General features: G+C 59.5%; 54 protein-coding genes, 2 tRNA genes and 2 pseudogenes (2 of these 58 only partly in view). 29 read left to right on the top strand and 29 right to left on the bottom strand.

What is annotated here, in order from left to right:
* Nucleotides 1-623: the 5' portion of an RraA family protein gene (locus tag BLU37_RS18495; protein WP_090207363.1), read on the bottom strand. 43 nt of this gene lie to the left of the window's left edge; only the first 623 of its 666 coding nucleotides appear in the window; the start codon lies at nt 621-623; the stop codon falls past the left edge of the window.
* 192 nt (nt 624-815) lie between these two features.
* Nucleotides 816-1,736 carry a LysR family transcriptional regulator gene (locus BLU37_RS18490; protein WP_090207360.1) on the bottom strand — a complete coding sequence of 307 codons (921 nt, stop codon included), beginning with the start codon at nt 1,734-1,736 and terminating at the stop codon, nt 816-818.
* Nucleotides 1,737-2,122: 386 nt separating this feature from the next.
* On the opposite strand from BLU37_RS18490, the gene BLU37_RS18485 reads away from it, so the two are divergent.
* From BLU37_RS18485 to BLU37_RS18465, 5 genes are all read left to right on the top strand, one after another.
* A complete protein-coding gene (locus tag BLU37_RS18485; protein ID WP_090207358.1) occupies nt 2,123-3,460 on the top strand; it encodes an MFS transporter in 1,338 nt (445 codons plus the stop codon).
* Between the two features lie 101 nt (nt 3,461-3,561).
* A complete protein-coding gene (pxpB, locus tag BLU37_RS18480; RefSeq protein ID WP_090207355.1) occupies nt 3,562-4,275 on the top strand; it encodes a 5-oxoprolinase subunit PxpB in 714 nt (237 codons plus the stop codon).
* On the top strand, nt 4,272-5,216 hold the full coding sequence (locus BLU37_RS18475) for a 5-oxoprolinase subunit C family protein (RefSeq protein WP_090207352.1): 945 nt from the start codon (nt 4,272-4,274) through the stop codon (nt 5,214-5,216). The genes pxpB and BLU37_RS18475 overlap by 4 nt, the downstream gene beginning before the upstream one ends.
* Nucleotides 5,213-5,647: an acetyl-CoA carboxylase biotin carboxyl carrier protein gene (locus tag BLU37_RS18470; RefSeq protein ID WP_090207350.1), complete on the top strand. Its 435-nt coding sequence runs from the start codon at nt 5,213-5,215 to the stop codon at nt 5,645-5,647. The genes BLU37_RS18475 and BLU37_RS18470 overlap by 4 nt, the downstream gene beginning before the upstream one ends.
* Entirely contained in the window at nt 5,644-6,420 is a 777-nt protein-coding gene (locus tag BLU37_RS18465; RefSeq protein WP_090207347.1) for a LamB/YcsF family protein, read from the top strand. The genes BLU37_RS18470 and BLU37_RS18465 overlap by 4 nt, the downstream gene beginning before the upstream one ends.
* Before the next feature lie 65 nt (nt 6,421-6,485).
* On the opposite strand, the gene BLU37_RS18460 is transcribed toward BLU37_RS18465, so the two are convergent.
* The 6 genes from BLU37_RS18460 to BLU37_RS18435 are packed head-to-tail and all read right to left on the bottom strand — an operon-like array spanning nt 6,486 to nt 11,154.
* Nucleotides 6,486-6,836, bottom strand: a complete 351-nt coding sequence (locus tag BLU37_RS18460) for a RidA family protein (RefSeq protein ID WP_090207344.1) — start codon at nt 6,834-6,836, stop codon at nt 6,486-6,488.
* An 11-nt stretch (nt 6,837-6,847) separates the two neighbouring features.
* Nucleotides 6,848-8,122 (bottom strand): NAD(P)/FAD-dependent oxidoreductase, encoded by a 1,275-nt coding sequence (locus tag BLU37_RS18455; protein WP_090207341.1) that lies wholly within the window; start codon nt 8,120-8,122, stop codon nt 6,848-6,850.
* Between the two features lie 10 nt (nt 8,123-8,132).
* The gene (locus BLU37_RS18450; RefSeq protein WP_090207339.1) at nt 8,133-8,861 is read right to left on the bottom strand and encodes an amino acid ABC transporter ATP-binding protein; all 729 of its coding nucleotides are present in this window, start codon (nt 8,859-8,861) and stop codon (nt 8,133-8,135) included.
* Nucleotides 8,836-9,573: an amino acid ABC transporter permease gene (locus tag BLU37_RS18445; protein ID WP_090207336.1), complete on the bottom strand. Its 738-nt coding sequence runs from the start codon at nt 9,571-9,573 to the stop codon at nt 8,836-8,838. Before BLU37_RS18445 ends, BLU37_RS18450 begins: the two co-directional genes overlap by 26 nt.
* 2 nt (nt 9,574-9,575) lie before the next feature.
* Nucleotides 9,576-10,277 (bottom strand): amino acid ABC transporter permease, encoded by a 702-nt coding sequence (locus BLU37_RS18440; RefSeq protein ID WP_090207334.1) that lies wholly within the window; start codon nt 10,275-10,277, stop codon nt 9,576-9,578.
* A gap of 52 nt (nt 10,278-10,329) precedes the next feature.
* Nucleotides 10,330-11,154, bottom strand: coding sequence for an ABC transporter substrate-binding protein (locus tag BLU37_RS18435; protein ID WP_090207332.1), 825 nt, complete (start codon nt 11,152-11,154; stop codon nt 10,330-10,332).
* A gap of 155 nt (nt 11,155-11,309) precedes the next feature.
* On the opposite strand from BLU37_RS18435, the gene BLU37_RS18430 reads away from it, so the two are divergent.
* Nucleotides 11,310-12,242 (top strand): LysR family transcriptional regulator, encoded by a 933-nt coding sequence (locus tag BLU37_RS18430; RefSeq protein WP_090207329.1) that lies wholly within the window; start codon nt 11,310-11,312, stop codon nt 12,240-12,242.
* The gene (locus tag BLU37_RS18425) at nt 12,242-13,117 is read left to right on the top strand and encodes a LysR family transcriptional regulator (RefSeq protein WP_090207326.1); all 876 of its coding nucleotides are present in this window, start codon (nt 12,242-12,244) and stop codon (nt 13,115-13,117) included. Before BLU37_RS18430 ends, BLU37_RS18425 begins: the two co-directional genes overlap by 1 nt.
* A gap of 95 nt (nt 13,118-13,212) precedes the next feature.
* Here BLU37_RS18425 and BLU37_RS18420 read toward each other — a convergent pair whose 3' ends face one another.
* The 8 genes and pseudogenes from BLU37_RS18420 to BLU37_RS18385 all read right to left on the bottom strand — a co-directional run bounded on the left by BLU37_RS18420 (nt 13,213) and on the right by BLU37_RS18385 (nt 20,124).
* A complete protein-coding gene (locus BLU37_RS18420; protein ID WP_090207323.1) occupies nt 13,213-14,541 on the bottom strand; it encodes a DUF3100 domain-containing protein in 1,329 nt (442 codons plus the stop codon).
* 355 nt (nt 14,542-14,896) lie between these two features.
* Nucleotides 14,897-15,214: pseudogene (locus tag BLU37_RS29500) on the bottom strand (hypothetical protein); the annotation flags it as partial.
* 10 nt (nt 15,215-15,224) lie between these two features.
* A pseudogene (locus tag BLU37_RS18410) lies at nt 15,225-16,196 on the bottom strand (tyrosine-type recombinase/integrase); the annotation flags it as partial.
* A 222-nt stretch (nt 16,197-16,418) separates the two neighbouring features.
* Nucleotides 16,419-16,494: transfer RNA gene (locus BLU37_RS18405), tRNA-Gly, on the bottom strand.
* Nucleotides 16,495-16,559: 65 nt separating this feature from the next.
* Nucleotides 16,560-17,120, bottom strand: a complete 561-nt coding sequence (pgsA, locus tag BLU37_RS18400) for a CDP-diacylglycerol--glycerol-3-phosphate 3-phosphatidyltransferase (RefSeq protein ID WP_010446526.1) — start codon at nt 17,118-17,120, stop codon at nt 16,560-16,562.
* Nucleotides 17,121-17,152: 32 nt separating this feature from the next.
* A complete protein-coding gene (uvrC, locus tag BLU37_RS18395) occupies nt 17,153-18,976 on the bottom strand; it encodes an excinuclease ABC subunit UvrC (protein WP_081354601.1) in 1,824 nt (607 codons plus the stop codon).
* A gap of 2 nt (nt 18,977-18,978) precedes the next feature.
* Nucleotides 18,979-19,617 (bottom strand): response regulator transcription factor GacA, encoded by a 639-nt coding sequence (gene gacA, locus BLU37_RS18390; protein ID WP_010446530.1) that lies wholly within the window; start codon nt 19,615-19,617, stop codon nt 18,979-18,981.
* A gap of 141 nt (nt 19,618-19,758) precedes the next feature.
* Nucleotides 19,759-20,124, bottom strand: a complete 366-nt coding sequence (locus tag BLU37_RS18385; RefSeq protein ID WP_026007544.1) for a helix-turn-helix domain-containing protein — start codon at nt 20,122-20,124, stop codon at nt 19,759-19,761.
* A gap of 80 nt (nt 20,125-20,204) precedes the next feature.
* Between BLU37_RS18385 and BLU37_RS18380 the strand changes: the two genes are divergently transcribed.
* The gene (locus BLU37_RS18380) at nt 20,205-20,426 is read left to right on the top strand and encodes a DNA-binding protein (protein WP_010446534.1); all 222 of its coding nucleotides are present in this window, start codon (nt 20,205-20,207) and stop codon (nt 20,424-20,426) included.
* A 66-nt stretch (nt 20,427-20,492) separates the two neighbouring features.
* Here the strand turns inward: BLU37_RS18380 and BLU37_RS18375 are convergent, their stop codons facing one another.
* Both BLU37_RS18375 and BLU37_RS18370 read right to left on the bottom strand, forming a co-directional pair.
* Entirely contained in the window at nt 20,493-20,951 is a 459-nt protein-coding gene (locus BLU37_RS18375; protein WP_010446540.1) for a GNAT family N-acetyltransferase, read from the bottom strand.
* On the bottom strand, nt 20,948-21,706 hold the full coding sequence (locus tag BLU37_RS18370) for a carbon-nitrogen hydrolase family protein (protein ID WP_090207320.1): 759 nt from the start codon (nt 21,704-21,706) through the stop codon (nt 20,948-20,950). The genes BLU37_RS18375 and BLU37_RS18370 overlap by 4 nt, the downstream gene beginning before the upstream one ends.
* A gap of 639 nt (nt 21,707-22,345) precedes the next feature.
* On the opposite strand from BLU37_RS18370, the gene BLU37_RS18365 reads away from it, so the two are divergent.
* Nucleotides 22,346-23,437: a 3-deoxy-7-phosphoheptulonate synthase gene (locus tag BLU37_RS18365; RefSeq protein WP_090207317.1), complete on the top strand. Its 1,092-nt coding sequence runs from the start codon at nt 22,346-22,348 to the stop codon at nt 23,435-23,437.
* Nucleotides 23,438-23,590: 153 nt separating this feature from the next.
* Here BLU37_RS18365 and BLU37_RS18360 read toward each other — a convergent pair whose 3' ends face one another.
* Nucleotides 23,591-24,295 carry a glutathione S-transferase gene (locus BLU37_RS18360; RefSeq protein ID WP_090207314.1) on the bottom strand — a complete coding sequence of 235 codons (705 nt, stop codon included), beginning with the start codon at nt 24,293-24,295 and terminating at the stop codon, nt 23,591-23,593.
* Between the two features lie 189 nt (nt 24,296-24,484).
* Here BLU37_RS18360 and BLU37_RS18355 point away from each other — a divergent pair, with 189 nt between their 5' ends.
* The 10 genes from BLU37_RS18355 to BLU37_RS18310 all read left to right on the top strand — a co-directional run bounded on the left by BLU37_RS18355 (nt 24,485) and on the right by BLU37_RS18310 (nt 37,243).
* On the top strand, nt 24,485-25,048 hold the full coding sequence (locus tag BLU37_RS18355) for a TetR/AcrR family transcriptional regulator (RefSeq protein WP_029534329.1): 564 nt from the start codon (nt 24,485-24,487) through the stop codon (nt 25,046-25,048).
* A 126-nt stretch (nt 25,049-25,174) separates the two neighbouring features.
* A complete protein-coding gene (locus BLU37_RS18350) occupies nt 25,175-25,456 on the top strand; it encodes a peptidylprolyl isomerase (protein WP_010446546.1) in 282 nt (93 codons plus the stop codon).
* Nucleotides 25,457-25,694: 238 nt separating this feature from the next.
* Entirely contained in the window at nt 25,695-27,557 is a 1,863-nt protein-coding gene (locus tag BLU37_RS18345; protein ID WP_090207310.1) for an extracellular solute-binding protein, read from the top strand.
* On the top strand, nt 27,557-28,618 hold the full coding sequence (locus BLU37_RS18340; protein WP_010446551.1) for a microcin C ABC transporter permease YejB: 1,062 nt from the start codon (nt 27,557-27,559) through the stop codon (nt 28,616-28,618). The genes BLU37_RS18345 and BLU37_RS18340 overlap by 1 nt, the downstream gene beginning before the upstream one ends.
* On the top strand, nt 28,618-29,640 hold the full coding sequence (locus BLU37_RS18335) for an ABC transporter permease (protein ID WP_010446553.1): 1,023 nt from the start codon (nt 28,618-28,620) through the stop codon (nt 29,638-29,640). The genes BLU37_RS18340 and BLU37_RS18335 overlap by 1 nt, the downstream gene beginning before the upstream one ends.
* A gap of 14 nt (nt 29,641-29,654) precedes the next feature.
* Nucleotides 29,655-31,250, top strand: a complete 1,596-nt coding sequence (locus tag BLU37_RS18330) for an ABC transporter ATP-binding protein (protein WP_090210963.1) — start codon at nt 29,655-29,657, stop codon at nt 31,248-31,250.
* An 11-nt stretch (nt 31,251-31,261) separates the two neighbouring features.
* On the top strand, nt 31,262-32,677 hold the full coding sequence (locus BLU37_RS18325) for a sigma-54 interaction domain-containing protein (protein ID WP_090207307.1): 1,416 nt from the start codon (nt 31,262-31,264) through the stop codon (nt 32,675-32,677).
* Nucleotides 32,678-32,993: 316 nt separating this feature from the next.
* Nucleotides 32,994-34,385 (top strand): GntP family permease, encoded by a 1,392-nt coding sequence (locus BLU37_RS18320; protein WP_090207302.1) that lies wholly within the window; start codon nt 32,994-32,996, stop codon nt 34,383-34,385.
* A 10-nt stretch (nt 34,386-34,395) separates the two neighbouring features.
* Complete coding sequence (locus tag BLU37_RS18315) at nt 34,396-35,166, top strand: 3-hydroxybutyrate dehydrogenase (RefSeq protein ID WP_019362798.1); 771 nt, start codon at nt 34,396-34,398, stop codon at nt 35,164-35,166.
* A 121-nt stretch (nt 35,167-35,287) separates the two neighbouring features.
* On the top strand, nt 35,288-37,243 hold the full coding sequence (locus tag BLU37_RS18310) for an acetoacetate--CoA ligase (RefSeq protein WP_090207299.1): 1,956 nt from the start codon (nt 35,288-35,290) through the stop codon (nt 37,241-37,243).
* Nucleotides 37,244-37,300: 57 nt separating this feature from the next.
* On the opposite strand, the gene BLU37_RS18305 is transcribed toward BLU37_RS18310, so the two are convergent.
* The 4 genes from BLU37_RS18305 to BLU37_RS18290 form a co-directional block, all read right to left on the bottom strand.
* A complete protein-coding gene (locus tag BLU37_RS18305; RefSeq protein ID WP_090207296.1) occupies nt 37,301-38,806 on the bottom strand; it encodes a tyrosinase family protein in 1,506 nt (501 codons plus the stop codon).
* 100 nt (nt 38,807-38,906) lie between these two features.
* Nucleotides 38,907-39,407, bottom strand: a complete 501-nt coding sequence (locus BLU37_RS18300) for a hypothetical protein (protein ID WP_157696385.1) — start codon at nt 39,405-39,407, stop codon at nt 38,907-38,909.
* A 115-nt stretch (nt 39,408-39,522) separates the two neighbouring features.
* Nucleotides 39,523-40,806 (bottom strand): hypothetical protein, encoded by a 1,284-nt coding sequence (locus BLU37_RS18295; protein WP_090207290.1) that lies wholly within the window; start codon nt 40,804-40,806, stop codon nt 39,523-39,525.
* 207 nt (nt 40,807-41,013) lie between these two features.
* On the bottom strand, nt 41,014-41,493 hold the full coding sequence (locus BLU37_RS18290) for an Lrp/AsnC family transcriptional regulator (RefSeq protein ID WP_010446566.1): 480 nt from the start codon (nt 41,491-41,493) through the stop codon (nt 41,014-41,016).
* A gap of 209 nt (nt 41,494-41,702) precedes the next feature.
* Between BLU37_RS18290 and BLU37_RS18285 the strand changes: the two genes are divergently transcribed.
* From BLU37_RS18285 to BLU37_RS18275, 3 genes are all read left to right on the top strand, one after another.
* Nucleotides 41,703-41,921, top strand: coding sequence for a hypothetical protein (locus BLU37_RS18285; protein WP_010446568.1), 219 nt, complete (start codon nt 41,703-41,705; stop codon nt 41,919-41,921).
* 164 nt (nt 41,922-42,085) lie between these two features.
* A complete protein-coding gene (locus tag BLU37_RS18280; RefSeq protein ID WP_090207287.1) occupies nt 42,086-44,077 on the top strand; it encodes a hybrid sensor histidine kinase/response regulator in 1,992 nt (663 codons plus the stop codon).
* Between the two features lie 637 nt (nt 44,078-44,714).
* Nucleotides 44,715-45,065: a hypothetical protein gene (locus BLU37_RS18275; RefSeq protein ID WP_010446570.1), complete on the top strand. Its 351-nt coding sequence runs from the start codon at nt 44,715-44,717 to the stop codon at nt 45,063-45,065.
* A 140-nt stretch (nt 45,066-45,205) separates the two neighbouring features.
* Here BLU37_RS18275 and BLU37_RS18270 read toward each other — a convergent pair whose 3' ends face one another.
* The gene (locus BLU37_RS18270) at nt 45,206-46,102 is read right to left on the bottom strand and encodes an oxidoreductase (RefSeq protein WP_090207284.1); all 897 of its coding nucleotides are present in this window, start codon (nt 46,100-46,102) and stop codon (nt 45,206-45,208) included.
* Nucleotides 46,103-46,187: 85 nt separating this feature from the next.
* Here BLU37_RS18270 and BLU37_RS18265 point away from each other — a divergent pair, with 85 nt between their 5' ends.
* Entirely contained in the window at nt 46,188-47,072 is an 885-nt protein-coding gene (locus BLU37_RS18265) for a MurR/RpiR family transcriptional regulator (protein ID WP_090207282.1), read from the top strand.
* On the top strand, nt 47,072-47,932 hold the full coding sequence (locus BLU37_RS18260) for a DMT family transporter (RefSeq protein WP_090207280.1): 861 nt from the start codon (nt 47,072-47,074) through the stop codon (nt 47,930-47,932). The genes BLU37_RS18265 and BLU37_RS18260 overlap by 1 nt, the downstream gene beginning before the upstream one ends.
* Nucleotides 47,933-47,984: 52 nt before the next feature.
* Here BLU37_RS18260 and BLU37_RS18255 read toward each other — a convergent pair whose 3' ends face one another.
* On the bottom strand, nt 47,985-48,596 hold the full coding sequence (locus BLU37_RS18255; protein WP_010446574.1) for an antibiotic biosynthesis monooxygenase: 612 nt from the start codon (nt 48,594-48,596) through the stop codon (nt 47,985-47,987).
* 229 nt (nt 48,597-48,825) lie between these two features.
* On the opposite strand from BLU37_RS18255, the gene BLU37_RS18250 reads away from it, so the two are divergent.
* Both BLU37_RS18250 and BLU37_RS18245 read left to right on the top strand, forming a co-directional pair.
* The gene (locus BLU37_RS18250; RefSeq protein WP_029530603.1) at nt 48,826-49,722 is read left to right on the top strand and encodes a LysR family transcriptional regulator; all 897 of its coding nucleotides are present in this window, start codon (nt 48,826-48,828) and stop codon (nt 49,720-49,722) included.
* A gap of 100 nt (nt 49,723-49,822) precedes the next feature.
* Entirely contained in the window at nt 49,823-51,772 is a 1,950-nt protein-coding gene (locus BLU37_RS18245) for a DNA topoisomerase III (RefSeq protein ID WP_090207277.1), read from the top strand.
* Nucleotides 51,773-51,870: 98 nt separating this feature from the next.
* On the opposite strand, the gene BLU37_RS18240 is transcribed toward BLU37_RS18245, so the two are convergent.
* Complete coding sequence (locus BLU37_RS18240) at nt 51,871-52,080, bottom strand: hypothetical protein (protein ID WP_172833033.1); 210 nt, start codon at nt 52,078-52,080, stop codon at nt 51,871-51,873.
* Nucleotides 52,081-52,527: 447 nt separating this feature from the next.
* Nucleotides 52,528-52,604: transfer RNA gene (locus tag BLU37_RS18230), tRNA-Val, on the bottom strand.
* 184 nt (nt 52,605-52,788) lie between these two features.
* On the opposite strand from BLU37_RS18230, the gene BLU37_RS18225 reads away from it, so the two are divergent.
* Entirely contained in the window at nt 52,789-54,072 is a 1,284-nt protein-coding gene (locus BLU37_RS18225) for an NAD(P)/FAD-dependent oxidoreductase (RefSeq protein WP_010444410.1), read from the top strand.
* 124 nt (nt 54,073-54,196) lie between these two features.
* Here BLU37_RS18225 and BLU37_RS18220 read toward each other — a convergent pair whose 3' ends face one another.
* Nucleotides 54,197-54,856 carry a PA2778 family cysteine peptidase gene (locus BLU37_RS18220; RefSeq protein ID WP_408003679.1) on the bottom strand — a complete coding sequence of 220 codons (660 nt, stop codon included), beginning with the start codon at nt 54,854-54,856 and terminating at the stop codon, nt 54,197-54,199.
* Nucleotides 54,857-55,114: 258 nt separating this feature from the next.
* Between BLU37_RS18220 and BLU37_RS29250 the strand changes: the two genes are divergently transcribed.
* Nucleotides 55,115-55,279, top strand: a complete 165-nt coding sequence (locus BLU37_RS29250; protein ID WP_172833032.1) for a hypothetical protein — start codon at nt 55,115-55,117, stop codon at nt 55,277-55,279.
* 71 nt (nt 55,280-55,350) lie between these two features.
* Here the strand turns inward: BLU37_RS29250 and BLU37_RS18215 are convergent, their stop codons facing one another.
* Entirely contained in the window at nt 55,351-56,100 is a 750-nt protein-coding gene (locus tag BLU37_RS18215) for a TerC family protein (RefSeq protein WP_010444413.1), read from the bottom strand.
* A 136-nt stretch (nt 56,101-56,236) separates the two neighbouring features.
* Between BLU37_RS18215 and nhaR the strand changes: the two genes are divergently transcribed.
* Nucleotides 56,237-56,844: the 5' portion of a transcriptional activator NhaR gene (nhaR, locus tag BLU37_RS18210; RefSeq protein WP_090207268.1), read on the top strand. It continues 298 nt past the right edge of the window; the window shows 608 of its 906 coding nt (coding positions 1-608); it begins with the start codon at nt 56,237-56,239; the stop codon falls past the right edge of the window.

The following is a 56,844-nucleotide window of genomic DNA, read 5'->3' as shown; positions in this document are numbered from 1 at the left end:
GCCTGATAAACCTCACCACTGGCGATTTCGGCTTTCACTTCTTCTTCATGGGCCTCGTGCTGCTTCGCCTTGCGCAACACTTCAGGTGCGTCTGCCTGGGAAAAGGCAACGAAGCCATCCTCGTCTCCCACAATGATGTCACCTGGGTTTACGATCATGCCGCCGATGGAAACAGGCACGTTAATCTCACCAGGACCGCTCTTGTACGGACCGCAATGCACGACGCTGCGGGCGTATAGCGGCGTGTTTTCGAAAGCGGCTACATCACGGATCGCCCCGTCTACGATAAAGCCTACGCAGCCCCGTTGTTCTGCGTAGAGCTTGATCAGTTCACCGATGACTGCGTTGGTCTCGTCGCCTTGCGCGTCGATAACCAACACGTGGCCAGGCTCGATCATCGTGAGCGCCTTATAAATGTAAAGGTTGTCGCCCGGTCGGGTTTTAACTGTCAGCGCGGTTCCCACCAGCTTGCCCGTCCGGTTGTATCGATTGAGCCCGCGGGCACCAATGTGACGACCCAGGTTGTCACTGATATGAGGCGTTACAACGCTGCGAAAGGATTCGATCGTTTCCGAAGAAGCGAGCGCAGGAGAAGGAAGAATACGAGTACCTGGCAATGACATGAGAAACCTCCGGATAAGGTGGGAGCCCTGGGGGCTGCCCATTAATCTTATGGAAGGCAAACAGATACTTTTAGCGATATTTAGCGATCAAAAAAGATCGCCTAGAGTGATGAAACGTTGCATCAGTTTAGAGAGAAAGCCTCGTTCCTTCTTATATGGCGAGTCGAAGGACAGGCAGCGCACGCGCGGCTATCAACCCACGGCTGAGTGGCGCCCCTGCAGAAGCATTGTCCCGAAATCACAGGTTTGCGCGGCCAGTCGCGCCACCTCCACGCTTAGCCCCAGTAATCGGTCAGCACGGTGCAACGCTGCGTAACGCACTTGTGGCAGCCCTGGCCGCGTCTCGATCACCCTGAGCAGGCCTTGCTCCAATAGCGGGGCCAAGCATTCCTTGGGGAGATAGCTGATACCGAGCCCTGACAGCGTGAGCCCCACCTGGGCGACCAGATAGTTACTGGTGATAGCGCGATTAAAGCGCACATTATGCTGTGCAAACCATCGATCATAGATCAGCCCCGTTCCTGAACTCCCTCCCTGCGTCAGCACAGTAAATGAAGCCAACTCCTGTAGATCGACTGGGCAGGGACGATCGAAGAGGTGCGGAGCACTCATCCAAGCATTTTCTACCGTTTTGAGCGGTGTCGAGACAAATCTCGCATCGCTGAAAACGTCCGGGATGATGATGAGGTCGAGTTGATCTGCCTCCAACTTCTTGAACAGTTCCGAGCTAAGTTCGACAGATGGCTCCAGGGCGACCATGGGATACGCATCTCGAATACTCTCGATCAGCGCCGGCAGCCAGGTCAGCGCCGTCAGTTCCGTTACGCCAAGCCTGAAACGTCTGACCAGAACCTGTTTGGAGCTGATTCGCTCCAAAAGATAGTCGCGTTGACGGAGCATTTCGGCCGCGTACTCGAAAAGCTCCGTCCCCTTTTCGGTCAGTCGCGCACTGCGTTTCGTTCGGTCAAAAATGGGAGTATCAAAGGCCTCCTCCATCTCCTGTATTCGTTTGGAAATTGCCGACTGAGACATGTTCAGCTTCGTCGACGCAGATTCGAAGCTACCTAACTCGACAATCCAGTAAATGGCCTCGAGCTGCTTGAACGTGATCACTGAAAAACCTCATGAATAAAAGTAAAGATACGAGCATCGAAACTATCTCTAAAGTTCCGATCCCGCAATGCCGAGCCCTTCTGAATGAGCAAAACGCTTGCTCGCCACGAACAGCACCACAATCCAATGGCAACAGCGCAGCCGCACCAAAACATGAAAAAAAGTGAATTTGAGCGATCACTAAATATCGCTTAAATGACTCACGACCCCATCGTACTATCCACAAAACAACAAACACTGGGAGGGCAAAGATGCACCACCAGCATCGAACACCGCTCGTTGAGACCCGCGCTGCTGCGACCAACTCAACACATCAAAACCTGAATCCTCTGCCGCAACCGGGCGATCGCTAAGCAAAGCCCAACCACTCATTGACGAGTAAGCGCATGAAGCATTCCGAGCTCAGTATTGCCAGCAGACTGGATCGACTCCCGGTCGGGCGTTTTCACTACCGGCTGATTTTCATGATCGGCGCGGGCTTGTTTCTCGACTCCTTTGAACTCGCCTTGGCGGGCAGCGTGCTGGGAGCACTTCTAGCTGAACAGTGGAGCACCACGCAGCTGAATGCTTGGTTTATCTCAGCGACCTTCATGGGATTTATTATTGGTGCTTGGACCTCCGGCATCCTTGGTGATCGGATTGGCCGGCGCTATTGCTACCAGATCAATTTGGCGATTTTCGGCCTTGCATCCTTAGCCGCCGCGTTCTCTCCAAACATGTACGTCTTGATCGGCTTGCGTTTTCTGATGGGTATAGGCTTGGGGGGCGAACTGGTTCTGGGGTTTGCCACATTGAGCGAGTTCGTTCCGCCTGCGAAGCGCGGCCGACTCGTTGCATTCTTGTCTTTTATTGCCCAGTCCGCCTTGTTCGTCGCTGGTGCCTGTGCGCTGTGGGTCATACCAAACCTGGGTTGGCGGTGGATGTTCGGCATAGCGGGCGTCGCAGCGCTGATCATCTGGGGACTGCGAAAGTCCATGCCGGAATCTCCACGCTGGCTCGCATCCAAAGGCAGATTTGACGAAGCGGATGCAATTGTCTCCTCGGTGGAAAAATCGATGAACGTTGCCCCTCTCGCTCCTTCACATCCCACCGGGCCGGCTGCGGCCATCGAGACTGCAGCCATCGGGGATCTCTTCCAAAGAGGTCAACGCTCCAAGATGGTGGTGGGCATATCCATCATGATCACTATCCAAATTTGCCTGTACGGTCTCGTCAGTTGGTTGCCTTCGTTCTTTGTTCAGCAGGGGCTTGGCATCGTGAAGTCGCTGCAGTGGAACACAATCATGAGTTTTGGCGGGCCCGTAGGAGGCTTAATCGCTCTACTTTTGGTGGACCGGGTGGGTAGAAAACCCATCCTCGTCTGCGCGGCCATTTGCGCGGCTGTTTTAGCTGCCGTCTACGTATCTTTGACGGATGAAGCCACTCTGATCGGCGTAGGTTTCCTTCTCATATCGTCGATTTATACCGTCGTTGTCGTAGGGCAAGCCATCTACTTGTCCGAACTTTTCCCAACCCGGCTTCGGATGCGAGGAACCGGCACGTGCAGTGCCGTCGCAAGGCTAGTGGCGACAATGATCCCCTTTGCGATCCCCGCGATATTCGCGGCGGGAGGCATTAGGCTGGTGATTGGAATAGTGGGCGCGGTGCTTTTGGCTTTCGCTTTAATCATCGCGTTTGTCGGGAAAGAAACCCGCAAACAACCGCTGGAACATATCAGTTCATGAGCAAGCCGCTTGGCAAGCCTCGGCTAGCGCCGTGGGTTGCATCTCGGTCATGAAATCAACTACCGCGTCTCTCTAAAGCAAGTCGCCAGACCGCATCGCCGATGAGGCGATCAGGTGATTGCTCAGCTCAGATCTGGCGCTCAACGCGAGGCACGATGAACGCTCCAAAATATCACCGCATGGGCACGCGAGGGATTCTGATCGAGTCCCAACAAGGTCAGGCTTCTATCGGGATGCAGAGGATCTACTGGTCTTTAGACACAGCCTGCCGCTGCCTCCCAGGCTTGGTCGAAACAGTGCCAGGTATGAACAACCTGCTGCTGATCCTTGACTCCGTAGGCGCAAGGGAAAACGCCTTTCCACTGCTATCAGAGCTTTGGGACCAATGTGCAGAGCAAAGCCAGGCACGAATCACCTCTACCGTTACTATCGGTGTCCATTATGGCGGTGACGGCGGAGCTGATCTCGCTCAAGCAGCACATTATGCGGGCCTGCCGATCGACGCATTCGTTAAGCGCCACGCAATGGCCGAGTACACCGTCTTTTGCCTGGGGGCTCATCCAGGTTTTGCTTATCTGGGCGGGTTAGATCCGCAACTGCATATACCCCGTCGCGCGGAGCCAAGAGCCAGTGTCAGCAAGGGCACTGTGGCCATAGGTGGCAGCCAGGCCGGGGTCACTGCGGCCACCTTGCCTAGCGGTTGGAATTTGATAGGCACGACCGATACGGTGTTCTTCGATCACCGTATCACGCCTCCGGCGCTGCTTGCTCCGGGCGATACGGTGAGGTTTGAAATCCTGGGTGTCACAGCATGATCGAAATTTTGAAGTGCATGCCTGGGTGTAGCGTGCAAGATCTAGGACGATTTGGTCATCGGAAACTGGGGGTGGGTTCTTCAGGTGCGCTTGACGCCCTCGCCTTGCAGGTGGGAAACGCACTGTTGGGAAATGAGGCCAACAGACCAGCCATTGAGGTACTGATATTCCCTATCGAGATACGTTTTCTGACGACTCAGGCATTTGCCGTGACGGGCACAACTGGCAAGGCCCTGCTGGATGGCAAAGAACTTCCCCCCTGGTGGAGAACCACTGGTCATACGGGACAAATACTGCGAATTGAATCTGGTCCCGACGGTGGTATCGGATACCTCACTTTCGCTGGCCGGCTCGATGTTGAGACAGTATTGGAATCCGCCAGCACTGATCTGAAAGGCGGATTCGGCGGGCATCACGGCCGGACACTTAGAGCCGGTGACCGGCTCGCCATACGAAGCGACCGATCATCTGAGACACACTACAGTTTTGGCGCCTCACCACCAGGTATACCTGACAGTAACGTCATCAGGTTTGTACCGGGATTTGAAATGGACCAATTGTCCCAGGCGCATGTGCGTTCCTTCTGCGAGGCAGACTGGACCATATCCAGGCAAAGCAGCAGGATAGGTTTCCGACTGGAAGGACCGATGATTCAGTTTGCCAGTCATATTGAGCTGCTTTCCTATGGTGTCCTGCCGGGTTTGATCCAGTTACCACCGAGTGGACAACCCATCGTACTGCTTGCTGATGCACAGACTACTGGCGGATATCCACGGTTAGGTTCGGTGATTTCAAGCGACCTGAGGCTTATCGCGCAATTCGCGCCGGGCAAGATCATACAATTTCGACATTGCTCGATTGAAGAGGCTGCCGAAGCGGAAGCAGATGAACAAGACTACTTCGACAGGCTTTCAACGCTTCGAGGGGTCATGTGTCCATGAGTTTTACGGAAATCAGCGAACTTTGCCGTGCGTTTGCCGCCAGCCACTTTGAGGAACTCGAACTGGATAGCGCGACGCTCAGCGTTCGGCTCGTCAAAAAGGCAATTTCCCCTCGGCAGACGTTGCCGGTAACCGCAACCACACAATCAGCGCGACTGCTGCTCCCGGCAGCGGCGCCCTCCCCTGTGATTGAGAGTCCAGGAATCGGGAGCTTTCTACCTTTTCATCCGGCGAGGCGCTATGACGTATACGGTCAAGAACGCACTATTACGGCCGGGGAAACGGTAGGTTTCATCCAAATTGGATTCCTGCTTTTTCCCGTCATCAGCCATTCCGATGGGGTGATTCAAGAGGTACTGGTGAAACCAGGCACGACCGTTGATTACGGCGCAGCCTTATTCAAACTGCGTTGCCAAGGAGCGATTGAATGAAGTTCATCGATTTGAATTCCGACATGGGGGAAAGCTATGGCCCGTACACCATGGGAAACGATGCCGCGCTTTTGGAAATCGTGACATCCGCCAATGTGGCATGCGGTTTTCACGCAGGTGACCCTCTCGTAATGAGAGACACCGTCACCAAGGCCTTAAAGGAAAACGTCGGCATCGGCGCGCATCCAGGCTTTATGGATTTATGGGGCTTTGGTCGCCGCCAGATACCTGGGCAATCGCCCGCAGACATCGAGCAGATCGTCGCCTATCAAATAGGTGCTCTGCAGGCTGTCACCAAGCTTCATGGCGGCCGGGTGACACACTTCAAAGCGCATGGAGCGCTTGGAAACATGGCGGCGGTGGACGAAGGACTTTCCCAAGCGATCGTCAACGCCGTAAAAGCAGTGGATCCTGACATGATCTTCGTCATCCCGCCCTATAGCCTCACGGAGCGTGTGGCCGAACGAGCAGGCCTGAGGGTGGCGCGGGAAATCTTTGCGGATCGTGCTTATGACGAAAGTGGGTACCTTCTGTCTCGCAAGCTGCCTGGCGCAGTAATACATGATCCGGAGATCGCGGCGCGGCGGGTACTGGACATGATCGAGACGAATCATATCACCACGGTAACCGGGACCCGTCTGCCGGTAAAAATCGATAGCATTTGTGTGCACGGCGACTCATCAGAGGCCTTAGAGATGGCCGCTGCGGTCAAGCATTGCCTGCAGGCGAATGGTTGGACACTCCAATCGCTCACCGAACGAAAAGGCCTGTAGCACAACTAGCACAGTCAAGGAGCGCTTTGCCCTTCAAAGCGCTTTGCGGCGAAAAACAATAAGGATCAAACCGCGGTGACCGCTATCTCAACCAGCATATCCTCATACCGCAAGTTCGCTTCAACCGTTGCCCGTGCAGGTACGTGTCCCTGTGGTACCCATGCCGCCCAAACCGCGTTCATTGCGTCAAAGTCGCGAGCGATATCCTTGACCCATACCTGAGCCGATACGATCCGGGTGTTATCCAGGCCTACTGACTTAAGATAATGGTCGATTTTTTTAAGTACTTGGACCGTTTGGCCCGCGATATCCTGGGTGAGATCGTCTGGAGTCTGACCGCCAACAAAAACAAAGCCGTTGGCGCGCACGACCCGCGCATTAATAGAGTTCTGCTCGAAACGTTCGATGATGGGCATTTATAAATATCCTAAAAAGCTGAATGGCCGAAGCGGTTATAGTCGAAAGGCCTGAGATCAACAGGCGGCTGGTGGCCCAGCACAAGAGACGCTACGCATTGCGCAGTGACGGCGGATGTCGTCAGCCCGTTGTGTGCGTGACCAAAGGCGTAGAAAAGACCCGGCTGCCCAGCCACTTGGCCTATCGCTGGCAGGCCATCCGGCAGCGAGGGCCGTACGCCCATCCACGGTTGTCCCGCGGCACAGGTAAGACTGGGGAGGTATTGCTTCGCCAACTGTTGAAGCATGTATGATCGCTGCATGTCCGGCGGTGCATCCGGACGGCAGAATTCAGCTGTACCCGCGAAGCGAAGCCCTCTGTCCATCGGCGTAGCGGCAAAATACGCCTCTCCAAATACAATTGGGCGGCTCAGGCTCACGCCTGGATCAGCCAACATCAGATGATATCCGCGCTCAGCAACCAGAGCGGACTTGTAACCAAATCCCTGTAGCAGTTTGTCAGCGGCATGTCCGGTAGAAATAATGACCTTGGCGGCCGTCAGTCGCCGTCCCGACAGCACAACCTCAAGCATGCCATTCATGTCCCTTTCCACGCCGAGATAGGTGGACCGCAGGAACTTCGCGCCCTTCTCGATCAAATACCTGAAATAGTGAAGTCCAAGCTCCTTGGGATCGCTGCACCGACCCGATCGAGGAAAATAAAGGCCGCCGATGACATTGCTCGCAAGAGCAGGCTCCAAGGCGCGCACCTGCGGACCATCCAGAACTTCGACCGTAACACCCTGGTTTTCCCAATTGGGCAGCGCCTTGAGCTTTGCCTTGAGTGCGTCCTCAGAGCGGTATACATGCAGTCCGCCGTTACGGGTAATGAGATGAGCAGCACCCGTAGCACTGGCGAGCTCGTTGATACTGTCCTGAGAACGGATGATCAAGCTCGAAAGCGCGTTCATCACCTTCGCATAGGGCGCGGGTTTCAACACGCTCACCGCGCGCATTGACCAAGGGATCATGCGCCCCAGATAAGCCGGCTTGATCACCAGAGGCCCTTCTTTCGAGAACAGCAGCCGAGGCAATTGAAGAAGGAGATCCGGCGTTGCCGGCGGAAATATATTCGCTTCAGAAAAGTAACCGGCATTCCCCGCAGAACAGCCGGTCATGGGTTCGTTATGGTCAATTATTGTAACTCGACATCCTTCAAGTTGAAGTCTAAGGGCGATGGACAACCCAACAATACCCGCGCCTACAACCACGACATCTCGCCCATCTGAATCACTTGTGACGCTCATTGGATGACTCTCAGTGGTTACGCAAGTCCGAAATGAAAGCCTGCGCACGCGGGTGTTCAGGCGCTGAGAAGAACACAGCAGGCTTCGCCTCCTCCAAAATCGCTCCCTTGTCCATGAACCAGATTCGATCTGCAACCTCACGGGCGAAATTCATCTCGTGGGTTACGCACACCATGGTCATCCCATCCCTGGCCAACTCCTTCATCACGGCCAATACCTCCCCTACCATTTCCGGATCGAGCGCACTGGTAGGCTCATCGAACAACATCACAGGGGGATCCATTGCCAGCGCCCTGGCAATGGCGACACGTTGTTGTTGTCCGCCAGAAAGTTGTTGTGGGTAAGCCTCAGCCTTATGAGCCAAGCCCACACGCTCCAAAAGCGACATGGCTTTCGACTTAGTCTCTGCTTTGCTTTGATGACGCACCGTTAATGGAGCCAGGCAAATATTCTCCACGACCGATAAGTGCGGAAACAGGTTGAATTGCTGGAACACAAAGCCGACTTGGGTCCGAAAGGCATTAAGGTCCAAGCCTTCGGCATGTATATCTTGTCCATTTAAATGAATGCTGCCTTTTTGGATCTCTTCTAATCGATTAACCGTTCTGATCAGTGTCGACTTACCCGAACCCGAGGGACCACATACAACGACAACCTCACCCTGCGCAACTGCGGCGGTCACCTCGACAAGGGCCTGATATTCGCCATACCACTTATTGACTTTCGAGAATTTGATCATTTAATTCACCCCCCTTCGGAGATCTTAAACCTAAACGTTTTTGCGTCGTCCGGCGTTCAGCCCATTTTGCAAGCTGTGTCAAACAGAAGCACAGGATGTAATAGGTAAGCGCTAGGATTGCAAAAACCTCAAATGGCTTCGTGAGCAACTGAGTATTGATTTGATTGGCCGAGAATGTGATTTCCTGAACGCTGATAACATACCCAATCGAAGTCTCTTTGATGAGAGAAACGAACTGACTGATTAAACTGGGAACCATGTTATACAATGCTTGAGGAAGAACAACTTTGAACATTGTCTTCCTGTAACTCATACCCAGCGAACGTGCGGCCTCGACCTGCCCCTCCGGAATGGATTGAATCCCCGCCCTGACCACTTCAGAAAGGTAGGCGGCCTCGTAAATCACTAATGTACAAATTAATGCAGTGAATCCACTTACACTTTGGCCTACCAACACAGGAACAAGAAAATAGCTCCAGAACACAAGCATAACCAACGGTAACCCGCGGACGACATAAACCAGGACCGTCGCAGGGATATTGAGCATCTTGTAGGGTGATATCCGACAGAACGCCAACACCACACTCAGTGGGAACGCGATGACGAGCCCGAGGACTGACAGTATCATCGTCAGTGCCAGGCCGCCCAATGGCCCTTGAGGATATTGCCCGACCAATAGCTGTTGCCAGTTATTCGCAATAATTTCGAACATACCTACCTCGTCGGAATGCGGGTGCGATGAGCGACATAGCTTCCCAACGCCATCAGGGCCAGCGACACCACCAAATAAAACAAGGTTGCGATGGAATACGCTTGAAAGGTGAGAAAGGTCTGATTTTCGATATCACGCACTGCATACGTCATTTCCGCAGCCCCTACCGCCATCGCCAAACTGGTGTTCTTAAAAAGCAGCACAGTGTGATTGATAAAAGGAGGAGCACATATTCTTAACGCCTGCGGAATCACCACGTAGCGCATGGATTTTAAATAACTCAATCCAAGAGACCGCGATGCCTCATGCTGGCCATGAGGGATGGCTCGCAAGCCACTTCGAATATCTTCGGAATAATAGGCAGCCATGCACAACCCAATGGCGATAGCAGGATAGATGAACTCTGAACCAAAATAGTTAAGAGAGTCCTGCATGAACATGGGAAGCACATTCGACACGCCAAAATACCAAAGCAGTATATGAACCAACATTGGCACGTTTTGCTGATAGGAAACGTAAGCTGCGACCAGACGTTCGCAAAATGCGTTTCCGGACACTCGCAACATCGCAAGACAGGTTCCGAGTATCACCGCCAGGACGAAGCTGAACAATGTCAGCCAAGTTGTGAGTAGAATCCCCTGAAGTAAAATTTCTCCATAAGGCGCATTGAATAATAATAAGACAGACTTGAAAAAATCAGGCACGGGGCTTCTCCAAGCACGGGGCTTTCGCCCCGGCTACGCGACCTAAAGGAGATCAGGGCTTGATCGGCTCGACTTTGAAAGTGCGCTCCATATGGTAGACGCTGTCCTTGCCCAACCACTTGTCAAAAATCGCCTGGGCCTCGCCCGACTCTTCCATTTTATTGAGCGCTGTATTGACGGCTGCTAGCAACTGAGGCTCATCCTTCTTGATTCCGAGCCCCCATTGCTCCTGCCCCAAAGGAGCGTCGATAACTTTCAGTGTAGCCTCTGGTCCCAACTTGATGATGAATCGACGAAGCATTGCCTCGGTCAATCCAAACCCATCCACCTTGCGCTGCGTCAGCGCCATAAAGGCTGAAGGTGCATCGTCGTAACTGACAATCTTGGCCCCTGGAATGGTTGCCTTCACAAAATTCTGGGTACTGGATCCCTTGATTGAGCTGATCCGCTTATCGTTCAGGTCTGCCAACGCGTTCAAGCCACTGTCTTGCTGCACTGCAAGTTTCTGCAGAGAAAGAAAATAAGCATCGGAAAAGGCAATCTGGGTGGCACGCGCAGGTGTGTACCCCAGTACTGCGGCCAGTACATCGACACGTCCCTGGCTAAGCTCCGGGATACGAGCATCGAGAGACAACTGACGCAGTTCCGGCTTCACGCCCAACTGCTTCGCGACACCCTTGCAGAAATCGACATCGTAGCCGACCACTTCACGAGTGTTCGGATCCATATAGCCAAACGGATCGAGCGTACTTAAAACCCCACATACGAGGGCCCCGCGAGATTTGATTTCAGCAAGCTGATCGGCGTGAGCGGCGACACTGAAAGAAGCGGCGAGCAGCGCGAGTGCCGCAATTGGGCCTAGGGAGGAAAACTTCATGGTGAACCCTCGTATTTATGTGAGCAGATTGAAAATTCTTTCGCTCGAGCTTTCTTGTCGGGGGTGCTCGGTGACTCATTTGTACCGCTTAAAATAAAGTAGACAAAGGGATATTTTATGAACTAAAAACATTCCTAAAACGCATGAGTAATTTTATGGCCACGCTCAAACAGCTCCGCGCTTTGGTAGCGATCGTAGACCTGGGTACCTTCGAAGCCGCCGCCCAGCGATTAGGCATCGCACAATCTGCGGTGTCGCGACAGATTCAAGATCTGGAGGAGTGGTTTGGCTTCGCGCTTTTTGACAGGTCGGGCCGAGCGGCAAGAATCACATTCGAGGCAGGTGAGGTCATAGATCAAGCACGCAAAGTGCTCCTGCAATATGACGTGCTCGAAAGCAGCTTGATGAGCAACGAGGTATTGAGCCGACATTTACGCATTGGCATCACCGAACTGAGCGCGCTCACCTGGCTGCCTCGATTCGTCGCGACCATGGCGGAAAAGTACCCGAGGGTGAGGGTTGAGCCTGAAGTTGAGCTTAGCGTCCGGCTCAAGGACAGCCTGATCAATGGTCAGTTGGATCTCATCGTCGTACCTGACGCATTCAGCCACAACGGAGTGATCAAGTCGCCTCTCGGAGAGGTCCTAAATGGCTGGTATGCGGCACCCTCACTGGCGCCGCCTGAAGGCAAGGTAGAGTTGACGGAGCTCAGCCGTTTCACCCTATTGGCCCAAGGCAACCTGTCCGGCTCAGGTGTATTGATGGAGGAGTGGCTTTCTACCCAGAACCTGAAACCGGTGAGTTTGATCCCCAGCAATAGCCTGGTTGCCTTGGTCGGTCTCACGATCTCTGGTCTGGGCATAAGCTACCTCCCCCACTGCATTGCTTCGGGCTTCGTTGACGCCGGAAGACTATGCGAAATCCAGACGGTCCCGTCGTTACCCACTGTCAATTACGTAGCTTTGGTTCGGGCAGACACCTATAGCCCTTTCTATCGAGCTGTCGTCCAGATAGCCAAAGTCACGTGTCAATTCACAGAGGCTTTCATGGGGGCGACTGCTGGCCCTGCTCAAAAAGGGAATCAGTAATGGCTAACTTAAAGCAAATCGAAACCTTCTACTGGACCACCAAACTGGGCACGCTGAACCGGGCCGCCAGCAAACTCTTCATCACGCAATCCGCCGCGACGAAACGTCTACAAGAACTTGAACGCCAGTCTTCTTCTCCACTTTTTGAAGAGAACGGGCAGAAGAACAATCTCACGGCTAAAGGTAGAGAAGTGCTTGCTACCTCAGAAGACCTGCTGCAAGCCTTCTGGAAACTGGACGAGCTGCGCAAATCCGCCTCCCGCGTGGCTCGCACAGTCCGGATGGGCATCACAGAGCTGGCCACGCTGACGTGGTTCACTTCGTTCGTCGAGCGGGTCAAGGCGGTTTACCCCGATGTGGCGGTACATCCGGAGGTCGACATGTCTGCCACACTTCAGGAAAAGCTTCTCAGTGGCCAGCTTGATATTGTCGTGCTCACGGAGGAGTACTTGACCCCGGCAATGGCCTCACTCTACCTACAGAATGTGGATTTCGCCTGGCTGACCACTCCCGGAAGTCCGATTTCGGGACGGGTAGTCACCATCCCAGAACTGGCGAAGGTGCCTATTATTCTGCAAGGGCCTCTCTCGGCGTTGACCATTCGCTGCGAGGCCATATTTGCCGAAGCCGGTGTGGATTTCGATCGAGTTTATGGTAGCAACAGCCTATTTGCGCTGAAGGGACTTGTCTGTGCCGGCTTAGGGACGAGCTGCATGCCCAAGGAGCTTTTCCAGTCAGAAATCGATTCAGGAAAACTGGAGGTACTCGTAACAGATCCTCCAGCACCATCTGTCAAATACTACGCAGCATTCATGCGGCAGAATCACGCGGCGCTAGGCTACGCGATCGCTGATTTGGCGAAGAAATGCTGTTGAGGTCCAATAGCGGCCAGCGTTGTAACGTTAGTAAAGTGCCAGGGCTGCGCGCGGCGCTAGGCCGCGCCACGTCATGCCATGCCTAGCGAATGCTGCTAATGGAAGAATTCTGCGATCATCACCGCTCCCATGAAAGTACCGAGGTTGGCCAGGAACGACACCAGCACGATCCTCCAACCCAAACGGCGGAAAGCCGAGATATCTTTCGCGATCGAGAGCCCTGCGAAGGTCAGCATCGGAGTGATGACGGCCAGGATGTTGATCGAGCTGGTAAGGCGAGCAATCTCCGTAGCCCAGGGGCAGAGCGGAGAGGTCATGAACATCGCCACCAGCGAGACGATGCATACAGCAGGAATCTTGCGGCGCAGCAGGCTACATACCCCCTCACCGACAAACGCTGCAAACAACATGAGCGCCACGCCCACGAACGCGTCCCCCGACAGCGTCTTGTAGCCCACGTAGTTGGCGATCAATGCCAGCGCGCAGGCGGCCAACCATGCGCTGACCTTGCCAAGCCAACCCAGCTCGACAGTCTCGAGTGAGACTTCATCGTGCATCGGCCCATGCTGAGCGGTAGACGCCTTGGTGGTCCGCCCAATCATCGGCTCAAGGACACGGTAACCCCACACGGCCAAAGGCAGCGAAATGAATAGCGTGAAATAGGTGCCGATCGTCGTGGTGATCAAGTTAGACGCTGCTGCCAGCGTCATGACTTCCTTAGCCACCTCAGGGGTTTGTTGGGCGGCGATCGCACCCGCTGCCGCTGCCATCATACTGCCTGAGCCGATACCCGAGCCCATGGCCAGGGAGTTCGGGTGGAAGATGCCCAGGCTGGTGACGAAGCCGGCAACAATGGCAATGAACAACGCCCCGAACAGCGTACCTGTCAGGTACTCAGCGAGCACGCCACGCCCTTCGGGCGAGTCCATGCCGTAGCGTTCGCCAATGATTGCGAGACTTGGCTCACGCCCTACGGAGAACGTCGCGCCTACCGCCTCTCGCTTGATCCCAAGCAGCAGGGCCACCGGCAAACCTAAGAGCACCGTGCCGACGAAGTGGCCGAACTCCTGAAAGACCAGAGCCCAACCGGACGCAAACACCACCGGCAAAGACCCGCCCACCACCAAGCCGAGTTTGGCGATGAAAATCAGCAGAGCCGGCTGCAAGATTGAGGCGGAACGCACCTGAGCGCGGGTATCGATACCAATCGTTCCGGGCATGCGCTTGCTGGCAATTCCTACGGCGGCGCCGAGCAGCAAGGCCCATACCATAGGAAGAAGCACGACCTTCCCGGGGCCCAAGGGAATGCTGACTGAACCGATCAGTTCGGCGCAGAGGAGAATAACGGCAGCCCAGATATAAAGTTTTGTTGTTGCGGACACGGCTCGGTTATCACCGAGCGTCACGGTTTGGGTATGTTGCATGTTGTTCCCCTGGCCTGCTGATGGCCGTGGCGGCCGAATCAAGAGTTATTGTGTTTTCAGGGGGTGTCGACGACACCCAGGGCAGATGCAAATCGATCTAGTCGATAATCAAACGTAAGCGGGCGTTGTGTTGCAGCGCGAGGTTTATGCGAGATTCTCTAGCTCGCCGTACTGTGGCGAGATAAGGAATCACTTATTTTTCTAACACCAGACTCACTCGCCTGCCCCGAGTATGTCGCCCGTATAACGTCCAACCAATACCAAGAATTTTGTTTATCGTTGCCGCAGAGTGAACGCTCAGAAGGCCAACGCTGACATGATCACGAATTGCGGCACTTCAGGAAGCCGCGAAACACTACGTGGTTACTCCGTGAGTCCGCGATGTGAATTCAAGTGCTCCCAAATCCCACCACAGCCCCGCCATTATCCTCAGCCCCTCTTGAACAATATCGGTCAACAGATGCTCATCTGGCGCATGCTGAGCACAGGCTGCATAGGAATGAGGTATCCACAGCGTTGGTAACCCGAGGGAATTGGCAAACATATCGTTAGGGATAGACCCACCGATATTGGGCAGAACTACGGGCGCACGTCCAACCGAGCGAGAAATGGAAGTCACCGCAAAGTCTACCCAGGGGTCATTGGGATTTAGTCGAGTGGCGGCCGAGGAATCCGTCATATGAATCGCTTCGATGCGCAAACAAGTAGCGCTGTGCCGGAACAACCTGGTCCAGCAAGTGACGCACGATCTCGAGCGCCTGCACCGACAGCGGCACGATGTAGGGCGGTACGTTTTGGATCTGCTTACTCGGCTTTCGCATCGCTAACTGGAGCTGCTTCACCACCTCCGCCGGTATGACCCACAAACGCTTCTCCAGATCGAACTGGTCGGGTGTTGCCAACCGCAATTCGCCCGTGCGGACACCGGTCAGCAACAACAACCGAAGGCCAAGCCGAGTTTGGTTGGCACCGCCGTAGTTTCGAAGCGCGGCCATTAACCCCGGGAGTTCGTCCATTCGGAGAAACGGATTGTGCGTCACGGGAGGCTTGGGAAGTGCGACCACATCGAGGTCTGAAGCCGGGTTGTGTTCCAACCCCTCGATCTTCACCAGCGCATAGCGGAACAATTGGTTGAACCAGGTCCGGCATTTTTCGGCAGTCGTTAAGGCCTTGCGCTGTTCGATCCTGCTCAGCAAATCCAATAGATCGTGACGATTGATATCGTAGATGGAGCGTCCGCCCAGCGTGGGCAGGACGTCCTTATTGAAGATTCTCAAGATCTGCGAGAGCGTGCTCTGGCGCCCTTCCTTCAGGCTTAGCCTGCGGAACGCTACCCACTGATTGAACACGGCCTCGAAGGTGTGCTCCTTCGCAGCATGAACAGCAAGTCGCTGTTGTTTACGATGCTCATAGGGATTGATGCCCTGGGCAACCAAGGCGCGCGCCTCGTCACGTCGAGTACGTGCATCTTTGAGGGAGATTTGCGGGTAACAACCCAAGGACATGCGCTTCTGCTTGCCCGCCCAGTAGTAGCGGAAGAGCCAGACTTTTCCACCTCTGGCCGTCACGTTGAGTGTGAGACCATCACTGTCACCGAGGGTGTAGTCGTTACCAGTGATTCGGGCATGCCGAACTGTCATTTCTGAGAGTGCCATCGCGAGCTCCTGAACAGAGTCAGGGCCAGATGCTCATCTCGTTGCGCAAACTGCTCCAGCATCAAACCGATTCGGTACGCGTCAGGATTCTGGACTCAATCCTGGACTTAAACGCACCGGATAGTGCTGGATTTCAGTGGTTCCCGCTGGAACGAAAAAAGGGCCTAAAGGCCCTGATTTCAATCGCTTATAGAATTCAGTGGAACTCTGTAGCGCAATATTTGGAGCGGGAAACGAGACTCGAACTCGCGACCCCGACCTTGGCAAGGTCGTGCTCTACCAACTGAGCTATTCCCGCGTCGTCTTGGTGATGCGCATTCTATAGATTTTGCACACCACGTCAACCCCTTGATTCAAAAAGTTTTATTTATTTTCGCCATTGATCCGCAGATGCGGCCAGGCTGCCCGCAGGTACTGCAGCATCGACCACAAGGTCAGGCCTGCAGCGACCATCAACAGGCTATAACCGAGCAGTACCCATAAGCTGAAAGCCGAAGGGTTGCCCAGCAGGATCACCAGCGCCAGCATCTGCGCGGCAGTTTTCCATTTGCCCATCTTCGAGACCGCAACCTGTGCACGCTCGCCGATCTCGGCCATCCACTCGCGCAGAGCCGACACCACGATCTCACGCCCGATGATAACCACCGCCGGAAAGGTCAGCCAGAAGTTGCCATGCTCCTGCACCAGCAGGACCAGGGCCACCGCGACCATCAGCTTGTCGGCCACCGGGTCCAGGAACGCACCGAACGGCGTGCTCTGTTCCAGGCGCCGGGCCAGATAGCCATCGAGCCAGTCCGTCGCTGCGGCAAACGCGAAAACCGAGCTTGCCGCTATATAACTCCAGTGGTACGGCAGGTAAAACAACAGAATGAAGATCGGGATGAGTACAACGCGTAAAACGGTGATCAGATTAGGGATATTCATCGGCACAACTGGCTACGAAGTGAAAGGGCATTCTACTCGCTGTGTAGGCTTGCATAAATCAACTCAGCGAGCTTTTTACTGATTCCCGGTGCCTTGGCAATCTCGTCGATGCTGGCACGGGACAGTTCCTGTAAGCCACCAAAATGTTTCAACAGCTCGCGCCGCCGCTTCGGCCCGACACCCGCCACCCCTTCCAGGGTCGAAGTACGCCGAGTCTTGCCGCGGCGCGCACGGTGTCCGGTGATAGCGAAACGGTGGGCCTCGTCGCGGATCTGCTGGATCAGGTGCAGTGCCGGCGAGTCGCCCTTGAGGGTGAATTCGTGGGCCGCATCGTTGAGGTACAGGGTTTCGAAACCGGCCTTGCGTGTCGCGCCCTTGGCCACGCCGAGCAGGATCAGGTCCGGTACCGCCAGCTCATTGAGCACATCGCGGGCCATGGATAACTGCCCCTTGCCACCGTCCACCAGGAGGATATCCGGCAACTTGCCTTCGCCTTCCTTCAACCGGCTGAAACGGCGGGTCAGCGCCTGATGCATCGCCGCATAGTCGTCGCCGGCTGTCACGCCCTCGATATTATAGCGGCGGTAATCGGACTTGATCGGCCCTTCCGGACCGAATACCACGCAGGAAGCCACGGTCGATTCACCACTGGAGTGACTGATGTCGTAGCACTCGAGGCGCTGTGGCGGTTCGTCCAGATCCAGCACCTCGGCCAGCGCGTCGAACCGCGCCGCCACATGCTGGCGGTTGGCCAAACGGGCAGTCAGGGCCTGCTCGGCGTTGGTCACTGCCAGTTGCTGCCAACGTGCCCGGGTGCCGCGCACCCGGTGGCTGATGCTCAGTTCGCGACCGCGCAACTCATCAATGGCGGCAATCAGGGTCGGGAAGTCATCGTGGACCACGTTGACGATCAGCTCACTGGGCAGGTCGCGCTCGGGGCTGCTGACGAAATACTGGCCGAGAAAGGCCGCCATGACCTCGGAAACATCGTCATCGATGCCCACTTGCGGGAAGAAGTTCTTGCTGCCCAGCACCCGCCCGCCCCGCACGCTGATCAGGTGTACGCAGGCGCCACCCGGGTTGACGAACGCGGCGATCACGTCGACATCACCGGTACCGCCTTCCATGCTCTGCTGGTCCTGCACCCGGCGCAGCAGTGCAATCTGGTCGCGCAGTTCGGCCGCCTTCTCGAAATCGAGGGTACTGGCCGCCTGCTCCATGCCGGCATTGAGTTCATCGGTCAGGGCATTGCTGCGCCCTTCAAGGAACATCACCGAATGGCGTACATCCTCAGCGTATACCTGAGGCTCGACCAAACCGACACAGGGCCCCTTGCAGCGCTTGATCTGATACTGCAGGCACGGTCGGGTACGGTTCTTGTAATAGCTGTCCTCGCACTGGCGCACGTGGAACGTCTTCTGCAACAGCGCCAGGCTCTCGCGAATCGCGCCAGCACTCGGATAAGGCCCGAAATATTTGCCCTTGAGCTTCTTCGCCCCGCGATGAATGCTCAGGCGCGGATAGTCGCCATCCGAGAGGAACACATAGGGATAGGACTTATCGTCGCGCAGCAGGATGTTGTAAGGCGGCCGCCACTCCTTGATCAGCGTCTGCTCCAGCAGCAGCGCCTCGGTCTCGTTGGCGGTAATGGTGGTTTCGACCTGGGCGATACGCGCCACCAGGGCGGCGGTCTTGGGGGCGAGGCCGCTCTTGCGGAAGTAGCTGGCGAGGCGATTCTTCAGGTTCTTGGCCTTGCCCACGTACAGCAGGCGCGCATCGCTGTCGAACATGCGATACACACCAGGACGACCACTACAGGTAGAAAGAAACGCGCTTGAATCGAACGGATCAGTCATTGTCAGCCGGCATCGACCATGCCGTGGCGAACAGCCAGAAGCGTCAACTCGACATCGCTGCTGACCGACAGTTTCTCGAAAATCCGGTAACGGTAGGTGTTGACGGTTTTCGGCGACAGGCAGAGCTTGTCGGAGATGATCTGTACCTTCTGGCACCCGACGATCATCAGGGCGATCTGGATTTCTCGCTCGGACAAGGCATCGAACGGCGATTCACTGGCCGGCTGGAAGGACTTGAGCGCCATCTGCTGGGCGATCTGCGGACTGATGTAGCGCTGTCCGGCAAACACCAGGCGAATCGCCTGCACCATTTCCGCCAACCCCGCACCCTTGGTCAGGTAGCCCGAAGCCCCGGCCTGCATGAGCCGGGTCGGAAACGGATCTTCCTCGCACACGGTAACCGCCACGACCTTGATATCAGGGTGGCTGCGCAGCAATTTGCGCGTTGCCTCAAGACCGCCGATGCCCGGCATCTTGACGTCCATCAGCACAACATCAGGCTTGAGCTCCCGCGTTTTCAGCAGGGCCTGCTCTCCCGACTCCGCCTGGCCCACCACCTGCAGGCCATCGATGTCGGCAAGCATCCGCGTAATGCCTGTACGCACAAGATCATGGTCATCGACAACTAGCACCCTAATCAAGCAGACACCTCGCGCATATGGTCTTATCAGATTATTGACCACCTTAGCAAAAAACCGGCGGCCAGACCTAGCTGCAAGCGTCACATAAGAGTGTCATAGCGCTATAAGCGCTTGTGTGGATAACGACATGGCGACCGCGTTTCAGCGATCGTGAGGATCCCGACGGCCCTTGGAACCGTAGGAGGCGATGGCTTCGGCCAGCGTGGTGGTCAACTGGCGAATCGCTTCCTGGTCTTCCTTGCGCAGGGTACGGTAGCTGCCCAGCACCTTTTCTTCGCTGGAGCTGAGATTGTCGACCAGTGTCGGCGTCCGGCCGCCGGTCAGGACATACAGCACGTCAACACCGCGCTCGGCTACCCGCGACAAATAGTCCGCCTTGGGCGCACGATCACCACTCTCATATTTGCCTTGGGCGTTGGCTTCAACGCCGCCGATTTCGCCAAAAGCCTTCTGCGACAATCCAAGTCGCTCCCTCTCTTGCCGTAAGCGGGAACCAATTCCACTCATTTGGATGTATTATCCCAAGTAAAGAACCCCCAACGGGGGTGAATTCAACAAAATTAAACAAATTTGAACGGTTTTGAACTATGCCCGGTATTCGCACCGCCGCACAAGCCAAGGCTTGGCTGGAACATCAAGGAAAATCGGTTCAGGAGTTTGCACGCGAGCATGGCGTCGACCCGGCAACCACCTATCAAGTGCTCGCCGGGCGAAAAAAGGGACGACGTGGGGAAGCCCATAAGGTGGCGGTCCTGCTGGGCATGAAGGACGGTGTCATCCTCGATACGGACAATCGCAACGAGGAATGAAACCACCCGTTTGAATCCAGTATGCACCTCAAAATATCGAGGGGTAAGTTCAATCCCAAAATACCGTCAGACGTTTCCAGAGCCCGCGCGCAAAGCCCCAACGCTCATGCGAAAGAAGCATTCGTCCTCCCCGACGACCGCCAATCCCATGCGTTCATAGAGCCGCCTGGCAGGATTGCTCTTGAAGACGGTCAAGCGCACCTCCGGTCGTCCTTCCCTGAAGGCGATGTCACGCGCCTGCACGATCAACCAACTGCCCAGCCCCTGCCCCCGCCCAACCTCGACCAGTTGCAGTTCACGGATATACAACGCTCTGGCGTCGCGGCTGAAGCTGACAAAACCGAGAATCTGTTCCCCCTCGCACAACAGGGCATTCTGCCGTCCCGCCCAGGCGACATCGAAAGCTTCTTCCTGCCAGAGCAGATCGTACTGACAGTAGTAGGCCATCATGTTTCGGCGCGTCAGCGTCCGGGCAAACTCCAGATCCGCCTCGGTTGCCGGACGAAAACGCCAGTCCCGCTTCACAACCCCTCGACCTCCACAACCTCACCCTGCCAGTGACCGGCCACACGTCGGCCGATCACCAGTGCATCACCCGCACCCGCCGCAGCGACCACCAATTCCCCGCCTGCCGCCCAGATCGCACTACGCCCGGCCGACATCCAGCCGCCGGTGACACCCCCATGATTGGCCATCAGCACAGCCATGCGGTGCTCACGGGCATAACCCTGAAGCAAGGCGGTATCGGCGGCATAACCGTTCTCGCTGATCAATACACTCGATGCATACAGGTTAGCGCCGGATTGAGCCGCTTGGAGGGCATGACTGGCGTGGGAAAAGTCAGCACAAACCGACAGAGCGACAGTGTCATTGCCGAAGCTCAAGCCTGCGCCTCCGGCCCCTGGCGTAAACACCTGCTCCTCACCCTCGTGCAGATGCTGTTTGCTGTAGAGCTGGCGAGAGCCATCGGCCTTGAATGTCAATGCGCCGATCAGCAACGGCGCATCATCGGCCAGACGAATCGGCATGCCGACCACGGTCACCAGCCGTAACTCACGCGCCAGATCGGCCAAGGGTTGCAAGACCTGCGCATCCGGCGTAATCGCCAGTGCCGCAGCCAGGTTGCGCTCGTAGCCGGTCAGCGACAGTTCGGGAAAGACCAGCAACTGCACCCCCTGCCCTGCCGCCTGCTGCATGAAATGAAGATGCCGTTGGATATTGCCTTCCAGATCGCCAGCCAGGGAGCAGGACTGGGCGGCGGCAATGGTCAAGTGAGTCATGGTCCTGCCTGATATTCGGATCGGAAGCGTCCGATGAGTGTGTCATAAACGTTTAATTTATTTAAACGATAGCGGCTACATACCGCAGGCCATAGAAATTTCTGATTGAACTGGCCGACAAGCCTCGAGTAAGCTCAGGGCCATTCCATCGGAGACGTACCATGCGCCCCATTCATTCCATGCCTTGCCCAACTGCCAGCGCCCTGCGCTCGCCAGCGGCTGCCTGGGTGAAAACCGCTGGTGCATCCGCAGGCTTTTATTTTGGGTATTGGTTTAGCCACTGGCGCGCCTGATACCCAACCGGCGCCCACTACTCAAGGGGTCGCCTACCAGAGAATCAACAACCCCCGGTCGGCCTCCCGACCGGGGGTTTTGTTTTTTCAGGGCTGCACTTTTTACGCGAACCGCTTCAACAGACATTTCGAATCGAGGAATACCGACATGAACTACGCCACCTATTACCGCTACGAACTCACCACCGCCTGGCGATTTAGCAACCTCCGCTCGGGACAGCACGCCGCCTCCGAACGGTCACTCACAGGTGGCAAGCACACACTCACAGCCCATCCGGCTGATTGTCGAACACCGCAATAGGGCCGCGCGCGGGAAGACCCGCCGCCAGCCCAAGGAATCTCGAACATGCATTCATCTCTCTCTGCCTTGCCACTGTCCGCCCTTTCGTCCGCCAACGAGCCGCTGACCCAGCGCCTGCCGACGGCCCTGCAACTCAAGCAGCAGTTGCCCCTCGATACGACCCTGAACGATCAGGTCGCCCGCCAACGCGAGGCAGTACGCGCCATCCTTGATGGCAAAGACCCGCGCCTGCTGATGATCGTCGGCCCCTGCTCGATCCACGACCCGCAATCAGCGCTTGAATACGCCGGCCATCTGGCCAGCCTGGCGAATGACGTCAGCGACCAGATGCTGCTGGTGATGCGCGCCTACGTGGAAAAGCCGCGTACCACGGTCGGCTGGAAAGGCCTGGCCTACGACCCGCACCTGGATGGCAGTGATGACATGGCCGGCGGCCTGGCACTGTCACGCGAACTGATGCGCGAGATACTGCGCATGGGCCTGCCGATCGCGACCGAACTGCTGCAGCCGATGGCGGCCAGCTACTTCGACGATCTGCTGAGTTGGGTCGCCATTGGCGCCCGAACCACCGAATCGCAGATCCACCGGGAAATGGCCAGTGGCCTGCCAATGCCCGTGGGTTTCAAGAACGGCACCGACGGCGGTGTCGGCATCGCCAGTGACGCCATGCGTTCGTCGGCCCACCCGCACCGGCATTTCGGCGTCGATGCACAGGGGCACCCGGCAATCATCCAGACCGCCGGCAACCCCGATACACACCTGGTGTTGCGCGGCGGGCATCGTGGCCCCAACTACGATGCCCGCAGCATTGCCCTGGCCCGGGCGGGGCTGGAGAAACAGGGCATTGCGAGCCGGATGATGGTCGATTGCAGCCATGCCAACAGCGGCAAGGACCCCCTGCGCCAACCGGCAGTGTTCGCCGATGTGCTGGAGCAGCGCCTGCTGGGCGACCGTTCGCTGATTGGCATGATGCTGGAGAGTCATCTGTTCGAAGGTTGTCAGCCGCTGAGCCCGTCACTCAAGTACGGCGTGTCGATCACCGACGGTTGCCTGGGCTGGGAGGCGACCGAACGGTTGCTGCGCGGGGCGGCGCAACGCTTGCGCGAGCAGGCGCCCCGCAAGGCAGTGGGTGCCTGAGAAGACGCCTTCGCAGGCAAGCCTCTAGGGCTCAACCCTTCGCGGACACAGAAGTGAGTTTTTCTTCCGCAATCAGCCGTCGTCATATTGCGCTGCAAGAACGTTGACAGCGCATCCACTACCCGTAGTCGCAGTGGATGCGCCGTTGCTCAATCACTGGTTTTTCGGTGCACCTTGCTCAACCAGAGCGCGCCAAGTCTGAACGCTTGGGCGTTCTTGCATTTTGGCATGCCAGGCTCGCAACGCGACGTACTCTTCAGGTACCGGCAGTTTTACCAGCGAGGCGAAGATCATCCCTCCCAGCACAGCGATGTCTGCCATCGAAAATTTATCGCCCGCAACGAAAGGTTGATCTTTGAGGAGGTTGTCGAAATAACCCATGCCTCTGATCGCTTTTTCGCCCATCTTTGCGCCCCATTCAGCGTTTTGATACAGCTCGACTTTCGGCCCCAGACCGGGAGTGGCGTGATGGAAATAGACACTCACGGCATCCAGGAACTCGATTTCGGCGCGTTTGGTCATCATGTGGATGAGCCCCTTCTCCAGAGGCGTCTCGCCCGTCAGCGTCGGCTTGCCGTCCAGGCTGTCCAGATACTGGGTAATGGCGGTGCATTCTGCGATCCGCGTTCCATCTTCGAGTTCAAGCACAGGGAGCGTGCCTGAGTAGTTGATGGCAAGGAACTCCGGTTCCTTGTGCTCGCCGGTCCAGAGATTCACCGATACGAATTCAATCGTCGGCAATAGCCCTTTTTCCGCGAGCGCAATGCGCACTCGGGCTGGGTACGGTCCGTCGAACCAGTCGTAGATTTTCATCGGGGAAACAGTGGGAGCGTCAACACGTTGCTGTGAAGTAGTCATGCCAGATTTACCTGCCTGTCAGTTGGTAGGTAGGTAGGTAGGTAGGTAGGTAGGTAGGTAGGTAGGTAGGTAGGTAAAGATTGAGCGGAGATTTCCTTCCTGTCAATACCCTACCTGTCAATTGGCAGGTAAGCTCGACACGAGTAGAATGCGAGCCACGCAGGCCTGAATCAATGTCGAGGATTACACGTGAGCGAAAACGCCCGGGAGGCCATCCTGGCTGCGGCAAGATCCGCAGCCCAGTTGCATGGATACAGCGGCATCAATTTCCGGAGCATTGCCGAGGAAGTCGGTATCAAGAATGCGAGCATCTACTACCACTTTCCCAGCAAAGCGGACTTGGGCGCTGCCGTTGCGCAACGCTACTGGCAAGACACGCTGGCGGTGCTTGAAGAGATACGGACTTCTAACCCAGATCCGCAGCAGTGCATGCGGCTGTACCCGTCCATATTTCGTAAATCCTTGAAGGCCGATAACAGGCTCTGCTTGTCCAGCTTCATGGCCGCAGAATACGAGGATCTGCCCGATCAGGTGTCCAGAGAGGTCAAGGCATTTGCGGACGTCAATGTGAAATGGCTCGCCGAAGTGCTGGCAGAAGCTGGCTGGGACGCTGGGCCAGCCTGTGAACGTCGTGCCCGCGCCATCTACACCGCGGTCGCAGGTGCGCAGTTGATAGCGCGGACAAGGGCAGACCTCAATCTGTTTGACGATTTGATGCTGACCTATCAGGAAGCGGGGTTGATTCCCGTCTGATTACTCAAGGGTTGGAGTCGTACAGGGCCACGGGCTATCTGCCGCAGCGCCACCGAGGAACTTTTGCCAGGAAAAAGCCGCCTGAATCCGGTAGGCTCAACATTTTCCTGAAAGGAGTACCCCACCATGGCACGAGCCACTGCCCGTCACATCCTGGTTGCCACTGAAGCCAAATGCAACGAACTCAAGACCCAGATCGAAGGCGGCGCCGACTTCGCCGAAATCGCCAAGGCCAACTCCACCTGCCCTTCCAGCCGTGACGGCGGCAACCTGGGTTCCTTCGGCCCAGGCCAGATGGTCAAGGAATTCGACACCGTGGTCTTCAGCGCGCCGGTCAATACCGTGCAGGGCCCGGTGAAAACCCAGTTCGGCTACCACCTGCTGGAAGTCACCAGCCGCCAGGACTGATCCGCCGACGAGGGTTGCTCTTCGGGGCAACCACCGCCCCTTGTGGCAGCCAGCGCCTGTGGCGAGGGGGCTTGCCCCCGCTGGGTCGCGCAGCGGCCCTGAAACCGGACCCTCGGTACATAAGAAACACCGAGAAAACCGGCTTCACGGCTGCTTCGCAGCCGAGCGCGGGCAAGCCCGCTCGCCACAGCGTTAGGCTTGCCACAAGCCAACTTTCACACCGTCCTCAAGGCTGACGATGCGACTGGTTCTCTCCCTGACATTCAGCACCCTGGCCATGTTCGCCAGCGTCGCTCACGCCGCTCCCGCGCAAAACGCCCTGACGGTGTACGGCGAGCCGCCCAAATACCCGGCCAACTTCACCCATTTTGATTACGCCAACCCTGACGCGCCCAAGGGCGGCAGCCTCAAGCGTTCGGCGATCGAGATCGGCCAGTTCGACCATGTTCTGCCTTACATCGACAAAGGCATCGGCGTCTCGCAGGTCGACGGTTGGATCTATTCACCGCTGGCGGTGCGCTCCCTCGATGAGCCCTATACGGTCTACGGCCTGGTCGCAGAAAAGATGCAGCGCGCCGATGACGGCCTGTCGCTGCGCTTTTTCCTCAACCCCAAGGCGCGCTTCGCCGACAACACGCCGATCACCGCCGAGGACGTGCGCTACACCTTCAACCTGCTGATGACCGAGGGCAGCCTGAGCTACCGCATGCAGTTCGAAGGCATCAAGGACGTGGTGGTCGAGTCACCGACCCAGGTCCGCTTCGATTTCAAGAACACCGAAAACCGCTCGCTGCCACTGGATATCGCGACCCTGCCGGTACTGCCGGAGCATTGGTGGAAAACCCGTGACTTCGCCGACGGCGGCGGCTACGAAGCACCGCTGGGCAGCGGGCCGTATCGGGTCAGCAAGGTCGACTCCGGGCGCAGCATCACGTTCGCCCGCAACCCCGACTGGTGGGGCAAGGACCTGCCGGTCAGCCGCGGCCTGTACAACTTCGACCGCTTCAGCATCGAATACTTCGGCGACACCGATGTGGCCCGCCAGGTATTGCGTGGCGGCGCCTACGACTACAACCGCGAATTCTCCGCCACCGCCTACTCCATCGGCTATGACAGCCCGGCGCTGAGCGACGGCCGCCTGCAGAAAGCCCATCTGGCACCGGAATCACCGCAGCCGTCCCAAGGCTACGTGTTCAACCTGCAGAAACCGATGTTCCGGGATCGCCGCGTGCGCCAGGCCCTGGCCATGCTCTGGGACTTCGAGTGGAGCAACCGGCAGATGATGCGCAACATGTACCTGCGCCAGCAGAGCTTCTTCTCCAACACCCCGCTGGCCGCTCGCGAACTGCCGGACAAGGACGAGTTGGCGATCCTCGAACCGCTGCGCGGGCAGATTCCCGACGAAGTCTTCAACCAGGTTTTCGAAGCACCCAAGACCGACGCCAGCGGCAACCTGCGGGACAAGCAACTGCAGGCCCTGGCACTGCTGGAACAGGCCGGCTGGAAACCCAAGGGTGACCAGTTGGTCAATGCCCAGGGCGAGCCGCTGAGCTTCACCTTCCTCAATGCCCAAAACGGCATGGAACGCCTGCTGTTGCCCTACAAGCGCAACCTGGCGCAGATCGGCATCCGCATGGACATCCGCCGCATCGATCCCTCGCAATACGTCAACCGCCTGAAAAACCGCGACTACGACATGATTGTCAGTGGCTACCCGGTGACCACCTCGCCGGGCATCGAACTGTACAACTTCTTCGGTTCCTCGACGGCCACCGACCCGGGCTCGAACAATTTCATGGCCCTGCAGAACCCGGCCGTGGACAGCCTGATCAACGGTCTGGTCAAGGCCAACACCCAGAAGCAGATGCTCAGCTACGCCCACGCGCTGGACCGGGTACTGCAGTGGAACTACTACTGGATCCCCAACTACTACCCGCCGGGCATCTCCACCGTGTGGTGGAACCGCTTCGGCATTCCGCAGATACAGGCCAGCAATGACGCGGCCATCGAGACCTGGTGGGAAGTCAGCCCCACCCCGCTGACCAACGAACAGATGACCGCCGAACTGATCCGGCGCGGCCACGACGGAGGACACCGCTGATGCCGGCCTATATCCTGCGGCGCCTGCTGCTGATCATCCCGACCCTGCTGGTCATTCTGCTGGTCAACTTCGTCATCGTCCAGGCCGCGCCCGGCGGCCCGGTGGAACAGGCCATCGCCCGCCTGCAAGGGCTCGGCGGTGGCGGCGCGATCGGTAGTGGTGGCGATGCACTGCACGGCTCGTCCCGCGCCAGCCGCGGCCTCGACCCCAAGCTGATCGCCGACATCGAGCGCCAGTACGGCTTTGACAAGCCAGCCCCGGAACGTTTCTGGCTGATGCTCAAGAGTTACGCCCACCTCGACTTCGGCAAGAGCTTCTTCCGGGGCGCACAGGTCACCGACCTGATCCTGGAGAAGATGCCGGTGACCATCTCCCTGGGTCTCTGGGCCACGCTGATCACCTACCTGGTGTCGATCCCCCTCGGCATCCGCAAGGCGGTCCGCCACGGCAGTCGCTTTGATATCTGGAGCAGCACCGCGATCATCCTCGGCTACGCGATGCCGGCGTTCCTGTTCGCCATGCTGCTGATCGTGCTGTTCGCCGGCGGCACCTCACTGAACTGGTTCCCGGTGCGCGGCCTGGTCTCGGACAACTTCGACCAACTGTCGACGCTGGGCAAGGTCGCCGACTACTTCTGGCACCTGGTGCTGCCAGTGACCTCCCTGGTGATCGGCGGCTTCGCCACGCTGACGATCCTGACCAAGAACTCCTTTCTTAACGAGATCACCCGCCAGTACGTGACCACCGCACGCGCCAAGGGTCTGAGCGAACGCCGGGTGCTCTACGGTCACGTGTTTCGCAACGCCATGCTACTGGTGGTCTCGGGGATTCCCCAGGCGTTCATCAGCGTGTTCTTCGCCGGCTCCCTGCTGATCGAGGTGATCTTCTCCCTCGATGGCCTGGGCCGCATGAGTTACGAAGCGGCGGTGTCGCGCGATTACCCGGTGGTGTTCGGTTCGCTGTTCATCTTCACCCTGTTCGGCCTGCTGATAAAACTGATCGGCGACCTCTGCTACACCCTGGTCGACCCGCGTATCGACTTCGCCGCGAGGAACGCCTGATGCTACAACTTTCCCCCGTGAGCCGCCGCCGGCTCGATCGGTTCAAGGCCAACCGCCGTGGCTGGTGGTCGCTTTGGCTGTTCGCGGCGCTGTTCGTCCTGAGCCTGGGCGGTGAACTGATCGCCAACGACAAGCCGCTGGTGCTCAGTTACCAGGGTTCGCTGTATTTCCCGGTGTTCAAGCGTTACACCGAGCAGGAGTTCGGCGGCCAGTTGCCGTTCCAGGCCGACTACCGCAGCGACTACGTGCGCCAACTGATCACCCGTGATGGCGGCTGGATGCTGTTCCCGCCGATTCCGTTCAGCGCCGACACCCCCAACTACGACCTCAACAAACCGGCGCCCAGCCCACCCACAGCGGTGAACTGGCTGGGCACCGACGACCAGGCCCGCGACGTGCTGGCGCGAGTGATCTTCGGGGCCCGGGTATCGATTCTGTTCGCCCTGGCCCTGACGGTCATCAGCGCGCTGATCGGTATCGCCGCCGGCGCCCTGCAGGGCTATTACGGCGGCTGGGTCGACCTGCTCGGTCAGCGCCTGCTGGAAGTCTGGTCGGGGCTGCCGGTGTTGTACCTGCTGATCATTTTGTCGGGCTTCGTCGAGCCGAACTTCTGGTGGCTGCTGGGGATCATGGCCTTATTCTCCTGGCTGGCATTGGTCGACGTGGTGCGCGCCGAATTTCTCCGTGGCCGCAACCTGGAGTACGTCAAGGCCGCCCGCGCCCTGGGTCTGAACGACCGCAAGATCATCCTGCGGCACATCCTGCCCAACGCCATGAACGCGACCCTGAGCTACCTGCCGTTCATTCTCACCGGCGCCATCTCGACCCTCACCGCCCTGGACTTCCTCGGCTTCGGCATGCCCGCCGGCAGCGCCTCGCTGGGCGAACTGATCGGGCAGGGCAAACAGAACCTGCAAGCCCCGTGGCTGGGGCTCACCGCCTTCTTCACCCTGGCGCTGATCCTTTCGCTGCTGGTCTTTATCGGCGAGGCGCTGCGTGATGCCTTCGACCCCCGCTCATGAACCAGGCCCGCGCCATGACCGACAACCTGATTGAAATCCGACATCTGACCGTGGCCTTCGGCGGCCAACCCGTGGTCCGCGACCTGTGCCTGGACATCCGTGCCGGCGAATGCCTGGCGCTGGTCGGCGAGTCCGGTTCGGGCAAGTCGGTCACCGCCCATTCGATCCTGCAATTGCTGCCGCAGACCGGCTGCCATTCCACCGGCAGCGTGCGTTATCGCGGCCAGGAACTGCTCGGGGCCGACAACAGCACCCTGCGCCAGATTCGCGGCGACCGCATCGCCATGATCTTCCAGGAACCGATGACCTCGCTGAACCCGCTGCACACGGTCGAGAAGCAGATCGGCGAAACCCTGATGCTGCACAAAGGAATGGGCGGCAAGGCGGCCCAGGCACGAATCCTCGAACTGCTGGAACTGGTGGGCATCCAGAAACCCCGTGAACGGCTCAAGGCCTACCCTCATCAACTCTCCGGCGGCCAGCGCCAGCGGGTGATGATCGCCATGGCCCTGGCCTGCGAACCGGAACTGCTGATCGCCGACGAACCGACCACCGCCCTCGATGTCACCGTGCAGCGCAAGATCCTGCTGCTGCTCAAATCGTTGCAGCAACGTCTGGGTATGTCGCTGCTGCTGATCAGCCACGACCTCAACCTGGTGCGCAGCATCGCCCAGCGGGTCTGTGTGATGAAGGCCGGGGAAAGCGTCGAGCAGGCCGACTGCGAAACCCTGTTCAACCAGCCACAACACCCCTACAGCCGCCTACTGCTGGATGCCGAACCGGCCGGGGAAGCACTGGCGCTGGACGATAACGAAAGCGTGTTGCAGGTCGACGACCTGCGCGTACGCTTCCAGATCGGCGGCGGCCTGTTGCGGCGCAAAGAGTATCTACAGGCAGTGGATGGCATCAGCCTCTGCGTGCAGCGGGGCAAGACCTTGGGCATCGTTGGCGAGTCCGGTTCGGGCAAATCCACCCTCGGTCAGGCGATCCTGCGGCTGCTCGATGCCCAGGGCAGCATCCACTTCCAGGGCCAGGCCCTCGACGGGCTGAGCCAAAAGCAACTGCGCCCGTGGCGCAAACAGATGCAGGTGGTGTTCCAGGATCCGTTCGGCAGCCTCAGCCCGCGCATGTCGGTGGCGCAGATCATCAGCGAAGGCATCGAGGTGCACTGCCCCGGTACCGCTGCCGAACACGAGGCCCAGGTGATCCGGGCACTCGAGGAAGTCGGCCTCGACCCGCAAAGCCGTCATCGCTACCCCCATGAATTCTCCGGCGGCCAGCGGCAGCGGATCGCAATCGCCCGGGCCCTGGTGCTCAAACCCGCGTTGATCCTGCTCGACGAACCGACCTCGGCCCTGGACCGCACGGTGCAGAAACAGGTAGTCGCGCTGCTGCGTGACCTGCAGGCCAAACACGGCCTGACCTATCTGTTCATCAGCCATGACCTGTCGGTGGTGCGTGCCCTGGCCCATGACCTGATCGTGGTCAAGGACGGACAGGTAGTCGAACGGGGCAGTACCTGCGCGGTGTTCGACAACCCTCAGCATCCGTATACCCGGGAGTTGCTGGCAGCGACCCTGACCAACACCGCCACCCCGGGCTGCCCGTGAGCCAGAAGCCGATGAACGACCGTGAAAGCCTCAAGGACTACCAGCGGGTTCGCCTGCTGGCGATTCGTTCGCTGTTCGAAAGCATCGAGCAGTCCAGCGAAGGTACGGTGATCGTTGACCGCGATGCGCGGATCGTCTGGATGAACGAGCGTTACGCCAAGCGTTTTGGCCTCACCAGCGCCGAACAGGCCATCGGCCAACCGTGCGAAAGCGTGATCCCCGGCAGCCTGCTGCGCGAGGTGGTACGCACCGGCCGGCCGATTCTGCTGGACCTGCAGGACATGCCCAAGGAACCGCTGGTGGTGATGCGCCTGCCGGTCCACGACGATGCCGGTGTGGTGATCGGCGCCATCGGCTTCGCCCTGTTTGGCGAGTTGCACAGCCTGTCGCCACTGCTCAAGCGCTACCAGAGCATGCAGGCAGAACTGGCCTCGACCCGTTCGCTGCTGCGGGCGCGGCAGACCAAGTACAATTTTGCCCACTTCATCGGCACCAGCGCCGCTAGCCTGGAGGTCAAGCGCCGCGCCCGCCGCAGCGCCAGTGCCGACTCGCCGGTGTTGCTGCTGGGTGAAACCGGCAGCGGCAAGGAACTGCTGGCTCAGGCCATCCACAGTGCCTCGCCGCGGGCGCACAAGGCGTTCGTCAGCATCAACAGCGCGGCGATTCCGGAAACCCTGCTGGAAGCGGAATTCTTCGGCACCGCTCCGGGTGCCTTCACCGGTGCCGACCGCAAGGGCCGGCCCGGCAAGCTGCAGATTGCCCAGGGCGGCACCCTGTTTCTGGACGAGATCGGCGACATGCCGTTGCCCCTGCAGAGCAAACTGCTACGGGTGCTACAGGAGAAGGAGTTCGAGCCGGTCGGTTCCAACGAAGTGCTGCGCAGTGATGTGCGGGTGATCGCCGCGACCTCCACCGATCTGGAAGCGGCGATCAAGCGCGGCGAGTTCCGCGCCGATCTGTATTACCGCCTCAATGTCCTGCCGATCCAGGTGCCGCCACTGCGTGAGCGTCTGGAGGATTTGCCGGCACTGAGTGAGGCGATCCTGGAGGAGTTGCGCAGCCATCATGAGCTGACGGGCGAAGCGCTGGAATTGCTGGGCCAGCATGCCTGGCCGGGCAATATCCGCGAACTGCGCAATGTGCTGGAGCGGGCGGCGCTGTTGAGCGATACGCAGGTGCTGGACGCTGCCGATATTCGTGGCGCGATCGGAACTTTCAGTCCGTTGGAGCGCACGCAGGCTCCTGTCATGGCCTCTTTGGGGAACGAAACCTTCAACGTCGCGCGAGAGCGATTCGAACGGCAGTTGATCGAGACGACCCTGGCGCAATGCGGTGGCAAGGTGGTGGACGCAGCCAGGCAATTGGGGCTGGGCCGCTCGACCCTGTACAAAAAGATGGTGGCGCTGGGCATTAGCGAGTCTCAATGAAGAGACTAAAATCCCAATATAGAGACACTCCCCGCTCCCGAAAACACCACCCTCTGTAGGAGCCGGGCTTGCCCGCGAATGCCCACAACTCGGTCCTTCAGGAACACCGCGTTATCGTTCTTGGCGGGCAACCCCGGCTCCTGCAGGGGTGTGGCGCTTTCGAAAAAGTCTCTTTTTAGAGACTTTCATAAAGCCGAGCGTTCATAAAATATAGAATATCGTTATTTTTCAAAAGCTTATTGATATGGCATGAAACTCGCTATTCCCACCGGAGATTCAGACCCAACTTACAAAAATAACAATTTGGAGACACACCATGAGTGTGATCATCGCCCTCGCAGCCCTGGCGCTGCTGATGCTTGCCGCCTACCGTGGCTACAGCGTCATCCTGTTTGCCCCCATCGCCGCCCTCGGCGCCGTCCTGCTGACCGATCCGTCTGCCGTCGCCCCGGCCTTCACCGGCGTGTTCATGGACAAGATGGTCGGCTTCATCAAGCTCTATTTCCCGGTGTTCCTGCTCGGCGCCGTATTCGGCAAGCTGATCGAGCTGTCGGGCTTCTCCCGCTCCATTGTCGCCGCCGCGATCCGCCTGCTTGGTACCCGCCAAGCAATGCTGGTGATCGTACTGGTCTGCGCCCTGCTGACCTACGGCGGCGTCTCGCTGTTCGTGGTGGTGTTCGCGGTCTATCCGTTCGCCGCCGAGATGTTCCGCCAGAGCAACATCCCCAAACGCCTGATTCCGGCGACCATCGCCCTCGGCGCGTTTTCCTTCACCATGGACGCCCTGCCCGGCACCCCGCAGATCCAGAACATCATCCCCAGCACCTTCTTCAACACCACCGCCTGGGCCGCGCCTTGGCTGGGCGTGATCGGCACGGTATTCGTGTTCTGCGCCGGCATGCTGTTCCTGCAACGCCAGCGCAACAAGGCCCAGCGCGCCGGCGAGGGCTACGGCACGCAGTTGCGCAACGAACCGGAAACCGCCGAGGACATCCGTCTGCCCAATCCCTGGATCGCCCTCTCGCCGCTGCTGCTGGTGGGCATCATGAACCTGCTGTTCACCCGCTGGATTCCGCTCTGGTACGGTAAGACCCACACCCTCAGCCTGCCCGGCATGGCCGCGCCGGTGCAGACCGAAGTCGCCAAGCTCACCGCCATCTGGGCGGTCCAGGCGGCCTTGCTGGTGGGCATCATCATGGTGCTGGCATTCGGCTTCCGAGCGATTCGTGGCAAGCTCGCCGAAGGTAGCAAGAGCGCGGTCAGTGGCGCCCTGCTGGCCGCGATGAACACTGCCTCGGAGTACGGTTTCGGTGCGGTAATCGCCTCGCTGCCAGGCTTTCTGGTACTGGCCGACTGGCTCAAGAGCATTCCCAACCCTCTGGTCAACGAAGCCGTTACCGTGACCCTGCTGGCCGGGATCACCGGCTCGGCCTCGGGTGGCATGAGCATCGCCCTGGCGGCCATGGCCGACAGCTTCATCAGCGCCGCCCACGCCGCCAATATTCCACTGGAAGTGCTGCACCGAGTCGCCGCCATGGCCAGTGGCGGCATGGACACCCTGCCCCACAACGGCGCGGTGATCACCCTGCTGGCAGTCACCGGGCTGACCCATCGCGAGGCCTACAAAGATATTTTCTGCATCACACTGATCAAGACCCTGGCGGTCTTCGTGGTGATCGCCACGTTCTACGCCACCGGCATCGTCTGAGGAATCGACTATGAGTCTCAAAGGAAAAACCGCACTGGTCACCGGCTCCACCAGCGGCATCGGCCTGGGCATCGCCCTGAGCCTGGCCAAGGCTGGCGCCGACCTGATTCTCAACGGCTTCGGCGATGCCAGCGCGGTGCTCAGCCAAGTGCGCGAGTTCGGCGGCAAGGTCGGCCATCACCCGGCCGATGTCAGCGACCCGGCGCAGATCGCCGAGATGTTCGCCTATGCTGAGCGAGAGTTCGGTGGCGTCGACATCCTGGTCAACAACGCCGGTATCCAGCATGTGGCGGCGGTCGAGGAATTCCCGGTGGAACGCTGGGACGCGATCATCGCGATCAACCTGTCTTCGGTATTCCACAGCACCCGCCTGGCCCTGCCGGGCATGCGCGCCAAGGGTTGGGGAAGGATCGTCAACATCGCCTCGGTGCACGGCCTGGTCGGCTCCGTGGGCAAGGCCGCCTATGTCGCGGCCAAGCACGGGGTGATCGGCCTGACTAAAGTAGTCGGCCTGGAAACCGCCACCGGCAATGTCACCTGCAACGCCATCTGCCCAGGCTGGGTGCTGACGCCGCTGGTGCAGAAACAGATCGACGATCGGGCGGCTACCGGCATCGATCCGCAACAGGCGCAGCATGATCTGCTGGCGGAGAAGCAGCCGTCGCTGGAGTTCGTCACACCACCGCAGTTGGGGGAGCTGGTATTGTTCCTGTGCAGCGAGGCTGGCAGCCAGGTGCGTGGCGCGGCCTGGAATATCGATGGTGGGTGGTTGGCGCAGTAGCCGAGACGGTTGGCAGCCTGGGGACCTCTTCGCGGACATGCCCACGAAGAGGTCCGCCCAGGCAAAGATACCCTCAGGGCTGACCATGCCCCCTGAACAACACAATAAGCAAGGCAACCCCATGTCCGAAGTCCTGTGGCGCCCCAGCGCAGAACGTATCGAAAAGACTCGTATCGAAGCCTTCCGGCGCTTCGTCAATCACCGTCACTCTCTAGAGATCGCCGACTACCCGGCCCTGCACCGCTTCAGCATCGAGCGCCGTGAAGACTTCTGGCAGGCCATCGTCGATTTCTTCGCTGTCCAATTCCACCACCCGGCCAGCAGTGTGCTGATCGAAGCGCAACAGATGCCCAGCGCCCGCTGGTTCCCCGAGGCCACGCTGAACTTCGCCGAACACCTGCTGCGCCGGCGCGACGACCATCTCGCGGTGGTCGCCATCAGCGAGGACGGTCGCCGGGAAACCCTCACCCACGCCGAACTGGCCGCCCATGTCGCCGGCCTGCAACAACGCCTGCGCGAGGCTGGCATCGGGATCGGCGACCGGGTCGCGGCCTGCATGCCGAACACCTGGCAGACCCTGGTGGGCATGCTCGCCACCAGCAGCCTGGGAGCGACCTGGTCCTGCTGCTCGCCAGACTTCGGCACCCACGGCGTGATCGACCGCTTCGGCCAGATCGAGCCCAAGGTGCTGATCGCCTGTGCCGGCTACCGCTATGCCGGCAAGGCGCTCGACCAGAGCGCCAAACTCAACGAAATCCTCGAACACCTGCCCACTCTGCAGCACCTGCTGCTGGTGCCCTATACCCACTCCCAGGTTCGCGTCGAGGACTTGCAGACCCACGCCAGGGTGAGTCTGTGGGAAGAGTTCTACCAGCCTGGCGGCGAGCCGTATTTCGTCCCGGTACCCTTTGCCCATCCGCTCTATATCCTCTACTCCAGTGGTACCACCGGTGTCCCCAAGTGCATCGTCCACAGTACCGGCGGCGTGTTGCTGCAACACCTCAAGGAGCACGGCCTGCATGTCGACCTGGGGCCACAAGACTGCCTGTTCTACTACACCACCTGCGGCTGGATGATGTGGAACTGGCTGGTATCGGCGCTGGCGGTTGGTGCCACGGTGGTGCTGTATGACGGCTCGCCGTTTCATCCCGGCCCGCAACGCCTGCTCGACCTGATCGACAGCGAGGACATCAGTGTCTTCGGCACCAGCCCAAAGTACCTGGCTGCCCTCGAACAGGAAGGGCTCAGCCCACACCAGACGCACCGGCTGACCCGCCTCAAGACCCTCCTCTGCACCGGCTCGCCGTTGTCGCCCCACAGCTACGACTACGTCTACCGGGAGATCAAGGCCGAGCTGTGCCTGTCATCGATGTCCGGTGGCACCGATATCGTTTCGTGTTTCGTCAGCGGTAACCCGGTGCTGCCGGTCATTCGCGGGCAGATGCAGTGCAAGAGCCTGGGTATGGCGGTCGAGGTCTGGGACGACAAGGGCCAGCCATTGCATGGCGAAAAAGGCGAGCTGGTCTGCACCCGGCATTTTCCGGCGATGCCGGTCGGACTGTGGAACGACCCGCGGCAGGAGAAACTCAAGGCCTCCTATTTCAGCCTGTTCCCCGGCGTCTGGGCCCAGGGGGACTACGCCGAGGAACTCGACGGCGGCGGCCTGATGATCCACGGTCGCTCCGATGCCGTGCTCAACCCCGGCGGCGTACGCATCGGCACGGCAGAGATCTATCGGCAGGTGGAAAAGGTCGACGCGGTAGTGGAAAGCCTCGCCATCGGCCAACCATGGCAGAACGATGTGCGGGTGGTGCTGTTCGTGCGGCTGCAGGAGGGCATGGCGCTCGATGATGCGCTACAGCAACGTATCCGCCAGGTGATCCGCGACAACACCACCGCGCGTCATGTGCCGGCGAAGATCGTCGCGGTGACGGACATCCCGCGCACCCTGAGCGGCAAGATCGTCGAACTGGCGGTACGTAACGTGGTGCACGGGCTGCCGGTGAAAAACACCGACGCCCTGGCCAATCCCGAAGCGCTGGAGCAATTCAGGAACCGGGAGGAATTGCAGGAGTGACCACAACGCCGGCAGGCTCGCAAGGGGCAACCCTCTCAAGCCTGCCTGTCTAGCCTCCTAGATCGCCGACAAGGAAATGTTGCCAATGGTCGGTGCAGACCCGGGAGCCGGCTCACCCACCGGAACCAGCGTCACTGACGGCGCTTCCTTGACCTCCCCGGCCTTGAGCAGGACCTGCAACTGTTCGCCCACCAGGAAACTGGCACTTTTCGAGGACCCGTGGTGTGCCTTATGCGCGCCAACACCAAACATGCTGATCGTACCCACAAGGTATTCGGAAGTCGGCGCCTTTCCTTCCGGTAACCCCAGGTAGACGTTATAGGCGTTGCCTGGCGCGCTGCTGGCGGCGATCGCCTCAAATGACAAGGCGTATTCCTGAACGGCCGGCAATGCCTTCACCTGTGCACTGAATGTATGAGCCGCCGATTTACCTGCATTGGCCGCAGGTGCGGGGGCCCCGCCCACCGACAAGGCGACAGTGATGGGTTTGCCGCCCAGGGTGATGGCACTGGCCGTTGCAGGCGGCGCGCTCTGGGCCAGCAACAGGAATTTTTTCTCGCCGCTGGCAAACGGCAGGCTACCCTGAGGCCGCTGGGCGTACTCCGAATAGACGTAGGGAGAAGCCAGCTTCGTCGTGTCGAGCACGTCGGCGGTCTTGATCTTGACCGCTTTCCCCGACGCATCGGCGAACGTCCAGGTCTGGTTGAGGAAGCTCCCGGTGTTGGGATTCTGGCCACCACTCTTGATCCAACTGGCCCAGATCCGATCGATGTTGGCATGGTGGATCCAGAAGACCGGGTCATTGGCCGCCCAAGGCACCTCTCCCATGCCTTTTCCGTTCCCCACATCGTCATGAAGGCTGCCGTGCGGATTGTTGTCGATGTTGCTACAAAAACCGATTTTGCTACTGTAGTCGCGCCACTTCATGCACGCGAGGTCGAGGGAACTGCCAAAGTCGACCACCGGCTTGCCGGCGTTGGAGCCGGGATTGCGGTCAGGGCGATAGAGCGAACCGAAGACCGGATCGTCCTTGAGCAGGAACTCCTTGGGCATCACGCTATAGTTGTTGCCCGCCGCGCTGTAGGGCCCTGTGTAATCCCAGAATGGCAGCGTGAACTCCGCCTCTCCGGAAACCTCACGGATGATCTGCTCGAAATACATCACATACATCCGATGCCAGGGCAGGAATGCATCGCTGTTACCGCTGGCATGTGGTTCACAGGTCCACCAGGCACTCTGGGCAAGGGCCTTCTGCGGGCTAGCCGCCCCACCGAAGACCTTGTCCACCGTCTTGGACTTGTCCCCGGCGTGGACATCCGGAATCGCATGGATATACCACTGGAAGGTCCACGACAGCGGATCGGTCGCGGGCTTGGCCATCATCTTCTTCACAGCGCCCGCGTAGATTTTCAACATCTTCTGCCCCTCGGGGGACAGCACGTTATAGCGCACCAAAGTCTTGGCCGGCGCAGCCCAAGCCTTCTTGACCATCCCCAGCGGCAACAACGCCATGCCGCCACCGATCACTCCCGCCTGCAGCACTGTCCTTCGACTGATAGTCATCTTCACTCCCTGAACCGCACGAGTTAGCTGATGCGAAATCGCCAGCACCCTCAGCGTAGCAGTGAGTGAAATTTCATCCAGATGCCGCGGAACTTTTACTTCAACGAGGAATCGCGATGATGGAGATCTCTTCGATACGAGCCTGCGCGCCTGGCCTTTCAGGCCTGACGGGAACCAGCGTCAGGGAGGGGGCACCTGCCAGGCGCCCGGCTGCACGTAAGCGCACGAGCGCGTCATCAAGGAAAAAGGCAACCTCCTTGGGATTCTCGTGACTGTAGTGCTCGGGAGCCCCATAGAAACTCACCTCGCCGAGATGACCGGGGTCCGAAACCTGTGGCCGCAGCCCCAGAGGCACATTGAGATAAAGGTGGTACCCTGCCGAAGGCGCCTTGCTCGCCCATACCCCAGACAACACCAGGACCAGGGGGTCGCCACTCTTGTGATCGGAGAGATCGACCGCCGCAGGCGACTTCGATTGCAGGCGGATGTCGGTACGGGCACTGCCCAACTCGACAGCCTGTTGCGTTCGATAGAGGACGTCTTCGGCCCAGCAACCTCCTGCCAGCAAGAGCATTGCGACCAGCAAACTGAATCGCCACATGAACGGCTCTCCGCAATGGACCTGCATCCACTATGGCATCCATACGAAGCCATGCGACACCAGCAGCCCAACGGTCGTATCCGATACGGGCACGACGCTGGCCGGATGATCGGATTCAGCCAAGATAACGCACCACCACCGCCTGGAAAGTGTCACGCTGTGAATGGCCAGCGAGCAGGATTCGCCCATCGCCTTGCAGCGCCAGCGCGGTGACGGTGTCCAGGCTCTTGCCCAGACGAGTGCGCATGTAGCCCTTGCCCGAGCCGAAGTCGGGGTCAGGTTGACCGCCCGGCAGGTAACGCGCCAGTAGCAGATCCGAACCGAACCCGGCCACCGTCGAGCCGGCGGCGAGAATCGCCCCGTCCGGTTGCAGCGTGAGCGTCGCCCAGCGACAGGCCGGCGCATTGATATCCAGCAACACGGCGGCGCCCCGGTTGAAACGCCGGTCGATGCAGCCATTGGCGCTGAAGCCTTGCAACGCACCGCCCAACGGCTCGAAACGATTACCCACGCAAAACAATTGGCCCTGCGCGCTGCGGGCCAGTCGCGTGACCATCGAACTGGCGTCGGCAAAACGCACGAACAAGTAACCCTCAAGACCAAAGGCCGGGTCCAGTTGACCATCCGGCAGATAGCGGGCAATCAGGCCGCAGGGTGGGAAATCGATCGAACCACCCACCAGGATCTTGCCGTCGGACTGCAACAGGGAACAACTGAGCCAGGTATTCATCAGCCGTCGTCGTACCATCACGAACCCCAGGCCATTGAAACTGTGGTCAAGCCCCCCCTCAGGCAGCAGACGTACCAGCAGGCCCACATGGTCAGTGGCACCATCGCTATGGTTGAGGGTCAGCAGGATCTTGCCATCAGGTTGCACACTACCGGAGCAATTCTCGACACCCGCCAGCCCCGGCGGCAGCCAATGGTCACGGGGGCCCTCGGAGAGCCTGCCGGGCAGGCGCAACAGTTGAATGCCTTGCTCGCCAAAGCACGGATCGAGACGACCATCGGCAAAGAACCGCGCCACCGCCGGAACGGTTCGGCGGTCATCGGGATAGTGCAAGCCAAACACCAGAATCCGCCCATCGCACAAACGGCGCAGGCTGATAGCCGTCGACCCGCCCTCGGCGTCGAACCGACCGACCAGGCTGCCACCCTGGCCGAACGAGGCATCCATCGAGCCGTCGGGGTTGAGGCGGGCCAGCCCAAAATGCACGCCGTCGGGCAGATCCACCTTGGCGACCACGAGGATTTTTCCATCGGGACAGAACAGCAGATCATTGGCCTGGCTCGACAGACTGCCAGGAAACACCACCAGCGCCTTGCCCAGGAAGCCAAATCCCCGGTCCAGCTGACCCGCCGGGTTGACCCGGTTGCTGCGCAACGCGTGCACCATCATCAGGGGATTCCTCCATGAAAGGGACGTCGCCTGCGGTTGTGCCACCGTTGCGATCTGCCCGCTATTCAATCCATTGAGGTTTCCCCGCACAACTGTCAGAAATAACAGGTTTTGTGGCTCATCGCGCCATACCAGTGACCCCGGGAGCCATTTGTATGGAACCGGACGGCGCAGCTGTCCAAACCACTGCTCTGGCGCGCCGCAACCTCATTCCATGGCCGTCTTGACCATCGCCAGTTCCGGGTGGCTGACCAGCTTGTCGATGTGCAGTTCTTCATCATTGAGCCAGGTCTCGGTGAGCACTCGATAGTGCTCCATATCCCGGCAGCGCATGCGCAGACTGTAGTCGAAAGCGCCGCTGATCAGATGGCACTCCAGCACCTGGGGACAAGCGCGAATCTTGGCTTCGAAGGCCCTCTGCGCCGACCGCCCGCTCTGTCCGGACAACGCCACCAACACCAGCAGCGACAGGCCGGGCGACAGCTTGTTTTCGTCAAGAATGGCCCCGTAGCCACGGATCACGCCCAACTGCTCCAGCTTGCGCACGCGCTCCAGGCAAGGCCTGGGCGTCAGGTGCACGCGCTCGGAGAGCTTCTGGTAGGTGATGCGTCCATCGTGGCGCAACACCTCGATAATTGCCTGGTCGATACGATCCAACACGATCGACAGGTCACGAATTTCAGCCATGGATGGCTTGCCTCACTTGAAACGGCCAGAAAGAAACGGACGACATTGTACGGCCTTCCTTGACCGATGCCCGAATCCCTTTCAACGGTGCCCGGTCAAGATCGCCATATTGCCCGAGATGGCTGGTTAACCGCCGCCCATGGAAATATGATGTTCGACGCGGCACTCAGCGTGAGCGCCCCCAGGACTTCATCCAAAAAAGGAATCTCATGAAAGACTTCGTCATCGGCGTCAACAACATCGTTCTGTACATTGCCCTGGGTTTCATCTGGCTGATCGGCCTGATCACCATGTTCAGCAGCAGCTTCCTGACCGGCCTCGGCGGCCTGATCGGCGGTACGCTGATCTGGTGCATCATCTCCGGTTTCTGGTTCGTCCAGTCGGCCACCTATGAAGAACTGCGCAAGCTGAACGCGAAAGGCAACTGACGCGCAGGCACTCCGGCAGACGCGGCCGCCTCTGGCAGGCCGCGGCTCCCCTCCCTCTGGGCGACGACCGTCAAACGACAAGAACGGACTCCCCCGAACTTCTTTTCATCTGCACAGCCAAACTCACCAGCAGGCGGCACCCTGAGACCATTCAGGTAGTTTTTATGCACGGGGCAATCATGAAATCACCAGAAACCGGGACGCTCGAACAGACCGTCGAGCAAGACATGCACTACCGAACCATGTTCGAGGCTGTCGACACCGGCTTCTGCATTATCGAAATGAAGTTTGATACGACCGGAAAACCGGTGGATTACCGCTTTATCGACATGAACCCGGCGTTCGAACGCGAAACCGGGCTCACCAACGCCAAGGGGCGCTGGGTACGGGACCTGCTCCCGGCCCACGAACAATACTGGTGCGATATCTACGGTGACGTTTATCTGACTGGGGTCGAACAACGTCTTGAAAACCAGGCGCAGGCACTCGATCGCTGGTATGCCGTGCATGCAGTCCGTGTCGGTAGTCCCGGGGCGTACAAAGTCGCCGTGTTCTTCAACGACATCACCGAACGGCGCCAAGCGGAAATCGCCCTCAAGCAACTCAACGCCTCGCTGGAACAAGAAGTCGCCTCCCGTACCGACGACCGCAACCAATTGTGGACACTCTCGTCGGATATCATGCTGCGCTGCAGCTTCGATGGCCAGATCATCGCCATCAACCCGGCCTGGGAAACCACGCTGGGCTGGTCCGAAGCCGAGCTGCTCGGCACCAGCCTGTATGACCTGATCCACCCCGACGATATCGAACAAAGCCTTGAACAAGCCCGGTTCTCCGCGACCGGACGCAGCATTTGCCGCTTCGAGAACCGCTACCGCTGCAAGCACGGCGGCTACCGCTGGATCAACTGGTCCTCCAGCCCGTCCAATGAGGTCATCAACGCCGTGGGCCGCGACTGCACACTCGACAAGGAGCAGGCCCAGGCCCTGGCCAAGGCCGAGTCACAACTGCGCCAGAGCCAGAAGATGGAAGCCGTCGGGCAACTGACCGGAGGCCTGGCTCATGACTTCAACAACCTGTTGACCGGCATCAGCGGCAGCCTGGAAATGCTCCAGAGCCGGATCAATCAGGGCCGCGTGGAAAATCTCGACCGCTACATCAATGCCGCGCTGATCGCCTCACGCCGGGCCACCGCCCTGACGCATCGGTTGCTGGCCTTCTCCCGCCGCCAGACCCTCGACTCCCGGGCAACCAACGTCAACCTGATGGTCAAGGAAATGCAAGACCTGATACGGCGCACCGTCGGTCCATCGATCCAACTCGAATCAAAACTGTCCGAGAACCTGTGGACCACCCTGGTGGACCAGAACCAGTTGGAGAACTCGCTGCTCAACTTGTGCATCAATGCTCGTGATGCGATGCCCGACGGCGGTCATCTGCGCATCGAAACCGCCAACATCACCCTCAACTCGGCATCGGCCCTGGCCCTGGAACTGCCGCCCGGTGGTTATGTGTACCTGAGTGTCGCAGACAGCGGCTGTGGAATGTCGACCGACATCCTGAGCAAGGTCTTCGAACCCTTCTTCACCACCAAGCCCCTGGGCTCCGGAACCGGTCTCGGCCTGTCGATGGTCTATGGTTTCGCCCTGCAATCCGGCGGCCAGGTACGCATCCATTCGCAACCGGGCAACGGCACCCAGGTGCGTCTCTACCTGCCACGCCACTTCGCCGATGCCCAGGAGCCCGCGGTTGTCCGTAGCGCACCGCCAGCCCTGCACGCCGTGGCGGGGGAAACGGTGCTGGTAGTCGATGACGAACCCCAGGTGCGGATGCTCATGGTCGATCTGCTTGAGGAACGCGGCTACAAGGTATGGGAAGCCAGCGACGGAGCGAAGGGGTTGCAGATACTGCAGTCGCCGATCCGTATCGACCTGCTGGTCAGCGACGTCGGCCTGCCCGGTGGCATGAACGGCCGCCAACTGGCGGAGCTGGCCCGGCAAACCCGGCCTGGGCTCAAGGTCCTGTTCGTCACCGGCTACGCCGAGCACTCGGTCATCGGTGATGGCAACTTGGCGGCCGGCATGCACGTGATGACCAAGCCGTTTGCCCTGGATGATCTGGCCAACCGCGTGCGGGACGTGATCATCCATACCTGATGGCCTTGCTGAGCGCTCGCCCGAGTGCCGTTGAACAGAGCCGTTGATGACCGCGAACTTGCCTTTGGGTTATAAACCTTATTGATAATAAGGTTTATAACGAAGACTCAAACCACAAACGCCAGACAAAAAAAAGCCCAAGCGGCTGATGGACGCTTGGGCCTTAAAGAATGCATAAACCGTGGTAGGTGAACGCGAGGTAATAATAACGGATCCCGGAAACTTGTAACAAGATATTTTGAGTGTAATTTTATTCATAACCCCTTCAATAACCACAGTTTTTTACGGGGTATCGGTAAGCAAAAGGCCATAGGTAGCCCTGTTTTGCCCCATCCAACCCAGTCAGTAGCGTATTTGCACCAAAGTAGTTCGTATCGGTTATCAAAAACCCCTGAAAGACCACAGTTAATATCTGGGAATTACTCAACAACACGGTCATCGTCAACATTCGGGCGAATATGAATTCCGATGAACGGCCTATTCAACAACCTATGTTTACCCATCCCCGATTGTTACTCGAAACAGGAAAGTTCCGGACACCGCCAAAAACATAAACCGGCCCCGGGCCTCTGGATCATTTGCGTCCCCGCTCGCGCCCGGCGACAATTGGCGCTCCATTCATTTCGAGGTTCGCAACATGCGTAAAGCACTTACCGTCCTGGCGCTCAGCGCCCTGTTTACCCAAGGCGCCATGGCTGCCGGGGGTACCCAGGCAGCAGTCGGAGGTGGCTTGGGCGGCGTCCTGGGCAACGTGGTCGGCCAGCAGATGGGTGGCAGCACCGGCGCGGCAATCGGTGCCGGCCTGGGCGGCGCAGCAGGCGGCGCCGTGGCAGCCAAGAAAGGCAAGAAAACCAAGGCGGCCCTGGGTGGCGGCTTGGGCGCGGCAGGTGGTTCGCTGCTGGGCAACCAGCTCGGCGGCAGCACCGGCGCAGCGATCGGCGCTGGCCTGGGTGGCGCCGCCGGCGGCGCACTGGGCGGTCGCAAGTAACCTCCCCCGCGACGAAAAAACCCGACACTGGCTGTCGGGTTTTTTATTTCACCATGACGCCAACACCGAACTTCGCCGGACGACATCGAGACCCGATACGCGACGACCATCAGCCAGGACAGCGAGGGCGCAGGCCAGGATCAACCAGGGCCGTCACTCGCGGCGGCAAGAAGTGGCACCAAAACGTCGCTGATGGGTGTTGCAATGCCACGGGCCCGGCCAAGACGGGAGAACACACCGTTGCGAATATCCCATTCGAGTGGCCTGCCAGCTTCTCGATCCGTCAGGATAGAGGTGCTCATGTCGGCGGGAAACGCCAGGAACGTGTCGAGGATCGCCTGCGGCACCTCGTCGTCCAGTTCAGCACCCTCGGCACGGGCCACGACCAGACATTCCTGCAGATAGTCCAGGGTAAGCCTGGAGATGTCGGACCGGCTGAACATGCCCGCGCGACGATGCGTGAGCGCCATGAGCCCGGCCGCTGCGTTTTGCAGCAGCTTGCGCCAGGCCAGGGATCTGAAATCTGCGGCCAGCTCAACGAAACAGCGGGTGCCTTGCAGTGCTTCGGCTATCACGCGAGAAGCCGGCGTGTCCGGCAGGCTGAGGCGCGCATCGCCGCGCAAGCGCACCGAGCCATCGGCTTGCGCCTGCGCAGGAAACCACACGACAGCGGGAACCACCTGCCCGCGCGGGCAATGTGGGGCGATCGTCTCCCTCTGCTCGACGCCGTTTTGCAGAACACACACGACCGTTTGCGGCCCGACCAACGTGGCAAGCCATCCCGCCGCGGCCTCGGTCTGTGTTGTCTTGACAGCGAGAAAGACGAGATCGACCGTGTGATCGATCTGTCCGGGATCCGTCCGGACGGGGCCGGGAATGCTGATGAGGCAATCGCCCTCCTGCAACGTCAGATGATCGCGGAACGTGCGGCCGCATAGCAACGGCGTGCGGCCAACTTCGTGCAGCACTGCCGCGATCGTGGTGCCAATGGCACCCGGCCCCACGACAGCGACGGATGTCAGGTTTTCTGTATCCATGGACGCGAACTCCTGTGGCTCTGTTGCAGAGTGCCTGCCAAGACGATGATTGTGTGCGTCAGACAGGCTATGTAATATATTACATATGACTATCGAATCCGGTAATAAAATTACGAACAATGACGGGCGGCTCGGGCAATGGATTGGCAGCATCCAGGCCCGCAGCGCCGGTCTCGCCGCCAGCGAGGCGAAGGTGGTCGCCCTGCTGCTGGCTGATCCCTTGTTCGTCGGCGCAAGCACGGCCGCGCAGGTAGCCGAACGCGCTGGCGTCTCAGCGCCGAGCGTGGTCCGCGCTGCGCGTGCGATCGGGTTCGGCGGGTTTGCCGAACTCAAGATCGAGATCGCCCGTGCACGCGGTACCACCCGGTTCTTTGCACCGCCTGAAGCACTCGCTGCGGACGCTACGTCGGCTTCAGTGCTTGAAAGCTCCATCCGCGCAGGCACCGACGCCCTGACCGCACTCGGCGGGGCCATCGAACTCGCAGAGTTCGACAAGGCGGTCGATAGGATCCTGTCTGCGCGACAGGTGATCGCATTCGGTGCCGGCCCGTCCTCTACGGTGGCCGCCGACGCCGTTTTCCGTCTGCGCGCGGTCGGCGTGACGACCATCAGCATCCCGGACCACTTGTCGGCAATGATCGCGACGCGCCTGCTAGGTCCTGATGATGTCGTCATCGCCGTCAGTTCGACCGGGCGCACTTCCACCACGCTCGCCATCGCCGATGCCGCGTCATCTGCCGGGGCCTCGCTCATCGCCATCACCAACCAGTACGGCACACCCCTGGCGACCCTCGCGGATATCGCCCTGGTGGTCGGCGGAGCACCACTGCCGGCGCAGATGGCCGCAGCGGGCAGCCGCCTGGCCCAACTCGTCGTCGTTGACGCCCTGCTCGCCGCCCTCGCCCTGCGCGACCCAGAGCGCAGCCGCCACGCAGAGCGGGCAGGCATCGACCTGCCCGACATCGACTGATGAACCCCAGCACTGTCGCGCTCGTCCTCGCTGCGGCCACAGCTCATGCGCTATGGAACATCGCCTCGAAGTACAAGCGTGAAGATACCTTCCTGTTTGTCTGGGCCTATACCTGCGCCTCGGCGCTGCTGTGCGTGCCGATCGGCATTGCCCTCATGGTCACGGGGCAGCAGGTGCTCGATTGGCGGCTCACGGTAGGTTGCGCCGTCTCGGCGGCCTTGCACATTGCATACTCCCTGATCTTGCAGGCCGGTTACGGCCGCGCAGAACTTGGGGTGGTTTATTCCGTCGCCCGCGGCACGGGGCCCCTGCTGACGATGCTGTTCGCGGTTCTCCTGCTAGGGGAGCGGCTCACTGCAATCGCGGTGCTCGGCGCGATCCTCATCGTCACCGGCATACTCGTCGTCGTCGGCAATCTATTCAGAAGAAGGAGCAGCAGTACGCTGCCGGGGGTGCTGTGGGGGGCCGCAACAGGTGCTACTATTGCCGCGTACACCCTCTGGGACAGTCACTCGATCACCTCGTGGCAACTGGCGCCCGTCAGCTATTACGCTGGCACACTACTGCTGCAAAGCCTGATCCTCAGCCCCATCGCGCTGCTACGGCGACAGCGGATCCCTGCCGTCCTGCGCGCTGACGCGGTACCGATCCTGATCGTGGCCGTGTTCTCTCCACTGGCCTATATCCTCGTTCTCACCGCCATGCTGAGCGCGCCGGTGGCACTTGTTGCGCCCCTGCGTGAGTCATCCATTGTCATCGGCTCTTTCCTCGCGTGGTGGCTTTTCCGTGAGGGCCATCTCGCGCGCCGCGTTGTCGGCGCAGTGATAGTCCTGGCCGGGATCGTGGCCATCAGTCTTTGAGGCTTCGTCCGGGCAACCTCACCCGGATGCTGGCGATACAAGAGCCCACCTTTTAGCGCCGGGTCTCAAGGTGCGCAGGAGCCGGCGCAGTGCCCTGCCCGGGTTGCAACCAGCGCCTGAACAACCGCGTCATCCGTGGCATGAACACATACACCACCAACAACACAATGGTCAGGGTAATCACCACGTTGGCCGGCACATAACCGCCCAGCCAGGGCCACAATGCGAAGACCGGCTTCCACAACAACGGCACCAGGAACGTCAGCGGCAGGATCACCAGAAATGTCACGCAGGCCTGCTTCCAGCGCGGTGGCGGGGTCGGGGCATCCATCTGCTGGGGGTTGAACCAGAATTCGCGGTCTTCATTGATTTCGGTCTGGTCACCATCGGCCAACAGCGAGCGGGCCTGATCGACCAACTCCCGGCGATCAGCGGAATCCAGCCAGACCTGCAACTGTTCGGTACTGGCAAAACGTAGCACGCTGGTGAACAGCGCCAGGCCGCTACTGTGGCCACGGACCACGTCGATGCCCAGATGTCCGGGGTAACTGCGCGCCTTGGCGACGATCTCGCGCAACCAGGCTTCATACGCTGGTTCCCCACCTTGCTTGACCCGGTGGCGCACCAACAGCGTGACCACGCCTTCGGACAATTCGATATTCATGGCTGATTCCGTCCTTTTGTCTCTGAACGATGAGACCAGTGTCGTCGCGACACTCGCTCCTCCCTCTTGCCTGACCCGACGCCGTGGCACCGGGTGCATCAATATGGCAGCTGACTGCGGACTCCACTTGGAGACCTGTGCTACCGGCTTGAGACGCACTGTAGGGCCTGGATAAAAAAGGGACAATTCCATAAAATCGAGAATCATTGATTCTATCGAAGGAACAATCATGGATCGCATCGAATGCATGCGGGCGTTTGTCGCCACCGTCGGAGCCAATGGCTTTGCGGCGGCGGCACGGGCGATGGATGTACCGCGCTCAAAAGTCAGCAAGCAGATCCAGGCCCTGGAAGAAGCGATCGGCGTGCAGTTGCTGCTGCGCACCACCCGTAGCCTGCACCTGACCGAAGCCGGCGCCGAGTACTACGAGTCGGCCCGCGAACTGCTCGCCTCGCTGGACGAAGCCGAGCAGCGGGCCCGCGATGGCATCGGTGAGCTGCGCGGGGTATTACGCGTCAACGCGCCGATGTCCTTCGGCCTGCGGCGATTGGGGCGGCTGATCCCGCTGTTTCATCGAGAGCATCCGAACGTCGAACTGCAACTGGTGCTCAGTGACCAGCAGGTGGACCCGGTCAAGGGTGGTTTCGACGTGACCATCCGCATCGCCAGCCTGCCGGACTCGTCCATGATCGCCAAGTTGCTGGCCCCGGCACCGCGCATCATGGTCGCCTCCCCCGATTACCTGCAACGCGCCGGCATCCCCACCACGCCACGGGAACTGTCTGCCCACCAGTGCCTGAACTACGGCTACCTGCAAAGCGGTGTCAGCCTGCAACTGAGCAATGGCAGGGAGACTCAACGGGTCACCGTCAACGGCCCGCTGCATGCCAACAACGGCGACCTGCTGGCCCAGGCCGCCGAAGCGGGCATGGGCATCGCCCTGCTGCCGGATTTCATCGTCGAGGAAGCCCTGGCCGCCGGGCGCCTGGTACCGGTGATGTGCGAATGGCAGGCGCCGCCGATCAGCATCAACGCCGTGTATGCCTCGGCACGCCGGGTGCCGCAGAAGACCCGGGCGTTCATCGACTTCCTGGTGCGCGAACTGGCGGTGGTCGCAGCGAGCTGAAACAAATAAACTGTATATACATACAGATAAGGATTGCTCAAAGCCCTGGCAGTGAGCATGCTATCCGCTCTATCGCGCACATGATCGAACGAAGGTGGCAATGCGGCTGTTCCTCTGCGAAAAACCCTCTCAGGCCAAGGACATTGCCGCCGTACTCGGCGCCACGCGCCGTGGCGACGGCTGCTGGGTCGGCGCCAATGCCACGGTCACCTGGTGCATCGGTCATCTGTTGGAGACCGCGCCGCCGGATGCCTACGACGCTCGCTACAAGCGCTGGGTACTGGCCGACCTGCCGATTGTCCCGGAAAAATGGAAGATGCAGGTCAAGCCCAAGACCGCCAGCCAGTTCAAGGCGGTCAAGCGCCTGCTGGGCGAAGCCCGGGAACTGGTGATCGCCACCGACGCCGACCGCGAAGGGGAAATGATCGCCCGCGAACTGGTGGAGCATTGCCGTTATCGCGGGCCGATCCAGCGGCTCTGGTTGTCGGCACTCGACGATGCCTCGATCCGCAAGGCACTTGCCGCGCTCAAACCCGGCGGCGAAACCTTCAACCTCTATCATTCGGCCCTGGGCCGCTCGCGAGCCGACTGGCTGATCGGCATGAACATGAGCCGACTGTTCACCCTGCTCGGCCGCCAGTCCGGCTACCAGGGCGTGTTACCAGTGGGCCGGGTACAGACGCCGACCCTGCGCCTGGTAGTGGATCGCGACCGCAGCATCGCCGACTTCGTGCCGGTGGCCTATTGGGCAATCGATGTGCACCTGCTGCATGACGGCCAGCCCTTCGTCGCCCAATGGCGCGCGCCACAGGACGCCTGTGACGATCAGGATCGCTGCCTGAACCAGGCCCTCGCCCAACAGGCCGCCGCAGCCATGAGCGTGGCGGCCAGCGCACGGGTGGTGAAACTCAAGACCGAGCGGATTCGCGAAGCCGCGCCCCTGCCCTTCGACCTTGGCACCTTGCAGGAAGTGTGTTCGAAACGCCTGGGGCTGGGCGCCCAGGAAACACTGGATATTGCCCAGTCGCTGTACGAAACCCACAAGGTCATCACCTACCCGCGCAGCGACTGCGGCTTTCTGCCCCTCAGCCAACATGGTGATGCCGCGCGGGTGCTGGCCGCTCTGGAACGGGCCGAGCCGAGCCTAGGCAAACTGGCGCCCTATCTCGATCCGAGCCGCCGCTCACGGGCCTGGAACGATGCCAAGGTCACCGCCCACCACGGCATCATCCCGACCGGCACGGGTGCGAACCTCGAACGCTTGCAAGGCAAGCCCCGAGCCGTCTACACGCTGATTCGCGCCCGTTACCTGGCGCAGTTCCTGCCCAACCACGAATACGACCGCACCCAGGCCGATTTCGACTGTGCCGCCCAGGCACTGCGGGCCGTGGGCAAGCGAGTGATCGAGCCCGGCTGGAAACGTGCCCTGCCGGAGGCCCTGGCGCCGACCAAGGGCCGCGAAGCCCCCGAACCACAGGCCTTGCCAGCGTTGCGTGAAGGTAGCGAATGCGTGGTGAACCGGGTCGACCTCAAGGACCTGTGGACCCAACCACCGAAGCCTTTTACCGAGGGCGACCTGATCAAGGCGATGAAAAACGTCGCCCGATACGTGGAAGACCCGCGCCTGAAACAGAAGCTCAAGGAAACCACCGGCATCGGCACCGAAGCCACCCGCGCCAGCATCATCCAGGGTCTGCTGGAGCGCAATTACCTGGTCAAGCACGGCAAGAGCCTGTCAGCGACTGCAGCGGCCTTCAGCCTGATTGATGCCGTGCCAAAGGCCATTGCCGATCCGGGCACCACCGCCATCTGGGAGCAGGCGCTGGACATGGTGCAAAGCGGCGAGATGAGCCTGGAAGAATTCGTCGCCAAGCAGGCGGCATGGATGAGCAAGCAGGTGGGGCGCTGCGTCGAACTGAAGCTGCAGATCAGCATGCCACCCGGCACGGCGGCACCAGCGCCATGGAAAAAGAAACGCAAGGCCTCTGCAAGCAGAACGACAAAAGCCCGCCGCCCGACGAAAGCGGCAGGGAGTCATCCTAAAAAATGAACCGCTCTAGAACCAACACGCCGGTATAGGGAAGGGTCAAAAGAATGTGTGCCGCGAGAGCGCATCGTGAGCCGTACTCAAGGCGTGCAGCCCTTCTGTTATCTTCCCGCCCTACCCTCAATCTGCTGACCGAGGTGGCGAACTTCCGCCCGAAGCGCCTGCAACTCGGTGGTTGCCTGGTTGAGCAATTCCCGATCGGTCAGCCGAGGCTGCGCGCCCTCGGTTGCCTTCTTGCGCCCACGATAGAGGGCAAACGCCATCAGCAGGACCATACAAGCCAGCCAGGACAGAACGATTGCGGCTTTCACTGCCATACCTCCTGAATTGCGCACACGTAGGAACAGACAAAACAAATAATACTGACGACAAACAACGTGACACCGAGCGACACCATCCTGGGCGTTGCCTCTCCAGCCAAGAGGTACAACGTCGAAAAACCGGTGATAGCGGCTCCAGCCCCCATGCCAATCAGAGTCTCACCCAGCCACCTGATCGTTCTACTTTCCATGCGGCATCCTTGCGCAAGATTTGGCGGCGCGCATCCTCGCCACCTGTAATCGGATGCTGAGGAACCGTCAGAAAGAGGTCAATCAAAGGAGTGTTTGGCGGTATTTCAAGAACGCCGGAGACGGCAGAGGTCAGCCCGCCGCAAATGCGGACTTGATGCAGAGGGAGGATTCATCAAACGCCAGACGCAAAAAAGGGCCAATCTTTCGATTGACCCTTTCAGACCGCCCAGCAGAGCGGATTTTGTTTGGTAGGCGCGATTGGACTCGAACCAACGACCCCCACCATGTCAAGGTGGTGCTCTAACCAACTGAGCTACGTGCCTGCTGTGAGGCGGCATTCTACGGATTTGCCGAGGGGTGTCAACCCCTTTCTTCCCGCTAAGTCTCTGAATAGGCGAAATTTTTAGTGAGGCTCCAACAACTTCCCTGTTTGGGATGGCTGGCGGGGGTATTTCATCTGAGGTAGGATCAAACCACTCGTAAAAAATATAAAACAGAGGTTGCAGGATGGCGAACACTCCCTACCCCCAGTCCTACTACGCCGCATCGGCCAATCCGGTACCTGAACGCCCGCCCTTGCAGGATGACGTCGAGACCGACGTGTGCGTGATCGGTGCCGGTTATACCGGTCTCTCCAGCGCCCTGTTCCTACTGGAAAATGGCTTTCGGGTGACCGTATTGGAGGCCGCCAAGGTCGGCTTCGGCGCCTCGGGCCGCAACGGGGGCCAGATCGTCAACAGCTACAGCCGCGATATCGATGTGATCGAACGCAGCGTCGGGGCAAAGCAGGCGCAACTGCTCGGGCAGATGGCCTTTGAAGGCGGCCGGATCATTCGCGAGCGAGTTGCAAAGTACAACATCCAGTGCGACCTCAAGGACGGCGGGGTCTTTGCCGCCCTCAGCAATAAACAGATGGGCCATCTCGAATCCCAGAAGAAACTCTGGGAACGCTTTGGCCATACCCAGCTGGAACTGCTGGATCAGCGCCGTATTCGCGAAGTGGTCAACTGCGATCAGTATGTCGGCGGCATGCTCGACATGAGCGGCGGCCATATCCACCCGTTGAACCTGGCGCTGGGCGAGGCGGCAGCCGTCGAGTCGCTGGGTGGCAAGATCCACGAACAGTCGCCGGCCGTGCGTATCGAGCGCGGTGCCAATCCGGTGGTCCACACGCCGCAGGGCAAGGTCAGGGCCAAGTTCATCATCGTTGCGGGCAACGCCTACCTCGGCAACCTGGTGCCGGAACTGGCCGCCAAGTCCATGCCGTGCGGGACCCAGGTGATTACCACCGAACCTTTGGACGATGCCCTGGCGAAGTCGCTGTTACCCCAGGATTACTGCGTCGAGGACTGCAACTACCTGCTCGACTACTACCGTCTTTCCGGTGACAAGCGTCTGATCTTCGGCGGTGGTGTGGTCTATGGTGCGCGTGATCCGGCCAATATCGAGGCGATCGTCCGGCCGAAAATGCTCAAGGCCTTCCCGCAGCTCAAGGACGTGAAGATCGACTACGCCTGGACCGGCAATTTCCTGCTGACTCTATCGCGCCTGCCTCAGGTCGGTCGGTTGGGCGACAACATCTATTACTCCCAGGGCTGCAGCGGCCACGGCGTGACCTACACCCATCTGGCCGGCAAGGTACTGGCCGAGGCACTGCGTGGGCAGGCCGAGCGTTTCGATGCGTTTGCCGATCTGCCGCACTACCCGTTCCCCGGTGGGCAATTGCTGCGCACGCCGTTCAGTGCGCTGGGGGCGTGGTACTACACGATGCGCGACAAGCTGGGGATCTGAAGCGCTGAAGGGCTTGCAAGCGTTCAGGCTTGCTGGCCCATTCGCGGGCAAGCCCGGCGCCTACAGGATGGGCGTCGTACGCCAAGTCTGCGTATGGCGCAGACTCGGTTGGAGCCGATCTGAATCAATGCCCGACCAGCGTTTTCCTGGCACTGGCGGCAGCCTGCTCCTGGCCGGAACGGGCCAGTTCATCGGCGGCGGTCAACCAGCGCTGCCGATCAACCTGGGCAGGCAACTGCGTCGGCGACTGGATCAAGACCGCCCAGCCCCCGGCGCCCTTCCAGGCCGAGCTGAACGTGCCGAAGTCCATCAACAGTCGCCGGTTCATCCCCGCCCGCAGCAACACCGTCTGCTTGTTGCGGTTATAGCCGGCCACCACCGCATAACGCGGCTCGGACCAGACCCGACCTTCATTGAAGCGCACCAGCACCGGATAACCGGCCGCGACCTGGCTCAACAAGGCCGGCAGTTCGCTATCCAGCGGATAAACCACCATCCCGTACTCACGCGCCAGCCTTTGCATATTGCCTTGCAGGTCCGCTTCCGCGCCCGGCAGCTTCAGCGGTTTGTCCAGCAACCCCGGGGTGACGGTGACGCCCTGCTGAGCCAGCATACTGGCCAGCGCACCGGGGCCACTCTGGTAGGCCTCGCCACGGAAGAACGGCACACCGTTGAGTTCCACACGCTCCGGCAGTCGCTGCAATTGCGACTGCACAGCGTTGCCGGCGCAACCGCCCAGGGCCAGCAGTAACGCGCCCACCATCAGCAACCGACGGGACGACATGGATTGAAAATGGTTGGATCCCTTGAACATCTTCACTCTCTTGATCAGGTGCCAGGCAGATCAGCCCTGGCTCGGGCCTTGATCATAGGTCGCTGTCGCACAGGGGTATAGCCTTTCATCGCAGTTTGTACGGCGCAATAGAGCGAAATGACTGATCGGACACGACCATTGGTCAATAGCCTGAAACAAGCCAGCAACTAGACTGATCTACAAGTAAGACGAAGTGAGAGAGCCCCGAGCGGGGCAAAGGAGGCGCGGATGAGCCTTATCCTGACAGTTGCATTGTTGATCCTGGGTTGGCTGGCGGTCGCGGCGGCCATGTTGTGGGGTGTTCTGAGGATTTCCCGTCGTCACCATCACCACCCCGCCGTACCGTCGCACAAGGCGGCCAAAACCGTGGGGCGCACTGCCAACGCCCATTGACCACCCGATAAGAAAAAACCGCCTGGTTTCCCAAGGAAAGCCAGGCGGTCGCGTGGGTCATCGTCAGTGCATCAGCCTTGCGCAGCCTCACGCTTGTGCCGGACACGACGGGCCAGCATGTTCAGCCCCTCGATCACCGCCGAGAAGGTCATGGCGGCGTACACATAGCCTTTAGGCACATGGGCACCGAAGCCTTCGGCGATCAGCGTCATGCCGATCATGATCAGGAAGCCCAGGGCCAGCATCACCACCGTCGGGTTGTCGTTGATGAACCTGGCCAGCGGCTCGGAGGCCAGCAACATCACCGCCACCGCAACGATCACCGCGATCACCATGATCGGCAAGTGCTCGGTCATGCCCACCGCAGTAATAATGCTGTCGATGGAAAACACCAGGTCGAGCATCAGGATCTGGCCGATAGCAGCGGCGAACCCCAGGGACACCCGCGAATTCTGGCCCTCGGCCTCCTTCTCCTGCGGGTCCATGCTGTGATGGATTTCAGTGGTGGCCTTCCAGACCAGGAACAGGCCACCGGCAATCAGGATCATGTCTTTCCAGGAGAACGCCTGGCCGAACACCTCGATCACCGGCGCCGTCAGCTTGACGATATAGGCGATAGTACCAAGCAGGCCCAGACGCAGGATCAGTGCCATGCCGATGCCGATCCGCCGCGCCTTGGTACGAAACTGCGCGGGCAGTTTGTTGGTCAGGATCGAAATGAAGATCAGGTTATCGATACCCAGCACGACTTCCATGACGATCAGCGTCAACAGGGCGATCCAGGCGGTGGGGCTGACAGCGAGTTCCAACAGGTATTCCATGATTCATTCCTGAGTAGGGTCCCGGGTAAGCCTAGCAGGCGGCTCACCGATAGCGACGCATTCTAGGGACAGTGACACTTCAGGAAAATTCGTATTTTTTGGCGTTATACTTCGTTTTTAACGAAGTGATAAGTGAATGCTCAATTACCGCCAACTGCACTATTTCTGGGTCGTGGCCAAGACCGGCAGCATCGTGCGCGCCTGTGACCAGTTGAATCTCACCCCACAGACCATCAGCGGCCAGATCAGCCTGCTGGAACAGAGTCTGGGCGTCGAGTTGTTCCGCAAGGTCGGACGCCAGTTGGAACTGACTGAAGCCGGACGTCAGGCCCTGCCCTACGCCGAACAGATGTTCCAGTTGGGCAACGAACTGCAAGCGATGCTGCAGACGCAACCCAGGGAGCAACCCTTGCTGTTTCGGGTCGGGGTCGCGGATGTGGTGCCCAAGTCCATCGTCTACCGGCTGATCGCTCCTACCATGGAACTGGACGAGCCGATCCGCATCACCTGCCGCGAGGACAAGCTCGAACGTCTACTGGCGGACCTGGCGATCCAGCGCCTGGACCTGGTGATCTCCGACAGCCCGATGCCGACCCACCTCGATATCAAGGGCTACAGTCAGAAGCTGGGTGAATGTGGGGTGAGTTTTTTCGCCACCCCGGCCTTGGCGCAACGTTATGCCGATGAGTTCCCGCAGTGCCTGCAAGGCGCGCCGCTGCTGATTCCCGGACAGGAAACCGTGGT

The sequence above is a fragment of the Pseudomonas asplenii genome, from assembly GCF_900105475.1.
Taxonomy (GTDB): Bacteria; Pseudomonadota; Gammaproteobacteria; order Pseudomonadales; family Pseudomonadaceae; genus Aquipseudomonas; species Aquipseudomonas asplenii.
Note: the sequence above shows the minus strand (reverse complement) of the source record. Positions and strands in the feature narration are given on the sequence as shown.

Coding starts and splice junctions, on each gene's coding strand:
- BLU37_RS18485 (WP_090207358.1), top strand. CDS start 2,123: ATGAAGCATTCCGAGCTCAGTATTGCCAGCAGACTGGATCGACTCCCG.
- pxpB (WP_090207355.1), top strand. CDS start 3,562: ATGAGGCGATCAGGTGATTGCTCAGCTCAGATCTGGCGCTCAACGCGA.
- BLU37_RS18475 (WP_090207352.1), top strand. CDS start 4,272: ATGATCGAAATTTTGAAGTGCATGCCTGGGTGTAGCGTGCAAGATCTA.
- BLU37_RS18470 (WP_090207350.1), top strand. CDS start 5,213: ATGAGTTTTACGGAAATCAGCGAACTTTGCCGTGCGTTTGCCGCCAGC.
- BLU37_RS18465 (WP_090207347.1), top strand. CDS start 5,644: ATGAAGTTCATCGATTTGAATTCCGACATGGGGGAAAGCTATGGCCCG.
- BLU37_RS18460 (WP_090207344.1), bottom strand. CDS start 6,836: ATGCCCATCATCGAACGTTTCGAGCAGAACTCTATTAATGCGCGGGTC.
- BLU37_RS18455 (WP_090207341.1), bottom strand. CDS start 8,122: ATGAGCGTCACAAGTGATTCAGATGGGCGAGATGTCGTGGTTGTAGGC.
- BLU37_RS18450 (WP_090207339.1), bottom strand. CDS start 8,861: ATGATCAAATTCTCGAAAGTCAATAAGTGGTATGGCGAATATCAGGCC.
- BLU37_RS18445 (WP_090207336.1), bottom strand. CDS start 9,573: ATGTTCGAAATTATTGCGAATAACTGGCAACAGCTATTGGTCGGGCAA.
- BLU37_RS18435 (WP_090207332.1), bottom strand. CDS start 11,154: ATGAAGTTTTCCTCCCTAGGCCCAATTGCGGCACTCGCGCTGCTCGCC.
- BLU37_RS18430 (WP_090207329.1), top strand. CDS start 11,310: ATGGCCACGCTCAAACAGCTCCGCGCTTTGGTAGCGATCGTAGACCTG.
- BLU37_RS18425 (WP_090207326.1), top strand. CDS start 12,242: ATGGCTAACTTAAAGCAAATCGAAACCTTCTACTGGACCACCAAACTG.
- BLU37_RS18420 (WP_090207323.1), bottom strand. CDS start 14,541: ATGCAACATACCCAAACCGTGACGCTCGGTGATAACCGAGCCGTGTCC.
- pgsA (WP_010446526.1), bottom strand. CDS start 17,120: ATGAATATCCCTAATCTGATCACCGTTTTACGCGTTGTACTCATCCCG.
- uvrC (WP_081354601.1), bottom strand. CDS start 18,976: ATGACTGATCCGTTCGATTCAAGCGCGTTTCTTTCTACCTGTAGTGGT.
- BLU37_RS18385 (WP_026007544.1), bottom strand. CDS start 20,124: ATGAGTGGAATTGGTTCCCGCTTACGGCAAGAGAGGGAGCGACTTGGA.
- BLU37_RS18380 (WP_010446534.1), top strand. CDS start 20,205: ATGCCCGGTATTCGCACCGCCGCACAAGCCAAGGCTTGGCTGGAACAT.
- BLU37_RS18370 (WP_090207320.1), bottom strand. CDS start 21,706: ATGACTCACTTGACCATTGCCGCCGCCCAGTCCTGCTCCCTGGCTGGC.
- BLU37_RS18365 (WP_090207317.1), top strand. CDS start 22,346: ATGCATTCATCTCTCTCTGCCTTGCCACTGTCCGCCCTTTCGTCCGCC.
- BLU37_RS18360 (WP_090207314.1), bottom strand. CDS start 24,295: ATGACTACTTCACAGCAACGTGTTGACGCTCCCACTGTTTCCCCGATG.
- BLU37_RS18350 (WP_010446546.1), top strand. CDS start 25,175: ATGGCACGAGCCACTGCCCGTCACATCCTGGTTGCCACTGAAGCCAAA.
- BLU37_RS18345 (WP_090207310.1), top strand. CDS start 25,695: ATGCGACTGGTTCTCTCCCTGACATTCAGCACCCTGGCCATGTTCGCC.
- BLU37_RS18340 (WP_010446551.1), top strand. CDS start 27,557: ATGCCGGCCTATATCCTGCGGCGCCTGCTGCTGATCATCCCGACCCTG.
- BLU37_RS18335 (WP_010446553.1), top strand. CDS start 28,618: ATGCTACAACTTTCCCCCGTGAGCCGCCGCCGGCTCGATCGGTTCAAG.
- BLU37_RS18330 (WP_090210963.1), top strand. CDS start 29,655: ATGACCGACAACCTGATTGAAATCCGACATCTGACCGTGGCCTTCGGC.
- BLU37_RS18325 (WP_090207307.1), top strand. CDS start 31,262: ATGAACGACCGTGAAAGCCTCAAGGACTACCAGCGGGTTCGCCTGCTG.
- BLU37_RS18320 (WP_090207302.1), top strand. CDS start 32,994: ATGAGTGTGATCATCGCCCTCGCAGCCCTGGCGCTGCTGATGCTTGCC.
- BLU37_RS18315 (WP_019362798.1), top strand. CDS start 34,396: ATGAGTCTCAAAGGAAAAACCGCACTGGTCACCGGCTCCACCAGCGGC.
- BLU37_RS18310 (WP_090207299.1), top strand. CDS start 35,288: ATGTCCGAAGTCCTGTGGCGCCCCAGCGCAGAACGTATCGAAAAGACT.
- BLU37_RS18305 (WP_090207296.1), bottom strand. CDS start 38,806: ATGACTATCAGTCGAAGGACAGTGCTGCAGGCGGGAGTGATCGGTGGC.
- BLU37_RS18300 (WP_157696385.1), bottom strand. CDS start 39,407: ATGTGGCGATTCAGTTTGCTGGTCGCAATGCTCTTGCTGGCAGGAGGT.
- BLU37_RS18295 (WP_090207290.1), bottom strand. CDS start 40,806: ATGATGGTGCACGCGTTGCGCAGCAACCGGGTCAACCCGGCGGGTCAG.
- BLU37_RS18290 (WP_010446566.1), bottom strand. CDS start 41,493: ATGGCTGAAATTCGTGACCTGTCGATCGTGTTGGATCGTATCGACCAG.
- BLU37_RS18285 (WP_010446568.1), top strand. CDS start 41,703: ATGAAAGACTTCGTCATCGGCGTCAACAACATCGTTCTGTACATTGCC.
- BLU37_RS18280 (WP_090207287.1), top strand. CDS start 42,086: ATGCACGGGGCAATCATGAAATCACCAGAAACCGGGACGCTCGAACAG.
- BLU37_RS18275 (WP_010446570.1), top strand. CDS start 44,715: ATGCGTAAAGCACTTACCGTCCTGGCGCTCAGCGCCCTGTTTACCCAA.
- BLU37_RS18270 (WP_090207284.1), bottom strand. CDS start 46,102: ATGGATACAGAAAACCTGACATCCGTCGCTGTCGTGGGGCCGGGTGCC.
- BLU37_RS18265 (WP_090207282.1), top strand. CDS start 46,188: ATGACTATCGAATCCGGTAATAAAATTACGAACAATGACGGGCGGCTC.
- BLU37_RS18260 (WP_090207280.1), top strand. CDS start 47,072: ATGAACCCCAGCACTGTCGCGCTCGTCCTCGCTGCGGCCACAGCTCAT.
- BLU37_RS18255 (WP_010446574.1), bottom strand. CDS start 48,596: ATGAATATCGAATTGTCCGAAGGCGTGGTCACGCTGTTGGTGCGCCAC.
- BLU37_RS18250 (WP_029530603.1), top strand. CDS start 48,826: ATGGATCGCATCGAATGCATGCGGGCGTTTGTCGCCACCGTCGGAGCC.
- BLU37_RS18245 (WP_090207277.1), top strand. CDS start 49,823: ATGCGGCTGTTCCTCTGCGAAAAACCCTCTCAGGCCAAGGACATTGCC.
- BLU37_RS18225 (WP_010444410.1), top strand. CDS start 52,789: ATGGCGAACACTCCCTACCCCCAGTCCTACTACGCCGCATCGGCCAAT.
- BLU37_RS18220 (WP_408003679.1), bottom strand. CDS start 54,856: ATGTCGTCCCGTCGGTTGCTGATGGTGGGCGCGTTACTGCTGGCCCTG.
- BLU37_RS29250 (WP_172833032.1), top strand. CDS start 55,115: ATGAGCCTTATCCTGACAGTTGCATTGTTGATCCTGGGTTGGCTGGCG.
- BLU37_RS18215 (WP_010444413.1), bottom strand. CDS start 56,100: ATGGAATACCTGTTGGAACTCGCTGTCAGCCCCACCGCCTGGATCGCC.